Genomic DNA, 54,497 nt, shown 5'->3' with positions numbered 1-54,497 from the left:
CAGGTCACCCCACCGGCCTGAGCGGTCCCGGCAGTATGCACTGGATTGTCCCGCTGCTGCTGTCCGTGGATGTGGAGGATGGACGCTCCGTGGCCGGCCTCTCCAAGGCGATCCAGCTGTCGGTGGCGCCGGTGTTCCTGTTCACGGGTGTCACCGGGCTGCTGAGCCTGTTCAGCTCGCGGCTGGCCCGGGTCATCGACCGCACCCGCGTCATTCAGGAGGCCCTGGCGAAGAGCCGGGCCCAGCAGGAGGTCGATCCGGAGGACGGGAAGTGGCTTGAGCAGGTGCTGGCGGTGCAACGGCGCCGCACCTTCCTGATCAACCGCGCGATCCTGGCGGTCACCATCACGGCCCTGCTGGTGGCCGCCGTGGTCGCGGTGCTGTTCATCAGTGCCGTGGCGGCCCTGGACGTGACGGCCATCGTGGTGCCCCTGTTTGTGGCGGCCATGGGCACCATGATCGTCGGCCTGCTGTTGTTCCTGCTGGAGGTGCAGCTGGCCATCAGCCAGAACCCGCGCCGGTACTACTGAGACCCACGCCGTCCCCGGGAGTGACGGTCGCAGGGAACCCTGGAGCAGATGAATCCTCCCCATGCCCCCCACCCCCGCCCAGCGTCAGGGAGCCTGGGCGGAGCAGCGGGTGCTGCGGCTGTTGCGGCTCCAGGGCTGGCAGCTGCTGGAGCGCAACTGGCGCTGCCCCTGGGGGGAACTGGATCTGGTAGTCCACAAGCCAGGGCGTCTGCTGCTGGTGGAGGTGAAGGGGCGCCGGCGCTCGGGTCTTGATGGCTCGGGCACCGCCGCGTTGCGCTGGCCGAAGCGCCAGCGGCTGGAGCGGGCCTGGGACTGCTGGCTGGCGGCCCATCCCGACTGGGAGCGGATCCCGGTGGAGCAGGTGGCGGCCCTGGTGCCACTGCCGCCCTCGCGGGCGCCAGTGCGCTGGATCCGGCTGGGTGATTGAACGCCTCCGGGCCGGGGGGCTGGCTCAGGGCTGGCTGGAGGCCGGAGCGACCGTGGCTGGGGCTGGGCTGGCCGGGGTTGTTGTGTAGAAGACCGTGCAGCGGTAACGGGTGTTGCCCAGGCCCACTTCCAGGTCTTCGCAGACCGTGCGGGTCACCGTGGCGCCTTTGGGCACCTGGCTCTTGGCCTGCTGGCGGGTGGCCTCACGGTCGAAGATCGATTCGGCGGTGACGCTGCCGGCATGGGCGGCGCCGGCCAGCAGGGCAAGGCTGCCCGCCAGCAGGGCACCGGTCAGGCGGAAACCATGGGCCATGGCGGAAGGGGGAGGGCTACTCCAGCTCTAGCCAGGCCTGACGGCCCTGCAATCTGGGGAGACCTGCCGGCGCCTCCATGACCTTCAGCGGCCACCGGGCCCGCAAGCGCTTCGGGCAGCACTGGCTCACCGATCCCCAGATCCTCGATCGCATCGTGGCCGCCGCCGACCTGCACGGCGCCGACCATGTCCTGGAGGTGGGTCCTGGGCGGGGCGCCCTGACCGAACGGCTGCTGGCGTCCCCGGCCGCGTCCCTGCTGGCCGTGGAGCTGGACCGGGAACTGGTGGTGGGCCTGCGGCAACGGTTCGGTGGCGATGGGCGCTTCAGCCTCATCGAGGGAGACGTGCTCGAACTGGCACTGCCCTGCCCCGAGCGGCCCCGTCCCACCAAGGTGGTCGCCAACATCCCCTACAACATCACCGGCCCCCTGCTGGAGGTGCTGGTGGGCCGCCTCGGCCGCCCGGCCCCCTGCCGCTTTGAGCGGCTGGTGCTGCTGGTGCAGCAGGAGGTGGGCCAGCGCATCCGGGCCCGGCCGGGCAGCAGCGCCTTCTCGGCCCTCAGCGTGCGGATGCAGTTGCTGGCCCGCTGCAGCAGCGTCTGCACCGTGCCGCCCCGCTGCTTCTCGCCGCCGCCGAAGGTCACCTCGGAGGTGATCGTGATCGAGCCGGTGGCGGCGTCGGACCTGCCACCGCTGGAGCAGGCCCTGGCGGTGGAGAGCCTGTTGCGACGCTGCTTCGCCGGACGGCGCAAGATGCTGCGCACCAGCCTGGCGGGCCTGCTGCCGGCGCCAGAGCTGCTGGAACTGGCCGCCGGCGCCGGAGTGGACCTGCAGCAGCGGCCCCAGGAACTGGCGCCCGCCCAGTGGCTCGCGCTCGCCACCGGCTTGAATCGGTCCTCCAGCGCCGAACCCGGCGGAGCGTGACCCCGATGGCAGATGTGACGGTGCGGGCCCCCGCCAAGATCAACCTGCAGCTTGAGGTTCTGGGCCTGCGGCCCGATGGTTACCACGAGCTGGCGATGGTGATGCAGAGCATCGACCTGGCTGACACCCTGGTGCTGCGCGCCAGCGCCGATGCCGCGATCCGGCTGAACTGCGACAACCCGGACCTGCCCACCGACGGCACCAACCTGATCGTCAAGGCGGCGGAGCTGTTGCGCTCCCGCGTGGGCCTGCCGGAGCTGGGGGTGGAGATCACGTTGCACAAGCGCATCCCCATCGGCGCTGGCCTGGCGGGCGGCTCCAGCGATGGGGCCGCCGCCCTGCTGGGTCTTGATGCCCTCTGGGGTCTGTCTCTGGGCAGTGAGCGGCTGCATGGTCTGGCGGCCGAACTGGGATCCGACATGCCCTTCTGTCTGGAGGGCGGCACCCAGCTCTGCTTCGGCCGGGGAGAACGGCTCGAGCCCGTGGCGGCGCAGCGGCTGACGGAGCGGGCGGTGCTGCTGCTCAAGCACCCGCAGGCCAATGTCTCCACGCCCTGGGCCTACGGCCGCCGCCGGGAGCTGCGCAGCGACTTCTACCTCGACAACGAGGCGGACTTCGAGCAGCGGCGCCAGGCCCTGCGCCACGGCCCCCTGCTGGCCGCCCTGGCCGCCGGGGGGCCCCTACCACCCCTGCGCAACGACCTCCAGTCGGTGGTGGCGCCGGAGGTGGAGAGCGTCCGCTCGGGCCTTGCGCTGCTGCGTCGTGGCCCGGAGGCCCTGGCCGTGGCGATGAGCGGTTCCGGACCGAGTCTCTATGCCCTCTACCCCGACCTGCCGGCGGCCCAGGCGGCCCAGGCCGCCCTGGCGAAGGAGCTCGACGCCCTGGGTTTCGCCTCGTGGTGCTGTCGTTGCGGCGGGTCCGGTGTCAGCCTGGTGACGGATGGATCCCCCCCATGACGGACGAACGCCCCACGCCGCCCCCGCGCAAGGGACCGCTCAGCTTCCTGTCCGGCGCCCTCACCAGTGGCCTGCTGGCCTGGTTGAGCCTGGGCGTCAGCCAGCGGGTGGTGGGCTGGTATGTGACCCATCCGCCCCACTTCGATTCGGCCTTCGCCCAGAGCATCGCCACGGCGATGAAGACCCTGATGGTGGGGATGTGCTTCCTGGCCACCTTCAGCTTCGCCTTCATCGGCCTGGGGCTGTTCCTGGTGTTCATCCGCAGCCTGTTGCCGGCCGAAGCGGAATCCCCTTCCTAAGCTGCCGCCGCCGCCGTCCTTCGCCCCGATGACTCCCCACGACCTGGGTCTGCTGGTGGTCCTGCTGCTGCCGGGCATGCTGCTGTCGGTCCTGCTGCTCAGCACCTTCGCTGCCGGCGGCTGAGATAGGTTGGCCGCGCAAAGGCCCCCGCTCCGTGGCTGAAACTCTCCTGTTCAACGCCCTGCGCGAAGCCATCGACGAGGAGATGGCGCGCGATCCCCATGTCTGTGTCATGGGAGAGGACGTGGGCCATTACGGAGGCTCCTACAAGGTCACCAAGGACCTCTGCGAGAAGTACGGCGAACTGCGGGTGCTGGACACCCCCATCGCCGAGAACAGCTTCACCGGCATGGCCGTCGGCGCCGCCATGACCGGCCTGAGGCCGATCGTGGAGGGGATGAACATGGGCTTCCTCCTGCTCGCCTTCAACCAGATCTCCAACAACATGGGGATGCTGCGTTACACCAGCGGCGGCAACTACACCATCCCGGCCGTGGTGCGCGGACCTGGTGGCGTCGGTCGTCAGCTCGGTGCTGAGCACAGCCAGCGCCTCGAGGCCTACTTCCATGCCGTTCCTGGCATCAAGATCGTGGCGGTGAGCACCCCCACCAATGCCAAGGGCCTGATGAAGGCCGCCATCCGCGATAACAATCCCGTGCTCTTCTTCGAGCACGTTCTGCTTTACAACCTCAGCGAGGACATCCCCGAAGGGGATTACATCTGCGCCCTCGACCAGGCCGAAGTGGTGCGGGAAGGCACTGACGTCACCATCCTCACTTACTCCCGCATGCGTCACCACTGCCTCAAGGCGGTGGAGCAGTTGGAACAGGAGGGCGTCGATATCGAGCTGATCGACCTGGTCAGCCTCAAGCCTTTCGACATGGAGACCATCGCCCGCTCGATCCGCAAGACCCACAAAGTGATCGTGGTGGAGGAGTGCATGAAGACCGGTGGCATCGGTGCCGAGCTGATCGCCCTGGTCACGGAGCACTGTTTCGACGATCTCGATGCCCGGCCCTTGCGCCTTTCTTCCCAGGACATTCCCACGCCCTACAACGGCAATCTCGAGAACCTCACCATCATTCAGCCGCATCAGATCGTCGCGGCGGCGCTTGACCTGAAAGCGGGCCGTCGCTGAGATGGGACGCCAACAGGGCTGGTTTGCCCTCATCCTTGCCCTCACCATCGCTTCCGCTGCCCTGCTGGCCAACTACGGACTGCAGCTGGGTCTGGACCTCCGCGGCGGCAGCCAGCTCACCCTCCAGGTGATGCCCGCCGGTGCCATCACCCGGGTGGACACCGAGCAGCTGGAGGCCGTCAAAGAGGTGCTCGAACGACGCATCAACGGGCTTGGGGTGGCCGAATCCACCCTCCAGTCCGTGGGCAACGACCAGCTGGTGCTGCAGCTTCCCGGCGAGCAGGATCCCAGCCAGGCGGCCCGGGTGCTCGGAAGCACGGCCCTGCTCGACTTCCGCGCCCAGAAGCCTGGCACCGAGGAGGAGATGCGCGGTCTGCTCGGCCTCAAGCGCCAGGCTGAGTCCGTACTGCGGGCCAAGCGCCCCCCCTCTCCCGGCGACGACCCCACGGCCCCGCCGCCGCCCGAGGCCCCACCCCTTTCCCAGCAGGACCTTTCCAGGGCGCTCACCTCCCTGGGGATTGAGGTTCCCGCCGGCAGCAGCGAGGTGGATCAGATCGAGCTGTTGCTCAGGGAGACCAACCGCCGGATTCTCAGCCTCTATGGACCGGCGCTGATCACGGGCAAGGACCTCACCAGTGCCGGTCGTCAGCAGCAGGCCACCGGTAGCGGCTGGGAGGTGACCCTCGGCTTCAACCGTGAAGGGGGCGAGAAGTTCGCGGCCCTCACCCAGTCCATCGCAGGCACCGGTCGGGTGCTCGGCATCGTCCTCGATGGCCGCTCGATCAGCGAGGCCAGCGTGGGCGAGCAGTTCAAGGTGGCCGGCATCACCGGAGGATCCGCCTCGATCAGCGGTAACTTCAGCGCCGAAGAGGCCCGCGACCTGGAAGTTCAGTTGCGCGGTGGCTCCCTGCCCCTGCCGGTGAAGATCGTCGAGGTGCGCACGGTCGGCCCCTCGCTCGGGGCCGAGAACATCCGCTCCAGCCTGGTGGCGGGCCTGTCGGGCCTGGTTCTGGTGGCGGTGTTCATGGCGGTGGTCTATCGCCTGCCAGGGATCGTGGCGGTGGTGGCCCTGAGTCTCTATGCCCTGTTCAACCTGGCCATCTACGCCCTCATCCCCGTCACCCTGACGCTGCCGGGCATCGCAGGTTTCATCCTCTCGGTAGGGATTGCCGTGGATGCCAACGTGCTGATCTTCGAGCGCATCAAGGAGGAGCTGCGGGGCGGCAACACCTTGATCCGTTCCATCGATACAGGCTTCTCCCTGGCCTTTTCTTCGATCTTCGATGGCCACGCCACCGGCCTGATCAGCTGCGGGGCCCTGTTTTTCCTCGGCACCGGCCTGGTGAAGGGCTTCGCCGTGACCCTGGCGATCGGCTTGCTGCTGAGCCTGTTCACGGCCCTCACCTGCACCCGTACTCTGTTGCGTCTGTTGATGAGCTATCCGGCCCTGCGGCGCCCCACCTATTTCCTGCCTGCCCGCCAGCTTCCCCCCGCCAAGCCCGCAGCCGCCCAGGCGGGTCTGGCCTGAATGACTGCCATGACTCCCGTCCCCTCCCCCCGCTTTCGCATCAGCCGCCACCGGCGCCTGGCCTGGCTGGGATCGGCCCTGGCCTGTGGTCTGAGCCTGCTGGGCCTGGCGCTTTGCTGGCTGAACCCGGCGATCCACGCTCCACTGAGGCCCGGCCTCGATTTCACCGGTGGCACCCAGGTGCAGGTGGAGCGCGACTGTGCCCCTTGCAAAGCGGTCACCGCCACCGAGATCCGCCAGGGCCTCACCAGCCTCAACCTGCCCTCAGCCGAAGGGGAGCGAGCCCCGAATCTGAGCAGTGCCTCCGTCCAGGTGCTCGATGGGGGCCGTTCCCTGCTGCTGCGCCTGCCGGCCCTGGGGGCCGACCAGAGCACGGCTCTGATCGACGACCTCGCCGCCAGATTCGGCCCGCTGATCAAGAGCGGCACTTCGGTGAACACGATCGGCCCCACCCTGGGCTCACGCCTCCTGCAGGGCAGCCTCCTCTCCCTGCTGGTCAGCTTCGTGGGGATCTCGGTGTATATCTCCTTCAGCTACAGCGGCATCTTCGCCGTCCTGGCCCTGCTGTGTCTGGCCCATGACGTTCTGATCACCTGTGGCTTGTTCGCCTGGCTCGGGCTGCTGCAGGGCATCGAAGTGGATTCCCTCTTCGCCGTCTCCCTGATCACCATCGCCGGCTATTCCGTCAACGACACGGTGGTGGTCTACGACCGGATCCGTGAGCAGCGCCGCACCTTGGGCGAACTTCCCCTGATCGACCAGGTGGATGTGGCCGTGGATGCCACCCTCACCAGGTCGCTTTACACCTCCTTCACCACCCTGTTGCCCCTGGTCGCCCTGATCTTCTTCGGGGGCAGCACCCTGTTCTGGTTCGCGGTGGCGCTCACCCTCGGCATTGCCGTCGGCAGCTGGTCAAGCATCGGCCTGGCTCCCACCCTTCTTCCGGTGTTCGCGAAGCGATGAGCCGCTCCGATCGCGTCGAAGCGGTCAGGCGTGGCTGGCCGCTGCTCCCCTTGGTGCTGCTGGTGCTGGCCCTGATCGACCTGCGGGTGGAGTTGATCCTGCTCCGCGATCACTTCACCCTGACCGCCGTCACCGCTGCGGTGCGTTCCCATCTGCTGGCCGTGGCGGTGCTGCTCAGCCAACCGTCCCTCTGGAACCACTACCGCCGTTCCCGCGGCTGAGGCAAACCGCCCGCTTGGCCTGTCGTGGGATCAGACATGATCCCAGCGGTCCATCACATCACGGACGAGCACCTCTTCGCAGATCACCTGCAGCACCACCACCAGGGGCAGGGCCAGCAGCAGTCCGGGCAACCCCAGCAGGGCCCCCAGACTCAGCTGGGCCATCAGGGCCACCGTGGGCAACAGGTTGACGGTGCGGCTCAGGAGCAGGGGGGTGAGCAGGAAGGCTTCGCCGTTCTGAAGCAGCAGCCGCAGCACGAGCACCTGGATCACCTTCGCCGGGGAGATCAGTAGGGCGACGGCCAGGGGCAGCAGGGTGGCGGCGGTCGGACCGATGGTGGGCACGAAGGTGAGCAGACCGCAGACCAGGCCGCTCAGCAGCGCCAGGGGCACCTGCAGCAAGGCCAGTCCCGCCCAGGTGGTGAGGAAGACCACCGAGCCGGAGATGGTCATGCCCGCCAACCAGCCACCCAGGGCCTCGCGGCATTCGCGCAGCAACTGCTCCATGCGCCGGCGGTAGAAGCGGGGCGTGGCGGCGATCACCAGGCGTTGATGGCTGACTGGATCAAGCGCCATCAGGATCGCCAGCAGCAGCAGCAGCACCAGTTGAATCGTGCTGTTGGCGGCGCCACCGGCCACGCCGAGCAGCTGCCCGCCCAAAGGCTGGAGCCGATCCAAGACGCTCCCATCGGCCAGCTGCCGCTCCAGATCGCGCAGCAGGGGGGTCTTGGGCACCACGTCGCCGAGCCGCTGGATCAGCTGGGGCACCAACTGGCTGAACTGGCGGATCTGGTCGATCACTTCCGGCAGCAGCAACTGGCCCAGGACCCAGCCGATCACGAGCAATGCCAGCAGCACCAGCGACAGGGCCGCCCCGCGATTCAAGGGAGTGAGGCGTCGCAGGAGGCTGGTGGGCACATCCAGCGCCACCGCCAACACCACCGCACCGAAGAGGATCAGCAGCACCAAGCGCAGTTCCCAGAGCAGCAGGAACAGCGCCACAAGGGCGAGGGCCCCGAGCAGGGTGCGTGCCTTCATGTCTGCCGTCGCTCCCGCTTCCAGGGGTCGAGGATGTCATGGATCAGCACGTCCCGCAGCAGCACCTGCAGACACACCGCCAGGGGCAGGGCCAGCAAAAGACCGAGGGGGCCGAACAGCAGCGTGAACAGGAGCTGGGCCGTGAGGGTGAGGCCCGGCAGCAGTTGCAGCTGATGGTGCATCACCGAGGGGGTGATGACATAGCTCTCGAGATTCTGGATCAGGACGTAGACGAGCAACACGGCCAGGGCCTTCCAGGGAGCATCCAGGAGGGCCACCGACATCGGGAAGATGGTGCTCAGCGTCGGTCCCACGTTGGGGATGATGTTGAGCAGGCCGGCCAGCAGGGCATTGGCCGCCACCAGCTTCACCCCCAGCAGGGATAGACCAATGGCCGCCAAAAGCCCGACGCAGAGGGAGCTGATCAGCACCCCGACCATCCAGCTGCTGAGAGCTGTGCCGCAGGCCACCAGCACCTGGCGCAGCCGCCGCCGGTAGAAGGAGGGCGCCAGCAGCAGCAGGGCCTCCCGGTATCCGGTGGGCTGGGCGGCGACCATCAGCGAGACGACCACCACAAACAGGGTCTGGAGCAGGCCAGCTCCAAGATTTCCGGCCACGCCCACCAGGCCGATCGCTCCACCGCCGAGCCTGCCTAAGAGATCGGGGGGCAGGGTGGTGGGAATCGAGAGGCTGGATTTCAGCCAGTCCAGGCTGCTCTCCCGGCGGCCGTAGAGCATCTGGGACGCGCCCTCAAGCGACTGGCGCAGCAGTGTCAACAACTCCGTCCAGGCCCGCGGCACCTGTTGCAGCAACACGCGGAACTCCCCGATGAACGGGGGGATCACCACCGTGGCGACAATCAGCACCAGCAGCGTCACCAGCAGCAGAGCCAGCAGCAGGGCCATGGGCCTGGAGACGCCGATGCGTTCGCGGATGGCGCCCACCAGGGTGCAGAGGGCCATGGCGAGCACCACGGCGGCGAACAGCAGAATCAGGGCGTCACGCAGGCTCCACAGCAGAACGAGCGCCGCCAGCAGGGCGATCAGGCCCAGCCACTGGCCGAATTTCAAGCCTCCTCCTGGCCCTCCTCGGCCGTCTCGTCGCCCTGGCCGGCAAACCCGAGACCATGGCCATCGGCGTAGCGCTGGGCGAAGCGCATGAAGCGCTCGAAATCGGTGGTGCTCTTCCAGGTGTAGGTGGCTTCCAGGGCGCTGGCCTTGCCGTTGACGAAACGGGCCTTCACCTCACGGGTCACCATCTCGCCCTCTTCATCGAGCATGAACATCCCGGTGATGTCGCCCACCGCCTGGGGGGCCAGGGCCTGGGGCTCCTCGAACACGAAGGTGGCCTGGCCGGTGCGGCCATCCCGTGAACGGGTCATTCGGATGTCGGGCACGACCGTCTCGTCTACCCCGCGGAAGAACTGAATGGCGGCGGCCATGGCATTCTCTGAAAATGGGACTTTAGGCAGGGCTCGAACCCCCTCTCCGCTCCCCATTCAGCCAGTGCCCATCGGCCCTGACATAGTGGATCCCACCATGCTGCCTTTTCGGCTGGTCGTCTGCCCATGCTCTCCGGTCCACCGGTTTCCAGCACCGTCGATGCCGAACAGCTGCTGGAGCGTTTCCTCGCAGGGTCGGCCCGTCAACGCCGCAGCCTTCTGGGCCCGCTCGAGCAGGCCGGCCCCGACCTCCTGGATCGAATCCCGGATCGGCTCGACCGACTGGATGCCACCGGCGACGATTGGGCCGCCGGCCATCTGATCCAACTGTTGCTGGCCTCCGCTGACCCTGACCGGCAAGAGGCCTGGCTGGCTCGCCACCCCGAGGGATGGCTCGCCGTCGCCAGCGTCGCAGGCTTCGACTACGCGCCGCTGCAACAGCAGTTGATGCGGCAAGCCTTCGAAGCGGCCGATCGCCTCACCAGCGAACACTTGCGCCAGCTGGCTGGCGAGGCGGCCGTCCGACGCGGCTATGTCTATTTCAGCGAAGTCGCGGCGATGCCCGACACCGACCTCACCAGTCTCGACCGTCTCTGGTGTTGCTATTCCCAGGGGCGCTTCGGCTTTTCGGTCCAGGCCCGGCTGCTGCAGGTGTGTCAGGGCCAATGGGATCGGCTCTGGCCTCGGCTCGGCTGGAAGAGCGATGGCACCTGGACCCGCTACCCGGGCTCTTTCCAGTGGTCGCAGGAGGCGCCGGAAGGCCACATGCCCTTGATCAACCAGCTGCGCGGCGTGCGGTTGATGGACGCGCTTTTGCAACATCCCGCCATACAGGCCCGCCTGGGGGAGGCACCGGCCGGGCGCGCACGTTAGGTTTCGGTGAGGCGAATGGGAATTCCTGCTTCATGCAGCTCCGCTGGGCCGACTACATCACCCCCTCCACCCTGCAGCTGGCCCCGCTGGTGGAGTTGCTTCTTGAACCCATCGGCTGCGCACTCCGCCAGGCGGAGTTGCAGCTCGGGCTGCAGGAGGCCTTGGTCAATGCCGTGCGACATGGCAACGGCTGCGATCCCGGCAAGTGCCTGAGGGTCCGCCGGATCGTCACCCCCCGCTGGGTGGTCTGGCAGGTCCAGGACGAAGGCCCCGGGCTTCCGCCCCATGCCCGCCGGAGCGGTCTGCCCTGCGAGCAGGACGCCCTTTCCGGACGTGGCCTGTTTCTGATCCATCACTGCTTCGATGATGTGCGCTGGAGCAGCCGGGGCAACCGGCTGCAGCTGGCGGCACGGCGGGCCGTGGTCAGCGTCCGTGGGCCGGACAGCCCGGATCGCTGATCTCGGCCCGCAGCCAGGCCTGGGCGTTCTCCAGCAGGGCGATGGCGTTGCGCCGACCTTCGCTGGACGCGCTGGCGGCAGGCTCATCAGCAGCCAGGAGTTGCACCAGGGCCGCCGCCACCTGTTCAGCCGCCCGACGGGAGCGCTGGTGTTTGAGGGCGTGCCAGTCGCGGTCGCCGATACTGAGCTGGCGATGCAGGCGTTCGGCCAGGGGCAGGGCCTCAGGTGGCCACGACCGGTGGGACGGGACCGAGACACCGACGGAGGAAGAGGCTTCGGCTGGAGCGCTGGTGGCTTCCACTGGACGATCGGACCGCAGTGGCCCCATCCTGTCGTTCCAGGCCTCGCCCTGTCGATCGTGCCGTCATGAGCCGACTCCACCGCCCCCGTCGCCCACCGTCACCCGGACTGCTGCATCACCTGGCGGCGGTCTTGAGCCTGGCCGGTCGTCCGGGGGCCGTCCCCCCCACGGGGGTGACCCTGCGGCGGCGGCGGCAAAAGCTGGAGCTGGCCCAGCGGCTGCTGGATCCCCTCCCGACCGCCCTGCTGCCCAGCACCCGGCACGGTGATCGCTTCTGGATGGCGCTGCGCTGGGGGGGACTGGGGCTGTTGCTGGCCTGGTTGTTGCGGCCCTGAGTCAGGCGATCGGGTCGCTGGCGAACTCGTGGGGATGGGGCCTGTGCTCCAGCTCCTCCACCTCCTGGCGCTTCAGGGCCATCCAGTCCTCCAGCAGTTCCTGGCTGAAGACCCCACCGGCCAGGAGGTAGTCATGGTCGCCGGCCAGTGCGGCCAGGGCCCCGCCCAGGTCGGTGGGCAGGCTAGCGCCTGGAGGGGCCTCCCCTGGGGTAGCGGCGGCGGCGGGCTCCCGATCGCTGGCGGGGCCGGGATCGCACTGGCGCCGTACGCCATCCAGCCCGGCCAACAGCATCGCCGCAAAGGCCAGATAGGGATTGGCCAGCCCGTCCGCCTGTCGCAGCAACAGCCGCCGCTTGGCCGGATCGCTGCCGCTGTGAGGCACCCCGACCACGGTGGAGGGGTCGTTCCTGGCGTAGGTCAGCCGCGTCGGGGCCTCGGGGCCGCTCCTCAGCCGCCGGTAGCTGTTGGTGCCGGGGTTGGTGAAGGCAGCCAGGGAGGGGCCGTGGTGCAGCAGCCCCCCCAGGTACCAGCGGGCGGTCTGGGACAGGTCTCCATAGGTGCCCTCACCGCAGAACAGGGGCTGGCCAGCCCTCCACAGGCTCTGGTGTACCTCCAGGCCGGCGCAGCCCTTCTCCGGGGTGGGCCTTGGCAGGACAGTGGCACTCCAGCCGTGGCGCCTGGCCACGTGGCGCAGCACGTAGCGGCTGACCATCAGGGCATCGGCGGCCCGCAGCGGATCAGCGCTGCCCAGCGTCAATTGCTGCAGGGGTCCAGGCGCTGCCGGCTGAGACAGACGGGCCCGCAGGCCCAGGGCCGTCAGGGTGAGCAGCAGCTCACTGACGATCGCCCCCGGTCGCTGCGAACCGATGGCGACCCGGCAGCCGCTGCCCAGGGCGTCGGAGTGGCTGAGCAGCTCCTTGAACAGGAAGAACTCCTGCTTGATACCGAAACGGGCGCCATCGGCCAGACCGCTGCCGGCCAGCAGGGCCAGGGCGCGGCTGGCCAGGGCGCGGGGGCAGTGGCGGAAGCTCACCGCGGCCGCCGCCGGCGCCTCGAACGTCGCAATCAGGCTGAGGCTCCTCGGGGAGAGGAAAGGGTCGATCCAGGCGGTGGTGGGGTCCGGATGCAGGATCAGCCCAATCGGCTCGCCGCCGAGGCTGTCGAGGGGAAGACCCCGCTGGAAGGCCCCGTCACCGAGCTGGCCGAACTGGTGGGCCTCCAGGCCGATCGAATGCCAGCGTCCCTGCAGGTCACTCACCTTGAGGTCGATGCGCTCGATGCCGTCCTCCCCGAGGCGGCGCAGGACGTCCTGGGCGGAGGTGGCCATGGCGGGAGGCGGATCGGAAGGCTGCCGCCACGATGGTGCCCCCCCGGCGGGCCGGTGGCCGCGTAACCGTTTCTGTCAGATTCCCCAGAACCAGCCGCAGCACAGGAATCTGGCGGATTGCGAGTGCTACCTTCCGCTGCAGGTGCGTCGATCCGTTTCGTCCATGCGAGATGCCATCACCGGTCTGATCGGTCGCTACGACCAGCTGGGCCGCTATTTCGATCGCTCCGCGATCGATCGGATTGATGCCTACTACGGCCAGGCGGAGTTGCGGCTCGCCGCCGTCGAACTGATCAACCGGGAAGCGGCCGTCATCGTGCGAGAGGCGGCCCAAAGGCTCTGGCTTGAAGACCCCGAGCTGCTCCTCCCCGGCGGCAACGCCTACACCACCAGGCGTCTGTCGGCCTGCCTGCGCGACATGGACTACTTCCTGCGCTACGCCAGCTATGCCCTGGTGGCGGACGATTTCACCATCCTCGACGAGCGGGTGCTGAACGGCCTTGATGACACCTACAAGAGCCTGGGCGTTCCCACCGGTCCCACCGTGCGCAGCATCTCCCTGCTCGGTGACGTGATCGCCGAGATGCTGGCGGATGCCGGCCTGGTGAACACCGGCCTTGTGCGGGCCCCCTTTGAGCACCTCTGCCGCGGTCTCTCCTCCAGCAACGTCCGCGCTCGCTGAGCGGCCATTCCCTAGTCTCAGATCACTTCTGCCGCTCCGCCAGGTCTTGCCTCTCCCCCCAGTGCCTCCCACCGTCAGCAGCACCCACAGGCTCGCTCTGGATCCCATCGCCACCCCAGAGCGCCTGCTTCTCGGTCCTGGCCCTTCCAATGCCCATCCCACGGTGCTGCAGGCCCTGGCACGGATGCCCATCGGCCACCTGGATCCCCTTTACATCGAGCTGATGGGTGAGGTGCAGGAGCTGCTCCGTTACGCCTGGCAGACCGATAACCGGCTGACCATCCCGATGAGCGGCACCGGCAGTGCCGCCATGGAAGCGACCCTGGCCAACACCATCGAGCCCGGCGACAAGGTGCTGGTGGCGGTGATGGGCTACTTCGGCCAGCGGTTGGTGGATATGGCCGGCCGTTACCGGGCCGATGTCGTCACGATCGAGCGCCCCTGGGGCGAGGCCTTTGACCTGGCCGAACTCGAAGCGGCCTTGATCGCCCACAAGCCCGCCATCCTGGCGATGGTGCATGCCGAAACCTCCACTGGCGTGTGCCAGCCGATGGCCGGGATCGGCGACCTCTGCCGCCAGCACGATTGCTTGCTGCTGCTCGACACGGTCACGTCCCTGGGGGCGGTGCCACTGCACATCGATGCCTGGAAGGTGGATCTTGCCTACAGCTGCAGCCAGAAGGGTCTCAGCTGCCCCCCTGGCCTGGGCCCCTTCACCATGGGTCCGCGGGCCGAGGCCAAGCTGGCCGCCCGCTCCGGCAAGGTGCCCAACTGGTACCTCGATGTTTCCCTCCTCAACAAGTACTGGGGCAGCGACCGGGTCTATCACCACACGGCTCCGGTCAACATGAACTTCGGCATGCGCGAAGCCCTGCGGCTCCTGGCCGAAGAGGGACTGGAGGTCGCCTGGGCCCGCCACCGCAGCAACGCTGAACGGCTCTGGGCGGGCCTGGAGCGGTTGGGCCTGGAGATGCATGTCAGCGAGCCCCTGCGTCTGGCCACCCTGACCACCGTCCGCATCCCCGAGGGGGTCGACGGCAAGGCCTTCAGCCGCCATCTGCTCGACCGTTTCGGCATCGAGGTGGGCGGTGGGCTTGGGGATCTGGCCGGCAAGGTATGGCGTATCGGCCTGATGGGCTACAACAGCACCCCGGAAAACGTCGATCGCTTGCTCGACATCATCGCCAGCGAGCTGCCCGCCTTCCGGCCCCCTGCGGCCGTGGCTGCTGCCATCGCCTGAGTCAGCCCACCTCCGTTGCGCCGTTCCCCTGAGGGGCCAGGCGCCGTTGGCGGAACCACTGCTCCAGTTGCTGAGAGGCCCGCTCGCCGTGCACCCCGCCCCTCACGGCCATGTGATGGTGGGCGCTGGGGTGGCTGGAGAGATCGAGGCTGCCGCCGAGGGCGCCGCGCTTGGGATCGGCGGCGGCGTAGATCACGGTCCCCACCCGCGCCTGGATCAGGGCACCGGCGCACATCGGACAAGGCTCGAGGGTGACCAGCAGCGTGCAGCCGTTGAAGCGCCAGTCGCCCCGGGCGGCGGCGGCCCGGCGCAGGGCCAGCAGTTCGGCGTGCCCCAGGGGATCCGCCCTCCGGTGGCGGCGGTTGCTGCCCCAGCCCACGCAGTGGCCTGACTCATCCAGCAACGCTGCCGCTACAGGGATCTCTCCCCGCGCCCCGGCGGCCTCGGAGAGCCGCAGGAGCCGGTCCATCCACAGCAGGCTGTCGGCGTCACTCAGCATCGACTCCTTCTAGCCAGCTCTCCGCCGGGGCACCCGGCAGAATGCCGAGACCCCCACAGTCGCCGTTGGCCAGCGTCCCCCCCGCCCACCGGTCAGTGCCGCCCCCCCAGGAGTTCGGCTGCTTCGCCGATCCCTTTCAGCTGGACCCGGCCCTGGAGGACGTCCTGCAGCAGGCCTCCGGACTCCTCTGCCGTTGGCTGGGCCAGGCTGGCCATGGCACACCCCTTCCCGGACTGAGCGTCCTGCCGGTGGTGGAACCGGAGGCGGCTGGGCTCGGCAGTGACCAGTTGCTGGCCGATCTGCAGCTGGTGATGGAAGGGGCCTACAACCCCAACCACCCGGGTGCCCTGGCCCATCTCGATCCGCCGCCCCTGTCAGCCTCGATCGTGGCGGACCTGATCTGCGCCGGTCTGAACAACAACCTGCTGGCCGAAGAGCTCTCCCCCAGCCTCAGCCGGTTGGAGCGGGCCCTGTGTGCCTGGATGGCCGGACGGCTTGGCCTGCCCGACGGCGCCGGGGGCGTGGCCGCCAGCGGCGGCAGCCTCAGCAACCTGATGGCCCTGGTCACCGCCCGTCATCATCGCGGTCTGGCCTGCCGGGGAGAGGCGGTGGTGCTGTGCAGCCAGGAGGCCCACGTCTCGCTGATCAAGGCCGCCGCTGTGATGGGCCTGCCCGCGGAGGCCCTGGTGCAGCTCCCCGTCACCGCTGCCGGCGGCCTGGAGCCGCAGGCGCTCGAGGAGCGGCTGGCGCGGCTCGACCGGGCCGGTACGCCGGTGATCGCCGTGGTGGCCACCTCCGGTACGACCGTGCGCGGAGCCCTGGATCCTCTCGAGCCCATCGCGTCCCTGTGCCGCCGCTTTGGCCACTGGTTGCACGTGGATGGGGCCATCGGGGCGATCTTCGCCTTCAGCGAACGATTCCGTTCCCGGCTCGCCGGCCTGGCCCTGGCCGATTCGATCACGGTCAATCCCCAGAAGCTGCTCGGCATCACCAAGACCTCCTCCCTGCTGCTGTTGGCGGACCCACTCCACCTGCAGCGGGCTTTCGGCACCGGACTGCCCTACATGGAGCCCAGCTGGGGCGGCGGCCACCAGGGGGAGGCGGGGCTGCAGGGCACCAGACCCGGGGAGATCCTCAAGCTCTGGCTGGGTCTGCGCCAGCTCGGCCTCGATGGCGTGGCCGCCCTGATCGACGCGGCCGTTCAGCGGCGCACGGACCTGGAGCAGCGGCTGCAGGCCATCGGCGGTCTGACCCTCTGCAGTGGCCCCCTGCACCTGCTCGCCTTCCGGCCCGAAGGCTGCGAAGGGGCGGAGGCGGAACGCTGGAGCGCCGATACCCGGGCGGCCCTGCTGGCAGAGCAGCTGATGCTTTCGCGGCCCGTGTACCGGGGCCACCACCATCTCAAGGCCGTGCTGGGCAACCCGCACACCCTCCCTGATCACCTGGAGCGGCTGAGATTGGTGGTGCAGCAAAGCCTCGCGGGCCCCAACGATGGTTGAACCGCTTCCGGATCTGATCCCGCCGAAGCCCCCCCTGAGCGATCGCCGCGGAAAATGGGTGGCGATCCTCACCGGTGCCCTGTCGATCCTGATCGGGGTGGCCTACCTGGTGCTGATCACGGTGCTGGATTCCCGCGGTCCCCTTCTGCCGCCCCCCCCCGAGGCCCTGGGCGGGGCGGCAGCCGCCGTCTCTGGCGTTGCTGCAGAGGCTCCACCACCCGGTTGAGGGCGGTTTCCAGGAAGCTGCGCAGCATCCCCTCCCGTTTGTTGAGGTCGTATTCGCGCTGCAGCACCTCCTGCAGGCCGCCATCGCCCCAGTCCTGGTTCTGGCGGAAGTAGGTGATGAAGCTTCGCCCCGCCACCCGGGTGAGCCAGGCCGCGCTGACCGCCTGAATGGCCCGGCTGACCACCAGGGCAGGGAGATTGAGGCTGAGGGCCGACGTGAGCAGGCCCACGCCTCCCTTGACCAGCCCCAGCCCCGCCAGGGTCCGGCCCACGGAAAGGGCCAGATCCTGGGCGGTATCCCGGCTGAGGCTGACGCCGTAGACACGGCCGATCTCCACCACCATCTGGGCGTTCACCGCGGCGGTGGCGAGCAGGTCGATGCCCGGCAGCGGGGTCACCATCACCACCCCCGCGCCGATCCACATGTACCGATCGACGATGGTGCTGGCGTCGCTGTGCCGTTGCCGGTCCAGCAGGTCCTGGCTGGCCTGGCTGAGGCGGCGGCACTGCAGCAGCAGGTTGTCGGCGATCAGCTCCTCCCCATCGGCATGCAGAACGCTGGCGATCCGGCGCAGCAGGGCCTCCACCTCCGGCGCCGGCTGCAGCGGCCGGCCGCCCGGCATCGGCACGCTCTGGGGGGCCGCGCTGGCGGGGATCACATCGTCGGGGGCGAGACGGCCAGCGCAGCGTTGCCGCAGCAGGGCCAGCAGGCGCCGTTCCTCCTCTTCGCCGCGCAGGTCGCACTTGTTAAGCACCAGCAGCAGGCGCTTGCCCAGCCCCGCCAGGGCGTCGAACACCTCCAACTCACTGGCGCGCAGGTCGCCATCCAGTACCAGCAAGAGCAGGTCGGCGCGGGCGGCCAGTCCCCGGGCCAGCCGTTCCCGTTCCCGTCCCTGGCGGCCCGCTTCGAGAATGCCCGGGGTGTCCTCCAGGATCACGGCGCGGGGCAGATCCCGCAAACGGAGTCGGTAGCGGCTGGCGGTGGTGGTCGAGCCCATGGGTGCGCCCACGTCGCCCACCACCTGCTGCAGCAGGGCACGGATCAGCGAGGTCTTGCCCGCCGACCCGGTGCCGAACACGACGATCACCAGGTCGCCCCGTTCCAGTTCTGCCTCCATGCGTTGGCGTTCCTGATGCAGGGCTTCGCGCTCCACCGCATCGCGCACCTTCTCCAGGGTGCGGTCGATGGCGCCCAGGTTGCGCTGGGCCGCCTCGCGGCGGCTGGAGGGCACCGTCGCCATGGGCCTTTTGCCGGCACCCGATGGCCCAGGCTTGCGCAGCCTCTGCAGCCAGGGCCAGCCGACCTGGGCCAGGGCCAGCAGCAACGCCACCAGCACGATCAGCATCAGCGGCCCCACCATCCAGTAGGGCAGCCAGGTGCTGAGCGTCCATTGCAGCTGCTGGACCGCCTGCAGCACCATTCCCAGCACCACGAGCGCCAGCAGACCCAGGAGGATCCAGATCCAGAGGCGTTGGGGCAGCTTCATGACCCCGGCGGGGCGGAGCGCACGATCTCGCCGAACAAGGAGGCCGCCAGGGCGCTGCTGGCCGCGGTGGGACTGTTGTCATCGTTGCCCAGCCAGATGCCGATCACCCATTGGCGCTTGGGTGCATAGCCCACGAACAGCAGGTCCCGGCCCTCGTTGGTGGTGCCGGTCTTGCCCCAGCTGCCTGCCCCCACGTAGGCGGCGCCACCGGTGCCGCCACTGACCACCGCTTCCAGCATGACCCGCATCGCCTTCGCGGTGGCGGGGCTCATCACCCGGCGACCGGGGCTGGTGACGGCCCTCGAGCTGCCGGCGGAGGCCCGGCAATCGGACCCCCCCCGCTCCCCCGCCGCCTGGGAGGCGGCACAGGCTTCGGCATCCGTGAGCCGGCGGATCGTTGTCGGCGTCCGCCAGAGCCCATCGGCGGCGACGCTGGCATAGGCGGCCGTGAGCTCCAGCAGGGTCACCTCGCTCTGGCCCAGGGCCAGGCCCGGCACCGGGGCCAGGGGGCTGGTGAAACCGAGATCCCGGCCCTTGTTCACCAGGGCGTCGAGGCCATCCCTGCGGGCCAGGCGCAGGGCGGCGGTGTTGCTGCTGATCGCCAGGGCCTGCCGCAGGCTGAGGCTGCCGCCACAGGCGCTGCTGAAGTTCTGGCCGCCCCAGGACAGCGGCCCGCAACTGATCCGGTCGCCAGGCCGGGCGCCGCGCTCCAAAGCCACCACGTAGGGCACGAGTTTGAACGTGCTGCCTGGTTGGCGCAAGGCCATCGAGGCGCGGTTGAACTGGCTCTGCAGGTAGTCCCGACCGCCGGCGATGGCCCGGATCCCCCCCGTGCGGCTGTCGAGAATCACCACGGCCCCCTGGCTCACACCCAGCGATCGGCTGGCCTCGATGCGCTGCCGCAGCACCTGCTCGACCCGCTCCTGCAGCAGCGGATCCAGGTGGGTATCGATCAGAAAGTTGCCTTCGGCGGCCACGTCCTTGCCCACCAGGTTCTCCAGGTCGCGGCGCACCTGATCGGTGTAGAAGGGGGCTCCGCGCTGCTGGGCGGAGCGGCAGGCGTCCGCGGCCAGTCGGATCGGTTGGCGTCGGGCCCGGCGGGCCTGATCGGCGCTGATCCGGTTGGCGGCCGCCATCTTGTCGAGCACCTGGTTGCGGGAGGCCAGGGCTGCCGAGGGATCGACGCAGGGGTCGTAGCCGTTTGGGGAGGGCAGCAGACCCACCAGAAGGGCGGCCTCCTCGAGCTTCAGGGCCGCTGCGGGCCGGGCGAAGAAGCGCCTCGAAGCATCCTCAAACCCCCAGACGGCACCGAGATAGACCCGGTTGAGGTAGCTCAGCAGCAGCTCCTGCTTGCTGAAGCGCGCCTCCAGCTGCAGGGCCACCAGCAGCTCCCGCCATTTGCGACCCAGCGTCTCGCCCTGTCCCACCTGCTCCGGGTAAAGGCTGCGGGCCATCTGCTGGGTCAGGGTGCTGCCGCCCTCCAGCACCCGGCCGCCGAGCAGGTTGGTCAGCAGGGCACGGGCGGTGCCGATCGGGTCCACACCCGGGTGCCACCAGAAGCGATTGTCCTCACTGGCCAGCAGCGCACCGATCAGGACAGGGGGATAGGCGTCCAGGTCGGGGAGTTCGCGGCGCTTGCGATCGGCCACGGACGCCACCGGTCGATTGCTGCGGTCGTAGAGGAGCAGCGGTCCCCGCACCGTCGCCAGGCTGCCCCGGGTCGGCACCTGCAGCAGGGACAGGGCCAGCAGCAGGGCGCCGGCGCCGGCCACGGCCACCGCACCCCGAGCCCCCCAGCGCCCCATCCAGGCCCGGCGCAGGCCCCCTTCAGGCGCGAACAGAAGCGTGGGCAGATCCTCCTGATCGGCGGGCCCGAAACGCACCTGATCCCCCTGGCGCAGCACCAGCTCCCGCACCCGGCGGCCCTGCCACCAGAGTCCGTTGGTGGAGCCTGCATCGCTCAGCAGCCAGTGCCCGCCGTGGTTTTCCAGCAGGGCGTGGTGGCGGCTCACGGCCGTGTGGTCGATGACGATGCTGTTGTCGCTGGCGCGGCCGATCCGGTAGAGGCTGCCGTGCAGTTGGTGGCTCTGCTCCGGCAGTCCGGGACGCAGCACCTTGAGTTGGGGGCCTGTGGCGTTGGAGCGGGGCCTCAGCCGCCGCTCCAACCCCTCAAGGATGGCGGTCGGCATGGGGTCGCAGCAGATCGATGAAGAAGCACGCCACGGCCAGGTTGATGGCCACGTCGGCGAGATTGAAGATCGGGAAGTGAATCGGGACGAACTCCAGGAAGTCCACCACCGCGCCGTAGCGCCAGCGGTCGATGCCGTTGCTCAGGGCGCCGCCGAGCAGCAGTCCCAGGGCCAGGCCGTTCCACAGGCCGACGGGAGGGCGCCAGAGGATCCAGATCAGCAATCCGAGGCTCACCAGGGCGCTGATCACCCCGAGCTGGATCGACGCGCCACTGAACAGGCTGAAGGCGGCCCCGGTGTTGCTGACCCGCTGCAACTGCAGCAGGCCAGGCAGGAGCGGCCGGAGGCTGCCGCTGGCCAGGTGCTCAAGGGCCCAGGCCTTGCTGACCTGATCCAGCAGCAGGGTCAGGGCCGCCAGCAGCAGCATCCCCAGCCGCCGGCGCAGCGGACGCGCCATCACGAAGGCACCAGCAGCAGCCGGCGCAGCAACCAGCCCAACACGCCGGCGGCGCAGCAGAGCAACAGCTGGGGCAGCAGGGCCAGGCTGTAGCCCACCACCAGGGTCAGGGTGTCTCCCCCCCAGCGGCCAGCCAGGCTGCCCAGCAGCAGATTGGTGAGGCCGCAGAGATGCAGCACCAAAAGTCCGATGGCGGCGGCCCCGGCAAGGGTGAGGGGATCGTCCATGCCCGGCTGGCGCGCCAGCTTGCCGGTGATCCAGGCGGCCGGCAGGAAGCCCGCCAGGTAGCCGAAGCCTGGATCCAGCAGATAGCCGACCCCCCCACCCTCGTGGAAGACCGGCAACTGGAACAGACCGACGCTGAGATAGGCCACCGCCGCCAGGGTGGCACTGCGGGGGCCGCAGACCAGGGCGCACAGCAGCAGGGCGGGCACCTGCAGGGTGATGCCGAGCGGCCGCACCCCCCAGCCACCGGCCTCGTGGACCGGAAAGGCCGCCGGCACCAGACCGCCGACAAGGATGAGCAGGAGGCCGGCGATCGCTCCGCTCCAGGTGGCAAGGGCTCGCAATGAACCGTTCGTGGCTGGCGCCCATCCTGCTCCAGCTAGGTTCGGCTGAGAAGGGCATACAGCCCCCTGTGGCGCCGTACCCATGCCGGATCTCACCCCCACCGATCCCGCGCCACCGGAGGACTCGATTCAGGTGGTGGAGGTGGCGATCCATCTGGGCGATGCCGTGCGCCTGCGCCAACCCCTGCGCTACCTCAAGACCGCCGACCCGATGCCGATGCTGCGTCCCCCAGACCTGGTGGATCCAGGCGAAGTGGGCCGGGTCGTGGAAATCAGGGCCCTGGAGCTGAGGGCCATCCGTTTCCGTCGCGGCACCTTCCTGATCAACCTTTCCGACCTGGAGCCGGCCGGCTGAGCCCATGGTTCAACCAGGCCTGGTGCGCCTGATCCAGGGCCGGGGCCGGGCCCACCAGGCTCAGGCTGGGGGCCTTCAGCCAGCGGCGAGCGGCTGCGCGCAGATCGTCGGCCCCAAGTCCGGGGGCCCGCTCCATCACCTGACGCACGTGATCGGCGGGTAGGCCATGGCTGAGCACCAGGGCCTGGCGCTCGGCGATCTGGGAGCAGGTCTGGCGCCCCATGGCGTCCTGCCCCTGGAATTTGGCCAGGGCCAGCAGCCGTGAGCCCTCGTCCAGCGGGTCCTCCAGGAGCCGCTGCCACTCGTCCAGCAGGCAGGCGGTGGCTTCCGCCGCCCGCTCGGCCGAGGTGGACAGGTGCATGACGAACGGAGGGGCTCCGGCATGGGCCGGCAGGTGGACGCCGACGTCGTAGGCCAGCCCCCGTTCCTCCCGCATCGTGATGAACAGGCGACTGGACATGCCGAGACCCAGGTGGGCCTGGAGCAACCGCAGGGCCAGGGCGTCGGGATGGGCCAGGGGAACAGTCGCGGCCCCCAGCATCAGCACGACCTGCTCGGTGTCCTGCACCTGCAGAGCCAGATGCCCCGTGGCCGGCGGTGGGCCGGCGAACGCTTGGGAGCCAGGGGCCTGGGTGATCCAGGGGGAGGCGGCCAGTTCCACCTCCAGGGCGGCCGTCAGCGACGTCGGGGCGTCGCCGCAGAGCACCAGGACGGCCCCGTCAGCCCCGAGACCCTCCACCAGGGGCCAAAGGTCTTCAGGTCCGAGACCGGCCAGTTCCGCCTCAATCCCGAGGGGGTCATGGCCATAGGGGCCATCGCCGTAGAGCAGGCGGCGCAGCTGGTCGTGGGCCAGCTGGAAAGGGTCCTCCTTCTGGCGTTGCAGCATCTGCAGGTTGAGCTGCCGTTCGATCGCCACCTGACCGGGCTCCAGCCGCGGCCGCCGCGCCATCGCCAGCAGCAGGGGCAGCAGGGTGGTGGCATCGTCGGCGGCGCATTTCAGGGCCAGCACCAGGCCGTCCTCATGGGCCTCCACCCGCAGAGCGGCGCCAGCCCCTTCGACGCAATCGGCCAGGGCCTCGGCATCCAGGTCGCCGCAGCCCCGGGTCATGCTGCCGGCGAGCAGTTGGTGGGCGCCCCGGCGGCCGGCCGGGTCCCGGCCGCTGCCACCTGGAATGGCCAGGCGGGCCGCCAGGATCGCCGGCCCGGGCCGGTGCAGGATCCGCAGGGGCAGGCCGCCGTCCAGGGTGCGGTGGTCCTCGGAGGTGGCTGGAAGAGAAAGGCTCATGCCGGCACCGCCTCCAGCAGGCAGGCCCGGGCCGGATCCAGCAGGGCCAGCGTCTGCTCCTGCAGTCGATCTGGCGACCACTGGTCCAGCAGCGCCAGGGGATGGTCGAGGGGCTGAGTCCGTCCCCACAGACGGCTGCTGCCGATCAGGGACGCCACCCCACCGGGGGATTCCAGCGAGAAGCGATAGCCATTGGCGACCAGCCGACGGGCCCGCCACCACTCCTGTTCGCCGAGGCTGTCCTGGCGGAGCTCCTGCCAGACCTGGGTGATGGCTCCCCGCACCGCGGCCAGGTCCTCCTCGTCGCAGACGGCCTCCAGCAGGGCGAAGCTGCCGCCCTCCATCGCATGCAGGTCCAGGTCGATGCTCTCGACGATCTGCAGCTGCTCGCGCAGGCGGTCAACCAGACGGCTACGGCGCCCCTCCGCCAGCACGGTGGTGCCCAGGTCCGCCCCCACAAGGCTCTCCACATCACTGGCGGGCGGTAGCCACCACAGCATCAGCAGCCGTGCCGCTTCCAGCCTCGGCACGGCGAGCCGGTGCACGCCCGGGATGACCTGCAGCGTCGCTGGGGCCATCGCCGCGACAGTCGGCGCCAGGGCGGCGAGGGGGCCACCGGCCGCCCGCCGCATCAGATCGCCATCGGCTACGGCGCCGCTGAGGGCCAGCACACAGCGTCCGGCGGCGTATTGGCGGTGATGGAAGGCGGCCATGGCGGCCGGGTCGTGGGCGACCAGGGCCTCACGCCGCCCGAGGATCGGCATTCCGTAGGGGTGCTCCGGACAGGCCAGCGACAGCAGCCGCTGCAGGGCCACCTCTTCGGGTTGATCTTCGCTCTGGGCCAGTTCCTCCAGCACCACTTGCCGCTCCATGGCGAAGCTGTCGGCCTCGAGGCGAGGCTGCAGCACCAGATCCATCAGCAGATCCAGAGCTTCCCCTGCCCCCTCCGGCGGCATCAGGGCATGGAAGTGGACATCGTCAAAGCCGGTGGCGGCATTGCTGCTGCCCCCCAGCGCTTCGATGCGGCGATCGAACTCCCCGGCCACCAGTCCATCGCTGCCCTTGAACACCATGTGCTCAAGGAAATGGGCCATGCCGCTCTCCGCTGGATGCTCGAAGGCGCTGCCGGCCCGGCACCAGAAGTCAAGGCAGACCAGCGGGGCGTCCTCCAGGTCGAGTTTCACCAGTTCGACACCATTGCTCAGGGTGTGGCTGATGGGGGCGGCCAGCCCGGGCAGCAAGGACCCGCAACAACCCAGGGACACACTCACGGACGCATGGCAGGATCCGCATTCTGCTGTCACGACGTGTCCATGGGTGAGGTCGCTGGGACCGGAGACGGTGGCATCCATCCGCTGGTGGATGCTCTGGCCGAGAGGATCCGGCTCTGTCGCAACGATCTGCCGGATCTGGCCCCCCTGGCGATCGACCCCGATCTGGAGGCGATCAGCGGCAGCCTCGATGGCGATGCGCTCTTCATCCGCAACGAGGTGCACCGCTGCCGGGGCCTGCGCAAGCTGCACCTGGAGACGGCGCGCCTCGGCGCCGGACTGCAGATCCTCCACTGCGTCTTTTTCCCCGATCCCCGCCACGATCTGCCGGTCTTCGGCGCCGACATCGTGGCCGGCAAGGCCGGGGTGAGCGCCGCCATCGTCGACCTCTCGCCGGTGGGGGAGTTCCTGCCGGCGCCGATCGCCGAGGCCTTGGCCGCCCGCTCCCGTCCGGCGTTCGAGCAGGTCCGGGAGTTGCCCCCCTGGGGGTCGATCTTCTCCCCCCATGTGCTGTTCGTGCGGCCGGTGTCGGAGGCGGAGGAACTGGGGTTCGTTGAGGAAGTTGCCGCATTCCTGGGCGTGCTCGCCGAAGCGGCCCAGGTGAGCCCTTCCCAAGCCGATGACGACCCGGCTACGGTTGCCCGATGGCAAGGGCAGCTGAGGTATTGCAAGCAACAGAAACAAAACGACAAGACCCGCAGGGTTCTGGAGAAGGCGTTCAACCCCCAGTGGGCGGATCGCTACATCGAAGACCTGCTCTTCGACGACCCACCGGTCCCTGGCGCAACGGCCTGATCGTCGCCGGTGTGGCAGGCCTGTTGGTGGGGGGTGTCGTTGTTTATCAGCGCCTGCAGCCTCCCAAGGCCCCGGTTGTCACCGCCGCCAGGCCGCCAGCCCCGGTGGAGGCAGTGGCGGCCCTGGGCCAGCTGGAGCCCGATGGTGATGTGCGCGTCCTGGCGGCTCCGATCACCGGCATTGGGGGAAGCCCCCGCATCACCGAACTGCTGGTGAGCGAGGGCGACAAGGTGCAGGCCGGACAACTGCTGGCCCGCTTCGACAACCAGCCGCTGCAGCGGGCTGAACTGGCACTGATTCGCACCCGCATCGCCAACCTCGGCCGCCGGCTCACCATCCAGACACGTGATCTGGAGCGTTATCGCCAATTGGCCAGTGATGGGGCCTATGCCGCCGCTGATCTCGATGCTCTTGAGCAGCGCACCCTGGAGCTCCAGGGCGAGCTGCAGGAAGCCAGGGCCTCATTGGTCAAGGCGGGCACGGATCTGGTCAACACCGAATTGAGGGCTCCGATCGCCGGCACGGTGCTGCGCATCCAGTCCCGCGTCGGCGAACGCCCCGGCGACAAGGGCATCCTCGAACTGGGGGCCAGCGATCGCATGGAAGCCCTGGTGGAGGTCTATGAGAGCGACATCGACCGGGTGCGGCTCGGCCAGGCCGTGACCCTCACCAGTGAAAACGGTGGTTTCGAAGGCAGCCTCCAGGGCACGGTGCGCCGCATCAGCCCCCAGGTGCGCCAGCGGGAGGTGCTCTCCACCGATCCCACCGGTGATGCCGATGCCCGGGTGGTGGAGGTGAGGGTGCGTCTCGATCCCCGTGATGGGGCCAGGGTCGCCTCCCTCACCGGCCTCAAGGTGATCGCCCGCCTGCAGCCATGACGTTCTGGCAGGGACGCCGGATCCCCCTGGCCTGGCTTTTGCTCACCCGCCAGCCCATGCGCCTGGCCGTGGCCCTGGCGGGGATCACCTTCGCCGGGATCCTGATGTTCATGCAGCTGGGCTTCCGTGATGCCCTGTTCGATTCCAGCATCACGGTGCACAAGCTGTTCGACACTGATCTGGTGCTGCTCAGCCCGCGCACCAAGAGCTCGATCAGCATGACCGGCTTCCCCCAGCGACGGCTGGTGCAGGCCATGGCTGATCCGGATGTGGCCGGCATCACGCCGGTGCATTGGAACCTGCTGTTGTGGCGCAACCCCAAGACCAAAGGCACCCGCTCGATCCTGGCCCTCGGGTTTGAGCCCCGCGACCCCCTGTTCATCGATCCGTCCGTCACCGCCCTGGCACCCCGTCTCACCCAGAAGGGCAGGGTGCTCTTCGATGACCAGTCCCGCGATGAATTCGGACCGGTGGCCCAATGGTTCCGAGAGGGTCGCACCGTGGAGAGTGAAGTGGCCGGTAAACGGCTGCGGGTGGCGGGCCTGTTCAGCGCCGGAGCCTCCTTCGGCGCCGACGGCAACATCCTCACCAGCCGGGAAACCTTTCTCAGCCTGTTGCCCAACACCCCCCCCGGCAGCATCGAGCTGGGGCTGATCCGCCTGCGGCCCGGGGCCAATCCCGCCCGTGTGGTGGAACGCCTGCGGGGCCTGTTGCCGGAGGACGTCAGCGTCCTCACCAAGCAGGGCTTCCTCGATCTCGAGATGGACTACTGGCGCAGCAGCACCGCCATCGGCTTCATCTTCACCCTGGGCGCCGCCATGGGTTTCGTGGTGGGATGCGTGATCGTTTACCAGATCCTCTATTCCGATGTCAGCGACCACCTGCCGGAATACGCCACCCTCATGGCCATGGGCTACAGCCTGCTGACCCTGCTCGGCGTGGTGGCCCGGGAGGGCCTGCTGCTGGCGATCTTCGGCTACCTGCCCGCCTATGCCGCCGGCCAGGTGCTGTACGCCGTCATCCATGCCGCCACCAAGCTGCCGGTGGCGATGGCCAGTGATCGGGCCATCACCGTCTTTCTGATGATCCTGGTGATGTGCATGGGCTCGGCGGCGATGGCGATGCGCAAGCTGGGCGACGCCGATCCAGCGGACATCTTCTGAGTCGATCTTCCTGAGCCGATGACCACCCTCCACCCCGGTACCGCCCCCCCTGTCGCCAGCACGGGCGATGGCCTCGCCACAGTGACGGTGCGCGGACTCAGCCACTGGTACGGCACCGGCTCCATGGAGCGTCAGGTGCTGCAGGGCATCGACCTGGAGATCCACCCCGGTGAGGTGGTGCTGCTCACGGGTCCTTCGGGGTGCGGCAAGACCACGCTGCTGACCCTGGTGGGGGCCCTGCGTCAGGTGATGGAGGGATCGGTGCAGGTGCTGGGCTGCGAGTTGAAGGGGTCCAGCCGCCACGAGCGCCAGCTGCTGCGCCGCAGCGTTGGCATGATCTTCCAGGGCCACAACCTGCTGCGCTGCCTCACCGCCGAGCAGAACGTGCAGATGGGGGCCGACCTGCTGCCGGATCTGGGATACCGCGCCCGCCGCGACCTTTCCCGGGAGTGGCTGCGGGCTGTGGGGCTCTCCGACCACCTCAGCAAGCTCCCCCATGACCTCTCCGGCGGCCAGAAGCAACGGGTGGCGATCGCCCGGGCCCTGGCCGCCCACCCCCGCCTGTTGCTGGCCGATGAACCCACCGCCGCCCTCGACAGCCGCACCGGCAGGGAGGTGGTGGATCTGCTCAAGCGGCTGGCCCGGGACGAGGGCTGTGCCGTGTTGATGGTGACCCATGATCCGCGCATCCTCGATGTGGCCGACCGGCTGGTGCGGATGGAGGATGGACGGCTCTGGGCCAGTGAGGCCTCCCTCGGTTGATCCGGGCCTGTTGAGTAGGGTGGAGCCTCACAGTCTTTTCGAAGCGCCGAAGCCCTATGTCCAAACGCAGGAACCTGAAGAAGGAAAAGCAGGAGCGCAACCGGGCCTATGCCCGCAAGTTCAAGAAGCGCAAGCTGCGCAACGACGGCCGCGGTGAAGGCGCCGGCAACGGCGTGACCGGCACGGCCAACAACGGCGGCGCCGCGGACTGATCGCGCCAGTCCGGTTTTGGTGGCACCGGGGGATTCGATCGGAATCCCCCCTTTTTTATGGCCACCATCTTCGACCCTCCCTGCCTGCGGCCCTGCCACGCCCAGAACCCCGATGTTCATCAGCGTCGTCATCCCCACCTACAACCGGCTGCCGATCCTGCGCCAGTGCCTGCAGGCCCTGGAGCGGCAGGAGACCGGCGGCCCCCTGCAGGTCTATGAGGTGGTGCTTGTGGATGACGGCTCCACCGATGACACGGTGCGCTGGCTGGATGCCCATGCCACCGCCTTCCCCCACCTGCGCCTGATCCGCCAGGACCACGGCGGCCCCGCCGAAGGACGCAACCGGGGGGTGGACGAGGCCCGGGGCGACGTGATCGTCTTCATCGACAGCGACCTGGTGGTGACAGAGCGCTTCCTGTTGCACCACGCCACGGCCCTGCAGCGCGCCTGGAGTGAGAGCGGCGACCGACTCTGCTTCACCTACGGCGCGGTGATCAACACCCACAACTTCGAGGCGCCCACGGCGGAACCCCATAAGCTCAGTGACCTGTCCTGGGCCTATTTCGCCACGGGCAACGTGGCGATCGATCGCCGGGTGCTGGAGCAGTCGGGTCTGTTCGACACGGGCTTCCGCCTCTACGGCTGGGAGGACCTGGAGCTGGGGGAACGGCTGCGGCGCATGGGCGTGCGGTTGGTGCGCTGCCCTGAAGCCGTTGGCTACCACTGGCATCCGCCCCTGAGCCTTGAGCAGATCCCTGACCTGGTGCGGGTGGAACGGGAACGGGCCCGCATGGGCCTGGTGTTTTACCGCAAGCACCCCACCTGGCGGGTGCGCTTCATCATCCAGTACACCTGGCTGCACCTGGCGCTGTGGGAGCTGCTCACCCTGGGCGGCCTGATCAATGAACGCAGCCTGCGGCCCTTACTGGCCTGGTTGATCCGTCACGGCAAGGCCGGTCTGGCGATGGAGCTGTTGCGGCTGCCCCTCAATCGCTTCGGGGTGCGGGCCCTCCATGCCGAAGCCCGCCAGGAGGGCCATTTGGTAGGTTGACGGGGTAACCCCAACACCGCACACCTGCACGTTTCGGGTGATCCGCTGCCTTCCCTATGGCGCGGCATCCCTGGCAGGTGGAGGCCAACCCGAAACCCCACTCCAACCAAAATGGCTGTCGTCACTCTCTCCGAGATGATGGAAGCTGGTGCCCACTTCGGACACCAGACCCGTCGCTGGAATCCCAAGATGTCGCGCTACATCTATTGCGCGCGCAACGGAGTCCACATCATCGATCTCGTGCAGACCGCCGTCTGCATGAACAACGCCTACAAATGGACCCGCAGTGCCGCCCGCAGCGGCAAGCGCTTTCTGTTCGTCGGCACCAAGAAGCAGGCCTCTGAGGTGATCGCCCAGGAAGCCGCCCGCTGTGGAGCTTCTTACGTCAACCAGCGCTGGCTGGGCGGCATGCTCACCAATTGGAGCACGATGCGCGCCCGCATCGACCGCCTCAAGGACCTGGAGCGGATGGAGTCCTCCGGTGCGATCGCCATGCGGCCCAAGAAGGAAGCCGCCGTCCTGCGCCGTGAACTCGACCGCCTGCAGAAGTATCTCGGTGGCCTGAAGAACATGCGCCGTCTGCCCGATGTGGTGGTGCTGGTGGATCAGCGCCGTGAAACCAACGCCGTGCTCGAGTGCCGCAAGCTCGATATCCCACTCGTGTCGATGCTTGACACCAACTGCGATCCGGATCTCTGCGACGTCCCCATTCCCTGCAATGACGACGCCGTGCGTTCCGTGCAACTGGTGCTGGGCCGCCTCGCGGATGCCATCAATGAAGGCCGCCATGGAGCCCAGGATCAGCGCAGCGGCGACGAAGACGCCTGAGCCTTTCTCTCCCTCCCGACCTCCCTCCCTCCCCACCCATGGCTGAGATCACAGCGAAGCTCGTCAAGGAACTGCGCGACAAGACCGGCGCGGGCATGATGGACTGCAAAAAGGCCCTCACCGAGTCCGGTGGGGATGCCACCAAGGCCGCCGAATGGCTGCGGCAGAAGGGCATCGCCACCGCCGAGAAGAAAGCTGGCCGTACGGCAGCCGAAGGGTCCGTCGGCAGCTACATCCACACCGGCGCCCGCGTTGGCGTGCTGGTGGAGGTGAACTGTGAGACCGATTTCGTCGCCCGGGGTGAACTCTTCCAGGAGCTGGTTCGCAACGTGGCGATGCAGATCGCCGCCTGCCCCAACGTGGAATACGTCACCACCGATGACATTCCCCCCGAAGTGGCGGAGCGCGAGAAGTCCATCGAGATGGGCCGTGACGACCTCGCCGGCAAGAAGGAGGAGATGAAGGTCAAGATCGTGGCCGGGCGCATCGGCAAGCGCCTCAAGGAGCTGGCTCTGATGGACCAGCCCTTCATCCGCGACAACACCCAGACAGTGGGTGAGATGGTCAAGTCGGCCGCCGGCAAGACCGGCGAAAACATCCGCGTGCGCCGCTTCACCCGTTACACCCTCGGCGAGGGCATCGAGGTCGAGCAGTCCGACTTCGCCGCGGAAGTGGCGGCGATGGGCTCGGCGGCCTGAGCCCGAGCCTTTGAGAGAACCGTCCGACGCGATCGATCTGCCGGGTGAGCTGCTGCAGCTGACCCGGCGGCTGACGCAGTCGAACCCGGAGCTCTACCGCCATGTGGCTCTGTATCTCCAGGTGCTGCGTCAGGTGCTGCCCCAGCGGGTGCAGCAGGCCTGCTTCCATCTCGCCACCCAGGTTCACCCCCAGCGCTATGTCGCGCTGCCTGTCGAACGCCGCCGCCTGCTGCTCGACCAGATTGGGGAGCTGGTGCGTCGCTGCTCCAGCCTGCTGACGGTGGAGCAGCTGGTGATCCTCGCCGCCCAGATCTCCCGTGAGCAGGAGCGACGTGAGCGCCACGACCGGAAGCAGCTCCTGGAGGAGCTCACCTGGAATGGGGAGACCAGCGATCGTTCCCCGGACCCAGGTCCCCTGCCGCCAGGGTCGGTTCAGATTGCCATGGCGCCACCCCTGACCGGATCCTCCTTCCTGTTGGGAGCGTTGGGCCGTCGGGCCGGCACCTCTTCCGACGACGAGGATGCGGCCGACGAGGACGCCGATGGGGACGCACAGCCCGAGGACCAGGCGCTGGAGCAGGACGAGGACGACGATGAAGAGCCTGTTTCGACAGACGATCGCTCCCTGTGGCAGGCCGGCCGGCTGCCGGAGGATCCCGAGCAGGTGCTCCGCTGGATGGACGGCATGGAGCTGGCCCTGGGCCGGCGGCTCCGCAACCTGTCCCATGCCATCAATGTGGAGTTGCTGCGGTGCGGTGTCAGCAGCAGCCTGCTGCCGGTGAGCCTGCTGGATGCGGTCCTGGACGGTCAGCTGGAAACCATGGCTGCCCCCGCCAACCTGATGCGTCTTCCCCTGCCATTCGGCCCCAGCCGCTCCACCCAGGCCCAGACCATGGCGGTGTTGCTGCGGGCCGTGGAGCTGGAACTGGAGGAACCCCGCCTGCGGACGTGCCGGCGGCGTCTGCAGCAGCATCGCCAGGAGGTTCGCAGAATGGCCCAGCAGTTCCGCCGCCTTCAACGGAGGTCGCGGATCCATCAGGCCGAACAGCTTTGGCTGCAGGACATCCGCCCCCCATCGATCCCGAGCGACTGACCGGGGCCTCCGCCGGAGAAGGGGGGATGGTGTCTGCCCTTTCGGCGGTCGACGCCTGGTGCACGCCCCTGCAGCTCGCCTGTCGCCTCGAGGCCGAAGCCGGCTTTGGCGATCTCCAGGGACGGCGGGACCGCTTCAGCGGCTTCATCACCGCCAGCCTCGCCGCTCCGGAGGCGGGACTGGAGGCCGCTGAGCGCCAGCAGCTGGCCGCCCTGGCCCAGGCCTTCGGCGGCTATGGAGATCTTGGCCTGGTGGCCCGCCAGTCACTGGTGCGACAACTGCGGCAGGCCCTGCACGAGCTGCGTTGCCGCCGCCGGGAGATCTTGCCGGTGGCTCCCCCCCGCCTGCGGCTGGTGCCGCCCACCGCGGCGGAGCGGACAGGCAGCGGCGCAGCGGTCCGCCTGACGGACCAGACCCCCCTCGCGGAGGTGGCCGGCATCGGTTCGAAGGCCGCCACCCGCCTGGCCGCCCTGGGGCTGCTGGTGGTGCATGACCTGGTGCACCACTACCCCCGCGACTATCTCGATTACGCCCATCTGGTGCGCATCGCCGCGCTGGAGCCGGGACGCACCGCCACCATCGTGGCCACGGTGCAGCGCTGCCATGCTTTCGGCAGCCCCCGAAACCCGAATCTGGCGATCCTGGAGCTGCACCTCCAGGACGTCACGGGCCGCCTGAAGGTGACGCGGTTCTTCGCGGGCCGCCGCTTCAGCAGCCCCGGCTGGTTGAAAGCCCAGCAGCGGCTCTACCCGCTGGGGGCCACGGTGGCCGTGAGCGGCCTTGTGAAGGAGAGCCCCTACGGCCCCGGCTTCGCCGATCCCCTGCTGGAGGTGCTGGAGGCCCCCGGGGCACCGCTGCGGTCGGAACAGATCGGCCGCTTCGTGCCCGTTTATGCCCTCACCGAGGGTCTCAGTGGCGAGACCCTGGCCAGGGCCATCGCGGCGGTGCTGCCCGCGGCGTGCCGCTGGCCCGATCCCCTGCCGGAGCCCCTGCGGCTGGAGCTGGGCCTGGTGCGCCGTGGCGAGGCCCTGCAGGGCCTGCACCGCCCCGCCGACCGCGAGGAGTTGCAGCGCTGCCGCCGCCGCCTGGTGTTCGACGAGTTCCTCCTGCTGCAGCTGGCCCTGGGCCAGCGGCGTGAGCGCCTGCGGCGCTCACCGGCCCCACCGCTGCTGCTGCCCAGCGGCGGCGAGGACCTGGTGAGCCGGTTCCTCGCCCTGCTGCCCTTTCCCCTCACCGGCGCCCAGAACCGGGTGCTGGCAGAGATCCGCTCCGACATGGAGAGGCCCCAGCCCATGGCCAGGCTGGTCCAGGGCGACGTGGGCAGTGGCAAGACGGTGGTGGCCCTGGCGGCCCTGCTCGGCGCCATCCAGGCGGGCTGCCAGGGGGCCCTGATGGCGCCCACCGAAGTGTTGGCGGCCCAGCACTTTCACAAGCTGGCCGGCTGGATGCCCCAGCTCAATGTCAGCCTTGAGCTGCTCACCGGCTCCACCCCCGCCCGCCGTCGCCGCCAGCTGCTGCAGGACCTGGCCAACGGGCAGGTGAACCTGCTGGTGGGCACCCACGCTCTGCTCGAGGATCCGGTCCAGTTCGATCGCCTCGGCCTGGTGGTGGTGGACGAGCAGCACCGCTTCGGCGTCCGCCAGCGCAATCGTCTCCTGGCCAAGGGACTCCAGCCCCACTTGCTCACCATGACCGCCACCCCGATCCCCCGCACCCTGGCCCTCTCGATCCATGGCGATCTGGACATCAGCCAGATCGATGAACTGCCGCCGGGTCGCACCCCGATCCGCACTCGGTTGCTGCGGGGCTCAGAGCGCCCCGGTGCCTGGGAGCTTGTGCGCCAGGAGGTGGCCAAGGGCCAGCGGGCCTATGTGGTGCTGCCCCTGGTGGAGGAATCAGAAAAGCTGGATCTGCGCTCCGCCGTGGAGGTGCACCGCCACCTGGATGAGGAGGTGTTCCCCACCCTGGCGGTGGGTCTGTTGCACGGGCGCATGAGCGGTGAGGAGAAGCAGCGCGCCATCAGCGCCTTCCAGGAGGGGCGCTCCCAGGTGCTTGTCTCCACCACGGTGGTGGAAGTGGGGGTGGACGTGCCGGAGGCGAGCGTGATGGTGATCGAGCACGCCGAGCGCTTCGGCCTGGCCCAGCTGCACCAGCTGCGGGGACGGGTTGGCCGGGGCGCCGCCGCCTCCCACTGTCTGCTGCTCCATGAAGGCGATAACTCCATGGCCCGCCAGCGACTGGAACTGCTGGCCCGCAGTGGCGACGGCTTCGAGATCGCCGAGATGGACTTGCGGCTGCGGGGGCCCGGCCAGGTGCTCGGCACCCGCCAGTCGGGCTTGCCCGACCTGGCCCTGGCCAGTCTCAGTGACGACGGTGCCGTGCTGGAGGAGGCCCGGTCGGCGGCGCAGCGACTACTGGCGGTGGATCCGACCCTGGAACGCCACCCTCACCTGCGCGCGGCCCTGGAAGCCCAGCGCCGCCGTTCGGTGGAGGCGGCCCAGTTGAATTGAGCCACGACAGCGAACCGAGGCGGTCTCCCCAGCCATGCCCCCCCTCCGCCCCTGGAGTCCGATCCCCATCGACGACGCTGGCGAGCCCCTGGGCGACTTGCCGGCGACGCTATGGCCCCTGGAACCCCATCCCTATCAAGTCCTGGGGGCGCCCTATGGCGCTGGCGCCAGTCCGTTCCGGCTGCGCCGCGCGGTGATCACCCGGCTGGAGACGGCCCAGGCCCTGCTCCAGCAGCAACAACCCCAATGGCGGCTGGCCATTTTTGATGCCTGGCGCCCCATCGCCGTCCAGGCGTTCATGGTCCGCCACGCGTTCCGTGCGGCCTGCCGGGAGCGGGGTCTCGATCCCGATGCCGGCGGGGACGCCCAGGCGGGAGTGGCGGCGGAGGTGGACCGTTTCTGGGCACCACCGAGCAGCGATCCGTCCACCCCACCCCCCCACAGCACTGGCGCTGCGGTGGATCTCACCCTGGCCGGCGTCAGCGGCCAGCCCCTGGCGATGGGCGGGGAGATTGACGCGATCGGGGCGATCTCCGAGCCCGATCACTATGCCGGGGCCGTCCCGCTCAGCGAGGCCGCCGACTGGCACGCCCGCCGGCGCCTTTTGGCGGCGGTGATGGGAGCGGCGGGGTTTGCCCAGCACCCGAATGAGTGGTGGCATTTCAGCCACGGCGACCAGCTCTGGGCCTGGCGATGCCAGGAGCCACAGGCTCGTTATGGCGCCGTCGCCGGGGAGGGTTGACGGGTGGCGGGTGGAGCGCCACCGACCACGGGGATGACCGTGTCAGGCAGGGTCAGGCCCAGTTCCCGGAACAGAACGCTGGCCTGGGGACGGGTCAGCAGACCTTTCTGGACGCAGCGTTTGAGGCTGGCGAGGGTCATGTCGTCCTGCACCCGGCGCAATTTGGCCAGCACTTCGGGGCTCTGGTCAGCGAAGGGCAGCAGATGGCTTTTGTAGGAGGCGCTGATCGACTCCGGCTTGCAGGCCTGCGGGTCTGAATCGAAGTACCTGACAGGCGCCTGCGGTGGGTTGGGTCGCTCTGCCGCCTCGTTGGCCCCGCCAGGCCCAGGCAGCAGCCCCAGCAGCACCCCGCAGAGGAGCGGGCGGAGCAGGGGCTGGATGGCAGCGGCCACAGAGTTCCGCATGCGCGCGATTCGGACAGACCCCACCGTAAGCGGGCTCCCGGGTCGGTTCGAAGGAATCGATCGGCCGGGATCAGGCGGGGGAGAGCAGCTCCCTCACCCGTTGGTCGCCGAGCCGTTCAGTGAAGTCGCCGAAGCGGCTACGGGGGCCGCCCTTGTCGCGCCAGGCCGTCAGCAGGGGCTCCAGGGTCGCTTCCAGCTCCTCCAGGGGCATTTTCTCCAGGTAGGGCCTGGCCAGACGCGTGAGGCCATGGCTACCGCCGAGCCATAGCTGGTAGGTGTCGACCGCGCTCCCCACCAACCCGATCTCGGCCATGTAGGGGCGGGCGCAGCCGTTGGGGCAGCCCGTCATGCGCACCAGGAGCGGCTTGCTGATCTCCAGGCGCTCCAGCAGCGCGTCGAGGCGGGCGAGCACATCGGGGAGGACCCGCTCGGCCTCGGTGACGGCCAGGCCGCAGAGGGGCAGGGCCGGGCAGGCCAGGGCGTGACGCGCCAGTGCGGGCGGGGCCTCTGGACTGGTGAGGCCCAGCTCCGCCAGGGCCTGCCGCACCGAGACCCGCTGGGCGCTGCCGATGTTGCAGAGCAGCAGGTCCTGGTTGGGGGTGAGTCGCACCTCCAGCTGGTAGGTCTCGATGAGACGTCGCAGGCCGGTCTTGAGGTCCCCCTGGAGACGCCCGCACAGCACCGGCAGACCCACGAACCACAGGCCCGGCGACTGGCGGTGCCAACCCAGGTAATCGGTGAGGACGGCGGTCGGTTCGCGGCGCATCCCCTTGATCGGATGGGGAAAGTAGCGCCCCAGTTCGGTCCTGAACCAGTCCACACCACGGTCGTGGATCAGATACTTCATCCGGGCATGGCGGCGTTGTTCGCGGTCGCCATGGTCGCGCTGCAGGGCCACGATGGCCTGTACCAGCTCCAGCACATGGGCGGCGGCCACGTAGCCGAGGGGATCGGCGGTGCGGGCGAAGGTCTCCTCCTTGTTGTGGGTCCGTCCCATGCCACCGCCCACGTAGACGTTGCAGCCCAGCGGCCGGCCGGAGGGATCGCTGAACAGCACCAGGCCGATGTCCTGGGTCAGCAGGTCGACGGAGTTGTCACCGGGAACGGTGACGGCGACCTTGAACTTGCGGGGCAGGTAGGTAGCGCCGTAGAGCGGTTCGGCCGAGTCGCCACTGAACACGACTCCGCTCTCCTGCAGCTTGCGCGCCTTCTTCACGGGGCCCTTGGGCTTGATGCGGTAGCTGAGGTCGCCGTCGACCCAGAGGTCCAGGTAGGACCCCTCGGCCGCCTGGGGCGCCAGCAGGTCGGCGATCTGATCGGCCAGCAGACGGGCCTCCGGGTAGCCATCGCGCTCGAAGGGGGCGGCCGGGGCCATGACGTTGCGGTTGATGTCGCCACAGGCCGACAGCGTCGAGCCAAGGGCCCGCACGATGCCGCCGATCACCTCCTTGAGGTCCGTCTTCAGCACGCCGTGCATCTGGAAGGCCTGGCGCGTGGTGATGCGCAGGGTGCCGTTGCCCAGCCGATCGGCGAGGGTATCGAGAGCCAGATACAGAGAGGTGGGAATGCGCCCGCCGGGATTCCGCAACCGCAGCATCATCTGCCAGTCCTTTTCAGCCCCCTTGCGACGCTTGTCCCGGTCGTCCTGCTGGTAACTGCCGTGGAACTTGAGGATCTGGACGGCGGGATCGGTGAAGCTGGGCAACGCGTTGCCCAGTTCGGCGGCCAGCGGGTCATGCAGGTGGCCGCTGCCAGCCTTGAGCGCCTCCTGTTTGGTGGGGGGTTTGGCGGGGGATGCCGATGGGAGCGACGTGCTGTCGGCGACTGTCGTCGAGGACATCGGCATGCAGAAGGGTTGTTGGAACGAAACTAGCGAACGGGACGGATCGGACCGCTGGCGCTGATCGCCATCTCCCTCCTTTGCATACAGTCGCGTCCTGCCCGCCCCCCCGCATGGCCACCTTTCTTCTGGAGATCGGAACCGAGGAACTGCCGGCCGATTTCGTGCGCCTGGCCCAGCCCCAGCTGGAGGCGATTGTGGCCAGGGATCTGCAGGGAGCCCGCCTGTCCTGGGACAGAATCACCGCCAGCGGCACCCCCCGCCGGCTGGCGGTGACCATCGCCGGATTGCCCGAGCGCCAGCAGGACCTGGTCGAAGACCGCAAGGGCCCCCCGGCCCAGCAGGCGTTCCGCGATGGCCAGCCCACCCAGGCGGCCCTGGGCTTCGCCCGCCGTTGTGGCTGCGGGCCGGAGCATCTGGAGATCCGCGACACCGACAAGGGCCCCTTCGTGTTCGCCCGTACCACTGAGGCCGGCCGCTCTGCCGAGGAGGTACTGGCTGGCTGCATCCCCGGCTGGATCCGCTCCCTGCAGGGTCGGCGCTTCATGCGCTGGGGCGATGGCGACGGCCGCTTCAGCCGGCCCCTGCGCTGGCTCGTGGCGCTGCTGGATGGGGCGATTGTTCCGGTGCAGCTCACTGATGTGGATCCGCCCCTGAGCAGCGGCCGCCTCAGCCGCGGCCATCGTCTGCATCAAGGAGCGGTGGTGATCCCCTCCGCCGGGGCCTACGCCGCCACCCTGGAGGCCGCCGATGTGCAGGTTGACCGGGAGGCCAGGGGACAGAGGATTCGCCATGAGCTGGAGGCGGCCGCCGAGCGGGCTGGGGCCGAGCTGGATCTGCCAGAGGCGCTGTTCGACGAACTGGTTGACCTGGTGGAATCCCCCCGCTTGATCGAGGGACGCATCGACAGCGCCTATCTGGCCCTGCCGCCGGAGGTGCTCAGCACGGTGATGCGTTCCCACCAGCGCTATGTGCCCCTGCGCCTCTCGGGGGCCTCAGGCGATCCCCTCGCCCTGGTGGCGGAGGCGGTGCTGATGCCGCGCTTCCTCTGCATCTCCAATGGTCTGGAGGCCGCCGCCGATACGATTCGCCGCGGCAATGAGCGGGTGCTGCGGGCGCGCCTGGCGGACGCAGCCTTCTTCCTGGCGGCGGATCGCCGTCAGAGCAGCGGCGAGCGGGTGGAAGCCCTCGACCGGGTCACCTTTGCCGAAGGGCTGGGAAGCCTGGCCGACCGCAGCCGGCGTCTCGCCTGGCTGGCCGATCAGCTTTGTCGCCATCTGCCGATCGGCGAGGAGGCTGCCAGCGCCGCCCGCCGGGCCGCTCCCCTCTGCAAGCACGACCTGGTCAGCCAGATGGTGGGGGAATTCCCGGAGTTGCAGGGGATCATGGGGGCCAAATACCTGCTGGCGGAGGGGGAAACCCGCGCCGTGGCCCTGGCGGTGCTGGAGCACTACCAGCCCCGTGGGGCCGGCGATGCCCTGCCGGGTTCGGAGGCGGGCGCCCTGCTGGCCCTGGCCGAGCGACTGGAGCTCCTGCTGAGCATTTTCGCCAGGGGAGAGAGGCCCAGCGGCTCCTCCGACCCCTATGCCCTGCGCCGTGCCGGTAACGGTGTGTTGCAGATCCTCTGGGATCGAGGCTGGTCGCTTGATCTGGTGGCCGTGATGGCCGAAGCGACGGCCCATTGGCAGGTCCTGCTGCCCGCCCTGGCGGTCGAGCCACTCGTCTTGGCGTCCGACCTGCTCGACTTCCTGCGTCAGCGCCTCGCCAGCCTGCTGGAGGAGGAGGGCTCCAGCGCCGATCTGGTGCAGGCCGTGGCCGGAGAGGGCGCTTCCCTGGAGCGGCTGTTGCGGGATCCGGCCGATGCCCGGGCCCGGGTGGAGCTGCTGCGGAGCCTGCGCCTGGAGGAGCGCCTGCCCCTGGTGCAAGCGGTGGTGCAACGGGCCTCTCGCCTGGCCGAACACGCCGATCTGGCCGCTGACGTCCTCAGCCCGGCTGGCGTGGTGGACCCGGAGCTCTTCGTTTCCCCCAGTGAGGCTGCGGTGCTGTCGGTGCTGGAGCGGTTGGCCCTGCATGCCGGCGCCACCGGAACTGCCCGCTACGAGCCCCTCGCCCGTTTGCTGGGGGAGAGCGGAGCCACCCTGGCCGCCTTCTTTGATGGCGACGACAGCGTCATGGTGATGTGTGAGGAACCTGAGGTGCGCCGCAACCGATTGCGGCTCCTGGCCGTGCTGCGCAACCAGGCCGCCGTGCTTGCCGACTTCACCCGCCTGGGGGGCTGAAGCGGCCAGCAGGCGGTCAGCGTTGCTGAGGCTGGATCACTCCAGCAGGGCCACTTCGATGCACAGGCCAGGTCCGAAGGCCATGGCCAGGCAGGGCCCGGGGGCGCCGCAACGCCGCAGCCGCTCGAGGATGAACAGCAGCGTCGGGGACGACATGTTGCCGTAGTCCCGCAGTACCGACCGCGAGGGTTCGATCAGTCGTGGATCGAGCCCCAGGCCCTGGGTGACCGCTGAAAGAATGCGGGGCCCGCCGGGATGCACGGCCCAGGAGCCGATGGCGGCGCAGGTGAGGTGGTGGGAGGCCAGCCACCCCTCCAGCCAGGGACGCAGATGCTCGCTGATCAGATCAGGAACCTGTGGAGACAGGCCCATGGCGAAGCCGTGGTCACCAATCTCCCAGGACATGGCATCGGTGCTGCCTGGCACCACAAGGGAGCCGCTGGCGATCAACCGGCCCAGCGGCTCCGCGGCTGGGCCCCCCTCTGCCCGGGCCTCCCCGGTGGCCACCAGGGCGGCGGCCCCATCGGCGAACAGGGCATTGGCCACGATCCGCTCGGCATCCCACCCGTACTGGAGATGGAGGCTGCAGAGCTCGACGGCACAGAGCAGCACACAGGCCCCCGGCTCGGCAGCGGTGAACCCGGCGGCGACCCTCAGACCGTTGAGGGCCCCGTGGCAGCCCATGAATCCCACATGGGTCCGCGCCAGGCCAGCGTCCATCGGCAGGGCGGCCATCAAGGCGAGATCGATGCCGGGGGCCGCGAAGCCGCTGCAGGAGATCGTGATCAGATGGGTGATCCGTTCCGGGGACACCCGGGCTTGTGCGAGGGCTCCCTCGACGGCACGCAGGGCCAGGGGTGGTGCCTCCCGTGCATAGCGGCGCATTCGCTCCCCGGTGCCGGGGCTTGTGGCTCCAAAGAAGGTTTGTCGGGGGTCGTTGCCGGGGGGATCGAGCAGGACGCTGTGGCGCGTGGCGACGCCCGAGCGGCGATGCAGGGTATCCAGGAGTCGGCGCTGGCCTGGAGAGGGGACCTGGTTGGGCAGGGCCACCTGGGCCGCGATGGTGGCGGCATCGCCCTGGGCGATGCGCTGAGGTGGCAGGGCCGTTCCCAGGCCCTGAATGGTCAGGGACATGGCCTGGAGACAAGCGGGGTCAAGCTGGCGCCATCGATGGAGTGCAGGAAGGGCGCAGCCAGGATCGGCCAGCGGTCCAGCGCTGCCAGGAGAGCGCGGCTGAGGCCAGGACGCCGCAGGGCGAAGGCCAGTCCACGACAGAGGCGTTGGCGAGATCCGATCAGCTGCCGGTGGCGCTGGCCCCATTGCCGTTCGAGCTCCCTGCTCCATTGGTGTTGGCCCTGCAGCACCAGCGGCACTGCCGCCAGAGCTCCCACCAGCGCCCAGCCCATGCCCTCCCCCGTGAAGGGTTCGACGTAACCGGCAGCGTCCCCCAGCAACAGCAACCGCTCGGACGCCAACGGCCAACGGCCAACGGTCAGGGCCGGGGTGGCCAGCCAGGTGGCGGCGGACGCCTGGGGGACGGGATCGAATCCGGCCTCCGCCAGCACGCCGGCGGCGGCGAGGGCCGCTCCTCCCGCCTGGATCAGATGGGCCCGGTCGAAGGCCGCCGCCAGGTTGAGATCACCGGCTTCGGTGCGCACCAGCCCGACGTAGCCGTGCCGTCCGATCGCCATGTGGATCGTGCCCCGGCCATAGCGGCTGGCGCCGGCGTCCACCCGGCAGCCGGCACCCACTCTGGAGTGGGCCTGGACCCGAGTCCGGATCGGGCTGGCAGGGTTCAGTCCTGAGCTGCCCAGCCCGGTCGCCAGCAGCACCACCCTGGCGCTGGTGGTTTCAGGCATGGCGCCGCTGTTGAGTCGCACCTGCCGGCCGCCTGGACAGGGGCCAGCCACCGTGGCCTCGGTGTTCATTCGCAACACCGTTCCTTCGGCCACCGCGGCATCGCAGAGGGCCAGGTCGAGGCTGCCCCGGGAGAGCGCCCGGCCCAGGGGGATGGCCAGGTCCGTCTGGTGCTTCTGCAGGCCGAGTCGCAGCCGGACGAGGGGCACACCGCCCAGCTGCTCCACCAGGCCCGGGAGACCGGCCTGTGCCAGCGCCCCGAGGGCCACCCCGTTGAGGCAGGTGCCGCAGACTTTCCAGCGTGGAAAGGCGCGCTTCTCCACCAGCAGCACCCGCAGCCGCTGCCTGGAGAGCTGGTGGGCCGCCAGGGCGCCAGCGGGACCTGCCCCGAGCACGATCACATCCCACTCCGGTGCGCTCATGGGGCCTGAAGGACCAGGGCGGGTCGTCGCCAGCTGAGCAGGAAGCGCTCCGGCCAGCTGCGCCGGACGCGGGCCCCCCCAAGGCCGGCCTGGATCGTCAGATCCAGGGCCTCGTCCATCCGGAAAGCCCCTTGCACCGAAACGGGACCATCGAAATGCACGATCGGGGAGCGACTCAGCAGGCGACAGCCCACCCACGCCAGCCCATACCCGAGGGGACTGCGGATCAGGTCGTTCACCAGTACGAGCTGGCGGCAGCACTGGCCCATGCGGCGCAGCAGTTCGACGGCGGCGGTCTCATCGAGATGATGCAGAAACAGACTGCAGACCACGACGTCGTAATCGAGCGGCAGGGGATCCCTCAAGGCGTCGGCTTGGAAGAAGGTGGCCTTCAGATGCTTTCCGGCGGCAGTGCGACTGGCGATGGTCACTGCCTGCTGGCTCAGATCGCAGCCGTCGACCTGCACGGCCAGACCATGGTTTCGGCAGCGTTCCGCCAGGGCGATGCTGTTATCACCGCCGCCGCAGGCCACATCCAGGATTCGCAGGGGGCGGCTGTGCGCCTGTTCAGCGGCCAGGGCCTTGATCTCCGTGAACAGGGACCCCACAGCACCGCTCAAGGCATTGATCCGGCGCAGACCTTGCAAGGCTTGGTCGTGCGCAGCGGCATCGATGCCGATCTGATCCATCCATTCAGGTTGTCGGTTCCGCTGGCCCAGTGGCTGCCAATGCATCGGTGACGATCGCTGAGGGTTCGGCGGCTGGCCAGTCGCGAGGGCTCCGTTCGCAGACTGACGCGATAATTGTCTGACGCTAATCCGATTCATGAAGCGCTGTGGCAGTCTCCAGAGAAGGGCTTCCTGCCATGGAGCTTCCACGGGTGTCAATTAACTTGTCCTTCCCATCCGTTCGCAGAGGCCGTGGGGTCATCACTGGATTTGCCAATGCTTTTCGACGGTTTTCTCATCGTCCTGTTGATTCTGATCAACGGGATCTTCTCAGCTTCGGAGTTGGCCATGATGTCGGCTCGGAGATTGCGCCTTGAGCACCAGGCCGAGGCTGGGGATGCGAAGGCGGAAGTGGCTCTGAAACTAATCCGTTCCCCCAATGATTTTCTCTCGACGGTGCAGATCGGCATCACCTCGATCGGCATCCTCAGCGGCGCCCTGGGCGGCTCGAGGGTGGCCGAGGGCTTGCAGCCGCTGCTGGAGACCCTGCCTCCGTTGCGCGCCTGGGCCGAACCCCTGGCCCTGGGAATCGTGGTGACACTGATCACCTTTCTCTCCCTGGTGGTGGGGGAACTGGTGCCGAAGCGCATCGCCCTCAGTGACCCGGAGCGCATCGCCTGCCTGGTGGCACCTCCCATGCGGACCCTGTCGCGCTGGATAGCCCCCCTGGCCCACCTGCTCGGCTCGTCCACCGATCGACTGCTCAGCCTGATGGGCGTCGGCGAGAGTGGTGAGCCGGAGATCACCGAAGACGAGATCCGGACCCTGCTGCGCAGGGGCAAGGAATCAGGCCTGTTCGATGTGGTGGAGCACGCCATGGTGGAGCGTGTGTTTCGCCTGGCCGATCGGCCGGTCAAGGCGATCATGACCCCCCGCACCGACATCTGCTGGCTGGATCTCTCTGAGTCGCCCCAATCCCATCTCGAGCGGGTGATGGCGGTGAATCACTCCCTGTTCCCGGTGGCGCGCGACAGCCTGGACGCCTGTGTGGGCGTGGTGCGTGGCCGCACCTTTCTGGCGGCCCAGCTCCGAGAGGGCCCCCGGGAAATCGAGGCCTTTCTGCAGCCGCCGCTCTACGTGGGCGAGAGCACCAGAGCCCTGAAGTTGATCGATCAATTCAGAACCAGTGGGGTACACATCGCCTTGGTGACCGATGAATTTGGTGGCATTGAGGGACTGGTCACCCTCAACGACATGATGGAAGCGATCGTGGGAGATCTTTCCTCGGCGAGGGACAAAGAAGACCCGATGATCATCGTCCGCCAGGATGGTTCCTGGCTCCTGGATGGCGCCCTCGATATCGCCGACTTCAAGGACCTGGTGCAGAAAGGACGACTACCGGAGGAAGTCCGCGGGGGCTACCAGACCCTGGGTGGCTTCGTGATGCACCATCTCGAGCACATCCCCCGGGCCGGAGAGTCCTTCGCGTGGGATGACCTTCAGATCGAAGTGGTGGATATGGATGGCAATCGGGTCGACAAACTCCTGGTGAGTCGCACCGCTAAGACCTCAGCGCAGGCCGAGGGGACGGCCTGAACGGTTTCTCACTTGGCCACCAGCTCCGGTTCCTTGGCGGAATCGCCACCGGCCTGGGGATCCACAACCGCCGTGGTGGCATGCACGCCTGCAGGCTTCATGGAAGAGCGCGGCTCTGCGGCCAGGAAAATCGCTTCCGCCTCCTCGGCCGAGCGAACGGCACTGGGCACCGGCTTGTAGCCGGCGGGGGCCAGGGCCTGGCCCCGAAGCACCGCACCCAGGGTGAGGACGGTCAGCTTGATCTGCTGCCAGGGGTTCATCATCACCACCCGCTTATACAGGTAACTGTCGAAAGTGAGACGCTGCACGTCCTTGTCATCGCACATCTCCACGAACGCCTCACGGGCGGCATCGTTGCTGTAGAAGATGTTCTGCAGGAGCTCCAGGACTTTGTAGGTGGCGCCGTACTTGCGGTCCCATTTGCGGATGTAGACCTTGAGGTCCTTCTCGGTGGGAATGCGGCTGCCGGAGGCGCTGGCCGCCACGATTTCCTCGGCACACATCCGGCCACTCTTGGCGGCGAAGTAGATGCCCTCGCCGGAGCTCTTGGTGACGTAACCGGCCGCGTCCCCCACCAGAGCCATGCGGCCCACAACCCGCCGCGGGCGAGGATGCTCGGGAATCGGATGGGCTTCCACCTTGATCACCTCGCCGCGCAGAAGGCGTCGGCTGGCCCGCGCCCTAATGCCCTTCTGCAGGCCCTTGATCAGCGACTGGTTGACCTGCATCGTGCCGGTGCCCACCGCCACGTGGTCGTACTTGGGGAAGACCCAGGCGTAGAAATCAGGAGACACATCGGTGCCGACATACATCTCCGCCAGATCCTCGTAATACGCCATCTCCTCGGCTGGCAGGCGGATGCGCTCCTGGAAGGCGATCGCCACGTTGTAATCACCCGCATCCATGGCCTTGGCCACGCGGCTGTTGGCGCCGTCGGCCCCGACGATCAGATCCACCTCGAGGGTCTTCAGTTCACCGGTGGGGCCTCCGGAGGAGTAGTCGGCGTAATGGAGGGTGTAGGGGCCCTGACGCTGCTTGCCGGTGTCGATGCTCTGCACCAGGCCATTGACCAGCTGCGCCCCCAGATCGGCGGCCCGATTGCGCAGGTAGCCGTCGAGAACTTCCCGGCGGCACATGCCGATGTACTCGTTGCTGTTTTCGAGGTGGATGTCCACTTCCCTGTTGGAAGGAGAGATCATCCGCATGTTCCGCACCTTGCGGTCAATGATGGATTCCGGCAGGTCGAACTCCTCCACCATGCAGAGCGGGATCGCGCCTCCGCAGGGTTTGGCATTGTCGAGCTTGCGCTCGAACAGCCAGGTCTGGATGCCTGCCTTGGCGAGAACTTCCGCAGCACAGGAACCGCTGGGACCGCCGCCCACGACTGCCACTCGCAACATCTTGAAACCTGCTCCGCCATTGGACTGTGGCGTGGAAGCTAACACCGCCGGGCAGGCATCCGTCCTGTAGAAAAACCACTGAAATGAGCCCCCACCTAAGATCAGCGTTGGCTTGCCGTTGAGGGAGTGTCCGCCCCAGGGTCCGGTGATGACATTCCGCTGGCCAGGCGCAGCACGCCCCGTCCCCGCCGCCAGGCTTCCCTTCCCAGGCGTTTGGTTCAGGTCCTGCTCACCAGTGCCCTGCTGGCCGGTGGTGCGGTGCTGCTGCTGATCGGCCCGCTTCGCCGCCTGATCACCCCCACGCCGGTGCCGGGACTGGCGGCCCGTCTGGGGCCGGATGGGCGGTTACTCGGTCATTTCCCCTACCCCGAGGCCAACCCGGAGGATCTGGTGGCGATTGCCCCGGGCCTGCTGTTGCAGCCACAGGCCGCCCGGGCGTTGGAGGCGATGCGGGCCGCCGCTGAGGCCGACGGCATTGTTTTGACAGTTCTGAGTGCCTACCGCAGCCTCGCTCTGCAGAAGCAGCTCTTCTTTGATGTCAAGGCCGAGCGCAACCAGACCTCAGCCGACCGGGCCCGGGTCAGCGCCCCGCCGGGCTTTTCCGAACACAGCACCGGCTATGCGGTGGACCTGGGCGACGGCCGCCTGCCCGCCACCAACCTGATGGAGAGCTTCGAAAACACCGACGCCTACCGCTGGCTGGATCGCCACGCCGCCCGTTTCCATTTCGTGCGTTCCTTTCCGAAGGGCAACCAACAAGGCGTCCTCTATGAGCCTTGGCACTGGCGCTTTGAAGGATCCACCGACGCCCTGGAGATGTTCGAGCCGGCCCAGCGGCTGGCTCGCTGATCCGGAGGGTGCGGAGACCCGCCGCCTGGGTGCCTGGAAGGGGTGGGAGTAGGATCAAGATTCGCTTCAACGTTCGCCACACGTCCCACCGGGCCGGCGCGGCAGGGTTTCACCGAAAACCCTGACGAAGCGTCAGAGCGCTGGTTGGCCCCATTAAAAGCGGCCCGTCTTCAGCGGCCCACTTCCCTGGCTCGTTGGCAGCGACATGCCTTCTTCGTCTCGCCATCAACCTGTCGTTTCCCTGGAAACGATCGGCGTCGATTCGATTCCGTCGAACCTTTCCCCCTTACAACGCAGGACGACATCCCCATGAGCGGCGACATCAAAGGCGCCCCGATTCGCAATATCGCGATCATCGCCCACGTCGACCACGGCAAGACCACCTTGGTGGATGCCCTGCTCGAGCAATCCGGCATCTTCCGCGAAGGCGAAGCGGTGCCCACCTGCGTGATGGATTCCAACGATCTGGAGCGGGAGAGGGGGATCACGATTCTCTCCAAGAACACGGCCGTTGATTACAACGGCATCCGCATCAACATCGTCGACACCCCCGGGCACTCCGATTTCGGTGGTGAGGTGGAGCGGGTGCTCGGCATGGTCGATGGCTGTCTGCTGATCGTGGATGCCAACGAAGGCCCCATGCCCCAGACCCGCTTCGTGCTCAAGAAGGCCCTGGAAAAAGGCCTGCGTCCGATCGTCTTCGTTAACAAGATCGACCGGGCCCGCGTTGATCCCGAGCAGGCCGTCGACAAAGTGCTGGATCTGTTCCTGGAACTCGGCGCTGACGACGACCAGTGCGATTTCACCTATCTCTTCGGCAGCGGGATGGCCGGGTACGCCAAGCCCGACATGGCGACCGAGAGCGACAACATGAAGCCGCTGTTCGATGCCATTCTGCGGCATGTTCCGCCGCCGGTGGGTGACCCCGCCAAGCCCCTGCAGCTGCAGGTCACCACCCTCGATTATTCCGATTTCCTGGGCCGGATCATGATCGGCCGGGTGCACAACGGCACGATCGTCGGTGGCCAGAGTGTCGCCCTGATCCGCGACGACGGCAGCATCAAGCGCGGACGGATCAGCAAGTTGCTCGGCTTCCAGGGCCTGCAGCGGGTGGAAATTCCTGAGGCCCGGGCCGGAGATCTGGTGGCTGTGGCCGGCTTCGATGAGGTCAACATCGGCGAAACCATCGCCTGCCCCGACCATCCCGAGGCCCTGCCGCTGATCAAGGTGGACGAACCCACCCTGCAGATGACCTTCGTGGTCAACGACTCGCCGTTCGCCGGAAAGGAGGGCAAGTTCGTCACCAGCCGTCAGTTGCGGGATCGCCTGCAGCGCGAGTTGCTTACCAACGTGGCGCTACGGGTGGAGGACACCGACTCCCCCGATCGTTTCTCCGTCTGCGGACGGGGCGAGCTCCACCTCGGCATCCTGATCGAGACGATGCGCCGCGAAGGCTTCGAGTTTCAGGTCTCCCAGCCCCAGGTGATCTTCCGCACCATCGATGGCACGCCCCACGAGCCCTTCGAAACCCTGGTGATGGATGTGCCCGAGGAAGCGGTGGGCAGCTGCATCGAGAAGCTGGGCATGCGCAAAGGTGAAATGCAGAACATGGAGGCCACCAGTGATGGGCGCACCCAGCTGGAGTTTGTGGTGCCCTCCCGGGGCCTGATCGGCTTCCGTGGTGAGTTCATTCGCGCCAGCCGCGGTGAAGGCATCATGAGCCACTCCTTCCTCGACTACCGCCCGATGCAGGGCGATTTCGACGCCCGCCGCAACGGCGTGCTGATTGCCTTTGAGGAAGGCACCGCCACCTTCTATGCCCTCAAGGGTGCCGAAGATCGCGGCCAGTTCTTCATCACCCCCGGCACCAAGGTGTACAAGGGGATGATCGTCGGCGAGCACAACCGTCCGCCCGATCTCGAACTCAACGTCTGCAAGGCCAAACAGGTCACCAACATCCGTTCGGCCGGCGCTGAGGTACTCGATACCCTCCAGTCGCCGATCCAGATGACCCTGGAACGGGCCCTCGAATACATCGGCCCCGACGAGATGCTGGAGGTCACGCCCGAGTCGATCCGGCTGCGCAAGATGCCGGTGAAAAAGCCCGCCAAGCGTTGAGCGAAGGCTCCCCGCTCGCCGACGAGGAAACCCTGCTGCAGGCCGACCCACGCCTGCGGCAGGCGGTGGTGGATTTCAACAACGCCGACTGGTATGCCTGCCACGACGGCTTAGAGGCGCTGTGGCAGGAGACCCAGGGACCCATGCGTCCTGTCCTGCAGGGCCTGCTGCAGATCGCTGTGGCGGAACTTCATCTGGAGCGGGACAACCGTCACGGCGCCACGGTGCTGATGGGCGAGGGCCTGGGGCGGCTGCGACGTTGCGGCGATGAAGCCCTTGGCTTGACGCTGGCCCCCCTGCGACTGATGGCAGCCGAGCGCCTTAGCGCCCTGCAGCAACAGGGCGATCTCCACTCCCTGCCCCTGCCGCGCCTGGAACTGGCGCGAGCTGCGGGCACGTCGCCGGTACATTGAGCACACTCAAGGCCTCAACGATTCCCACCTTGGCCCTGCCCCAACGCCCGTTGTTGTTCGTGCTTGCCGCCGGGCTCGCTGCCGCCGCCTTGCTGCTGCTGCCGTCCCGTCCCGTCGCTGCCCAGGCCCCCAGGGCGAAAGCTGCCGCCACGGGCATGGTCACGATCGAGTCCGATAGCCAGCAGGCCGACAATCAGAACGGCATCGTCACCGCCACGGGGAACGTACGCATCGTCTATGCCGATCGCGGCATGACGGCGACGTCGCGGCAGGCGCAGTACTTCAGCAACGAAGGGCGTTTGGTGCTCACCGGCGACGTCGACGTGATCGATACGGATGGCCAACGCCTGCGGGCGGAGCGCCTTGTTTACCTGCTGGACAGCGAGCGCATGGTGGCGGAACCACCGGCCGGCAAGCAGGTGTTCAGCAAGTTCCGCTTGCAGCAACAGGGCAGCACCAAGCCTGCCATCACCAAGCCGTGAGCCTGGTACTGGAGAGGGTGGCCATCACCCTTGCAGGCCGTCCCCTGGTGAGCGACGTCAGCCTGGACCTTCAGCCGGGTGAGGTGGTTGGGCTCCTCGGTCCGAACGGGGCCGGCAAGACAACCACCTTCAACCTGATCACCGGGCTGCTTCGGCCCGACTGTGGCGAGGTGCTGCTGGATGGAGACTCCGTCGCCCATCTGCCGATGCCCCGCCGGGCCAGGCTCGGCATCGGCTACCTCCCCCAGGAGGCCAGTGTGTTCCGCCAGCTGAGTGTGCGAGACAACCTGATGCTGGCCCTGCAGGAGAGCGGATCGGAGCCAGCTGGACGTCGCCAACGCCTTGAGGAGCTGATCAACGACTTCCATCTGGGCAGCTTTCAGTACCGCCGCGGCTACCAGCTCTCCGGCGGGGAACGGCGCCGTTGCGAAGTGGCCAGGGCCCTGGCGGTGGGAAACCACGGTCCCCGCTATCTGCTGCTCGACGAACCCTTTGCCGGGGTTGATCCCATGGCCGTGGCCGACCTCCAAACCTTGATCGAAAGCCTGCGCCACCGTCAGATGGGGGTGCTGATCACCGACCACAACGTCCGGGAAACCCTGGCGATCACCGACCGTGCCTACATCCTTGCTGATGGCAAGATCCTGGCGTCCGGTCCTTCCCTGTCGGTGGCCAACGATCCCCTGGTGCGGCGGCACTACCTCGGTGAGGGCTTTCAGCTTTGAAGGCAGCCCTGCTGGAGAAGCGCCCCACCTGGCTGCAGTTGCCCAGCCGTGAACGGCTGCGGGACTGGAAGCGAACACCGCGATGGCGCGATCTCCCCCTGCTGGATCGCTGGCTGCTGCAGGAGCAACTGGGCCCTCTGCTGTTTGGCATCGCCGCCTTCACGGCTGTCTCCCTGTCGGTGGGAGCCGTGTTCGAGCTGGTGCGCCGGGTTGCGGAGTCGGGGCTGCCGGTGCTGGCGGCCGTCAAGGTGCTGCTGCTGCGGCTGCCCTCCTTTCTGGTCCTGTCCTTCCCGATGGCGACCCTGATGGCCACCCTGTTGGCCTACAGCCGCCTGTCGGGGAGCAGCGAACTGACGGCCCTGCGCAGTGTGGGGGTGAGCACCCGTCGCATGGTGCTGCCAGCCATGGCCCTGGCCCTGGTGATGTCCCTGCTCACGTTCGTCTTCAACGACGCAGTCGTACCACGGGCCAATCTTGAGGCCACCAACAGCCTGGAGCGAGCCCTTGGCAAGGCCATCGCTACCGAACAGAGCGATAACGCCCTCTACTCCCGCTTCAGCGACGCCAAGTTGCCGAATGGCGACTCGGTCAAAGTGCTGAGCCATATCTTTTTCGCCCGGAAGTTCATCAAGGGTGTGATGTTCGATGTGACGTTGCTGGACTTCAGTCGTGAAGGGTATCGCCAGATGCTGACGGCACTGATTGGCAAATGGAATGAAGAGAAGGGGATGTGGGAGTTCACCAACGGCCGGATCACCAACATCGATGTCGCCACTGGCACCACCACCTCCGCCAGCTTCGACCGCTACCTCTACCCCTTCACCCGAGATCCGATTGAGGTGGCCCAGCTGCCCACCGACGCCAGCACCATGACCGTCGGACAGGCGCTCACGGCGGAACGGCTCCTGTTGGAGGCCAACAACACCAAGGAGGCACGACGCCTGCGGGTGCGCATCCAGGAGAAGTTCGCGTTCCCGGCCATCTGTCTGGTGTTTGGGTTGATCGGCAGCAGCCTGGGGGTCCGGCCCAACTCCCGCACGAGCCGCAGCCAGGGTTTCGGCATCAGCGTGCTGCTGATTTTTGGCTACTACCTGATGTCCTTCATCTTCAGCTCCCTCGGGGTGACGGGCACCTTGATGCCCTTCTTGGCGGCCTGGCTGCCCGTGATCATCGGGCTGGCCGGTGGGCTCTGGCTGCTGCGCCAGGCCAGCCGCTGAGGCTCCACCCGACGGACGACACGGCAGAGTGGTTTGGTTTCGAACCGCACCCTGGTGAACGATCCGGTCATCGGTCTTGGTCTCGCCGCCTTCGCCCTGCTGCTGCTGGTCTTGCCCATCGCCTTCTGGTCCGTCAGCGGCGGCCGCAGCAACCCGGTGGTGAGGATGTTGGTGGCCTCTGCCAACCTCTGCCTGACGGCCCAGTTGGTGCTGCGTTGGTGGGAGTCGGGCCACTTCCCGATCAGCAACCTCTACGAGTCGCTCTGTTTCCTGGCCTGGGCCTGCACCCTCACCCAGCTGTTGGTAGAACGCAGCTGGCCCAACCCCCTGGTGGCGGCGGCGGCCACCCCCATGGGGCTGGGTTGCGTGGCCTTCGCCAGCTTCGCCCTCCCCGATCGCCTCCAGGAGGCCTCTCCCTTGGTGCCGGCGTTGCGCTCCAGCTGGCTGGTGATGCACGTCAGCGTCATCATGGTCAGCTACGCCGCCCTGCTGGTGGGCTCCCTGCTGTCGGTCGCTGTGTTGTTCGTCGACCGCAACCAGGATCTGGAGTTGCGCGGCAGCTCGATCGGCAGCGGCGGTTTCCGCCAGGCCCAGCTGGCCAGCGACGGACCTGGCGCCATGGCCCTAAGCAGCAGCAGCTTCCGCATCAGCGAACAGCTCGACAGCCTCAGCTACCGCACGATCACGGTGGGCTTCCTGTTGTTGTCGGTGGGTCTGGTGAGCGGCGCGGTCTGGGCGAATGAGGCCTGGGGCAGCTGGTGGAGCTGGGATCCCAAGGAGACCTGGGCCCTGATCTGCTGGCTGGTCTATGCGGCCTACCTGCACACCCGGCTGATCCGTGGCTGGCAGGGGCGGCGGCCGGCGATCGTGGCCTCCGCAGGTCTGGTGGTGATCGCGGTCTGCTACATCGGGGTCAACCTGCTTGGCATCGGCCTGCACAGCTATGGCTGGTTCCTTGGTGACTAGGACACTGCCAGCTTGGTGTCGAGGGTTCCTTGCACCACGGTTGCGGATCCCCCTGGTTCTACTGGCAGGACTGGCCTTGAGACTGGCACTCTCCGCCATCCTGCCGCCCGGCTACGACGAGGCCTACTACAGCTTTTACGGGCAGCATCCGGCCCTGAGCTATTTCGACCATCCCGTTGCTGTGGGGCTCTGGGCCTGGGCCGGCCAGCGGCTGGGGGGATCGATCCTCGCCCTGAGGGTGCCATCCCTGCTGAGCTACACAATCGCGCTCGCCTTTCTGGCCGGAGCGACAGAACGCTGGTTCGGCCAGCGCGCGGCTGTGCTGTGTGCCCTCCTGGGCAGTCTCTGCCCAGTGCTTCTGCTGTGCGGAGGCGTCCTGCTGCTGCCGGACAGCCCCTTGCTGCTGGCCCTGGCCGCACTCCTCTGGTGGCTGTCCCGACACCCGAAGGTGATTCCGGGCACAGCGGGCGAGGCCGTGGGGCTCGGCCTGCTTCTGGGCCTCGTCACCCTGGGGAAGTACCACTCCTTTCTGGTTCTGCTGTCGCTGCTGGGCTGGTGTCTGGGCTCTCCCCACCGACGCAGCCTCTACCGAAGTCCCTGGCCAGCACTGGGATGGCTGGTCTGGCTGATCGTGTCAACGCCTCTGTGGCTCTGGAACGTGAAGCATGGCTGGGTTTCCTTTCTCTTCCAGGGCGGCCGGATCGATGCAGGGGCCAGTTATTCGCTGGCCTCTCCCCCCCTGTTCCTTCTGTCCCAGTTGGTGCTGCTCTTCCCCACGCTCGGGGTCGTCCTGTTGCTGGCCCTGCTGCCCCGATCGGGACCGGACGATGCCGCCGGTTCCAGGCAGCTCCTGCGTTGGCTGGTGCTGCCCCAATTGGTGGTGTTCGTGGCTCTGACCGGGCGGATGCATGTGCTCGCGAGCTGGCTGGTGCCGGCCTGGTGGCTGCTGCTGCCCCTCGCCGCTGACTGGCTCGCTGGGCTGAAACGGCCCAGGCTGCGGCCTTGGCTCTTGGCGGGGGGGTGGGGCACGGCCCTGGTCCTGCCGCCGTTGCTGCTCACCCTGGCGACCCAGGTGCGCTGGGGGGTGTTCGACCACTGGCTGCCTGTCGGGCTGGACACGTCGACGCAGCTGATGCCGCCTGACAGCCTGCGCCGGGATCTGCAACGTCACCCCGCCCTGTGGCAGGCGCTCCAGGAGGCCCAGCTGATTGCCGCCAACCGCTATGACCTGCCGGGCTTCCTGTCCCTGGCCTTGGGCCGCGGGCACAGGGCGGCGTTCACCACCTTCAACCCTGATGCCCGAGGGTTTGCCTGGTGGCAGCCTGCCGACGGCTTCCAGGGAACCAGCGGCGTGATCTTCGGGATTGAGGAGCCAGGTCAGCCTGTGGTTCCAACCTCCTGGGGGCCCTGGATGGGGCCCGTCGAGTCCCTGGGCACCGTTGAGATCCATCGCGCCGGACGACCGGCGCTGCGGCTGGCTTTCTCCCGCTTCGGACCCCTTCCCTACCCGTTGCCTCGCTTTTATGGACCGAGCGCCTTGGTGAGGCCCTCGCCCTGAGGCATGGGCCCCGTTGCCAAGCAGGCGACTTCAGACCAGGGCCGGTTCGGGACGGCGGCTGTTGCGGATGCCGGTGATGGCTTCGGCGTAGTCGGCGTGGCCGAAGACGCCCGAGCCGCTGACGATCGCGTTGGCGCCCGCC

At 68.2% G+C, this 54,497-nt stretch carries 58 protein-coding genes (2 of these 58 cut by a window edge); 38 read left to right on the top strand and 20 right to left on the bottom strand.

Annotated elements, in window-relative coordinates; all coding sequences use genetic code 11:
• From KBY95_RS03160 to KBY95_RS03150, 3 genes are all read left to right on the top strand, one after another.
• Positions 1–21, top strand: the 3' end of a protein-coding gene (locus KBY95_RS03160; RefSeq protein ID WP_254963242.1) for a bifunctional diguanylate cyclase/phosphodiesterase. Its footprint begins 1,617 nt before the window's first position; the window shows 21 of its 1,638 coding nt (coding positions 1,618–1,638); the start codon falls outside the window, past its left edge; it ends in the stop codon at positions 19–21.
• Positions 22–35: 14 nt separating this feature from the next.
• Positions 36–530, top strand: coding sequence for a DUF2721 domain-containing protein (locus tag KBY95_RS03155; RefSeq protein ID WP_254963241.1), 495 nt, complete (start codon positions 36–38; stop codon positions 528–530).
• A gap of 61 nt (positions 531–591) precedes the next feature.
• Positions 592–957 carry a YraN family protein gene (locus tag KBY95_RS03150; RefSeq protein WP_254963240.1) on the top strand — a complete coding sequence of 122 codons (366 nt, stop codon included), beginning with the start codon at positions 592–594 and terminating at the stop codon, positions 955–957.
• A 24-nt stretch (positions 958–981) separates the two neighbouring features.
• On the opposite strand, the gene KBY95_RS03145 is transcribed toward KBY95_RS03150, so the two are convergent.
• Positions 982–1,269 (bottom strand): hypothetical protein, encoded by a 288-nt coding sequence (locus tag KBY95_RS03145; protein WP_254963239.1) that lies wholly within the window; start codon positions 1,267–1,269, stop codon positions 982–984.
• Between the two features lie 77 nt (positions 1,270–1,346).
• Between KBY95_RS03145 and rsmA the strand changes: the two genes are divergently transcribed.
• From rsmA to KBY95_RS03110, 7 genes are all read left to right on the top strand, one after another.
• Positions 1,347–2,192, top strand: a complete 846-nt coding sequence (gene rsmA / locus KBY95_RS03140) for a 16S rRNA (adenine(1518)-N(6)/adenine(1519)-N(6))-dimethyltransferase RsmA (RefSeq protein ID WP_254963237.1) — start codon at positions 1,347–1,349, stop codon at positions 2,190–2,192.
• A gap of 5 nt (positions 2,193–2,197) precedes the next feature.
• Positions 2,198–3,148 (top strand): 4-(cytidine 5'-diphospho)-2-C-methyl-D-erythritol kinase, encoded by a 951-nt coding sequence (ispE, locus tag KBY95_RS03135; RefSeq protein ID WP_254963288.1) that lies wholly within the window; start codon positions 2,198–2,200, stop codon positions 3,146–3,148.
• On the top strand, positions 3,145–3,447 hold the full coding sequence (locus tag KBY95_RS03130; RefSeq protein ID WP_254963236.1) for a DUF3082 domain-containing protein: 303 nt from the start codon (positions 3,145–3,147) through the stop codon (positions 3,445–3,447). Before ispE ends, KBY95_RS03130 begins: the two co-directional genes overlap by 4 nt.
• A 155-nt stretch (positions 3,448–3,602) precedes the next feature.
• Positions 3,603–4,586: a pyruvate dehydrogenase complex E1 component subunit beta gene (locus tag KBY95_RS03125; protein ID WP_254963235.1), complete on the top strand. Its 984-nt coding sequence runs from the start codon at positions 3,603–3,605 to the stop codon at positions 4,584–4,586.
• Between the two features lies 1 nt (position 4,587).
• Positions 4,588–6,114 carry a protein translocase subunit SecD gene (gene secD, locus KBY95_RS03120; protein ID WP_254963233.1) on the top strand — a complete coding sequence of 509 codons (1,527 nt, stop codon included), beginning with the start codon at positions 4,588–4,590 and terminating at the stop codon, positions 6,112–6,114.
• A 9-nt stretch (positions 6,115–6,123) separates the two neighbouring features.
• Positions 6,124–7,077: a protein translocase subunit SecF gene (gene secF, locus KBY95_RS03115; protein ID WP_254963231.1), complete on the top strand. Its 954-nt coding sequence runs from the start codon at positions 6,124–6,126 to the stop codon at positions 7,075–7,077.
• Positions 7,074–7,298, top strand: coding sequence for a hypothetical protein (locus tag KBY95_RS03110; RefSeq protein ID WP_254963230.1), 225 nt, complete (start codon positions 7,074–7,076; stop codon positions 7,296–7,298). The genes secF and KBY95_RS03110 overlap by 4 nt, the downstream gene beginning before the upstream one ends.
• A 30-nt stretch (positions 7,299–7,328) precedes the next feature.
• Here KBY95_RS03110 and KBY95_RS03105 read toward each other — a convergent pair whose 3' ends face one another.
• The 3 genes from KBY95_RS03105 to psb28 are packed head-to-tail and all read right to left on the bottom strand — an operon-like array spanning position 7,329 to position 9,777.
• A complete protein-coding gene (locus KBY95_RS03105; RefSeq protein ID WP_254963228.1) occupies positions 7,329–8,336 on the bottom strand; it encodes an AI-2E family transporter in 1,008 nt (335 codons plus the stop codon).
• The gene (locus tag KBY95_RS03100; protein ID WP_254963227.1) at positions 8,333–9,406 is read right to left on the bottom strand and encodes an AI-2E family transporter; all 1,074 of its coding nucleotides are present in this window, start codon (positions 9,404–9,406) and stop codon (positions 8,333–8,335) included. Before KBY95_RS03100 ends, KBY95_RS03105 begins: the two co-directional genes overlap by 4 nt.
• The gene (gene psb28 / locus KBY95_RS03095) at positions 9,403–9,777 is read right to left on the bottom strand and encodes a photosystem II reaction center protein Psb28 (RefSeq protein WP_254963225.1); all 375 of its coding nucleotides are present in this window, start codon (positions 9,775–9,777) and stop codon (positions 9,403–9,405) included. Before psb28 ends, KBY95_RS03100 begins: the two co-directional genes overlap by 4 nt.
• Before the next feature lie 126 nt (positions 9,778–9,903).
• On the opposite strand from psb28, the gene KBY95_RS03090 reads away from it, so the two are divergent.
• Both KBY95_RS03090 and KBY95_RS03085 read left to right on the top strand, forming a co-directional pair.
• Positions 9,904–10,650 (top strand): GUN4 domain-containing protein, encoded by a 747-nt coding sequence (locus KBY95_RS03090; RefSeq protein WP_254963223.1) that lies wholly within the window; start codon positions 9,904–9,906, stop codon positions 10,648–10,650.
• A gap of 32 nt (positions 10,651–10,682) precedes the next feature.
• Positions 10,683–11,108, top strand: coding sequence for an ATP-binding protein (locus KBY95_RS03085; protein WP_254963221.1), 426 nt, complete (start codon positions 10,683–10,685; stop codon positions 11,106–11,108).
• Here KBY95_RS03085 and KBY95_RS03080 read toward each other — a convergent pair.
• Entirely contained in the window at positions 11,074–11,436 is a 363-nt protein-coding gene (locus KBY95_RS03080) for a DUF6439 family protein (protein ID WP_255024583.1), read from the bottom strand. The two genes, KBY95_RS03085 and KBY95_RS03080, sit on opposite strands and share 35 nt — an antisense overlap.
• A 38-nt stretch (positions 11,437–11,474) precedes the next feature.
• Between KBY95_RS03080 and KBY95_RS03075 the strand changes: the two genes are divergently transcribed.
• A complete protein-coding gene (locus KBY95_RS03075; protein WP_254963220.1) occupies positions 11,475–11,744 on the top strand; it encodes a hypothetical protein in 270 nt (89 codons plus the stop codon).
• 1 nt (position 11,745) lies between these two features.
• Here KBY95_RS03075 and KBY95_RS03070 read toward each other — a convergent pair whose 3' ends face one another.
• Positions 11,746–13,071 (bottom strand): glutamine synthetase family protein, encoded by a 1,326-nt coding sequence (locus KBY95_RS03070; RefSeq protein ID WP_254963218.1) that lies wholly within the window; start codon positions 13,069–13,071, stop codon positions 11,746–11,748.
• 163 nt (positions 13,072–13,234) lie between these two features.
• Here KBY95_RS03070 and KBY95_RS03065 point away from each other — a divergent pair, with 163 nt between their 5' ends.
• Positions 13,235–13,753, top strand: a complete 519-nt coding sequence (locus tag KBY95_RS03065; protein WP_254963217.1) for an allophycocyanin subunit beta — start codon at positions 13,235–13,237, stop codon at positions 13,751–13,753.
• A 46-nt stretch (positions 13,754–13,799) separates the two neighbouring features.
• On the top strand, positions 13,800–14,993 hold the full coding sequence (locus KBY95_RS03060; protein ID WP_254963216.1) for an alanine--glyoxylate aminotransferase family protein: 1,194 nt from the start codon (positions 13,800–13,802) through the stop codon (positions 14,991–14,993).
• A gap of 1 nt (position 14,994) precedes the next feature.
• On the opposite strand, the gene KBY95_RS03055 is transcribed toward KBY95_RS03060, so the two are convergent.
• The gene (locus KBY95_RS03055) at positions 14,995–15,492 is read right to left on the bottom strand and encodes a nucleoside deaminase (protein ID WP_254963215.1); all 498 of its coding nucleotides are present in this window, start codon (positions 15,490–15,492) and stop codon (positions 14,995–14,997) included.
• A 65-nt stretch (positions 15,493–15,557) separates the two neighbouring features.
• Here KBY95_RS03055 and KBY95_RS03050 point away from each other — a divergent pair, with 65 nt between their 5' ends.
• Entirely contained in the window at positions 15,558–16,991 is a 1,434-nt protein-coding gene (locus tag KBY95_RS03050; RefSeq protein ID WP_254963213.1) for a pyridoxal-dependent decarboxylase, read from the top strand.
• Between the two features lie 116 nt (positions 16,992–17,107).
• Here KBY95_RS03050 and KBY95_RS03045 read toward each other — a convergent pair whose 3' ends face one another.
• The 4 genes from KBY95_RS03045 to KBY95_RS03030 are packed head-to-tail and all read right to left on the bottom strand — an operon-like array spanning position 17,108 to position 21,918.
• Positions 17,108–18,703, bottom strand: a complete 1,596-nt coding sequence (locus KBY95_RS03045; RefSeq protein ID WP_254963212.1) for a YcjF family protein — start codon at positions 18,701–18,703, stop codon at positions 17,108–17,110.
• Positions 18,700–20,892 (bottom strand): transglycosylase domain-containing protein, encoded by a 2,193-nt coding sequence (locus KBY95_RS03040; RefSeq protein WP_254963210.1) that lies wholly within the window; start codon positions 20,890–20,892, stop codon positions 18,700–18,702. The genes KBY95_RS03045 and KBY95_RS03040 overlap by 4 nt, the downstream gene beginning before the upstream one ends.
• Positions 20,873–21,349, bottom strand: coding sequence for a signal peptidase II (gene lspA, locus KBY95_RS03035; RefSeq protein WP_254963209.1), 477 nt, complete (start codon positions 21,347–21,349; stop codon positions 20,873–20,875). Before lspA ends, KBY95_RS03040 begins: the two co-directional genes overlap by 20 nt.
• Positions 21,349–21,918 carry a biotin transporter BioY gene (locus KBY95_RS03030; protein WP_254963208.1) on the bottom strand — a complete coding sequence of 190 codons (570 nt, stop codon included), beginning with the start codon at positions 21,916–21,918 and terminating at the stop codon, positions 21,349–21,351. Before KBY95_RS03030 ends, lspA begins: the two co-directional genes overlap by 1 nt.
• 82 nt (positions 21,919–22,000) lie before the next feature.
• Between KBY95_RS03030 and KBY95_RS03025 the strand changes: the two genes are divergently transcribed.
• Complete coding sequence (locus KBY95_RS03025; protein WP_261353417.1) at positions 22,001–22,273, top strand: DUF3148 domain-containing protein; 273 nt, start codon at positions 22,001–22,003, stop codon at positions 22,271–22,273.
• On the opposite strand, the gene KBY95_RS03020 is transcribed toward KBY95_RS03025, so the two are convergent.
• Positions 22,242–23,558, bottom strand: coding sequence for a pitrilysin family protein (locus KBY95_RS03020; protein WP_254963207.1), 1,317 nt, complete (start codon positions 23,556–23,558; stop codon positions 22,242–22,244). The two genes, KBY95_RS03025 and KBY95_RS03020, sit on opposite strands and share 32 nt — an antisense overlap.
• On the bottom strand, positions 23,555–24,829 hold the full coding sequence (locus KBY95_RS03015; RefSeq protein ID WP_254963206.1) for a pitrilysin family protein: 1,275 nt from the start codon (positions 24,827–24,829) through the stop codon (positions 23,555–23,557). Before KBY95_RS03015 ends, KBY95_RS03020 begins: the two co-directional genes overlap by 4 nt.
• Positions 24,830–24,871: 42 nt before the next feature.
• Here KBY95_RS03015 and KBY95_RS03010 point away from each other — a divergent pair, with 42 nt between their 5' ends.
• From KBY95_RS03010 to KBY95_RS02960, 11 genes are all read left to right on the top strand, one after another.
• A complete protein-coding gene (locus tag KBY95_RS03010) occupies positions 24,872–25,624 on the top strand; it encodes a phycocyanobilin:ferredoxin oxidoreductase (RefSeq protein ID WP_254963205.1) in 753 nt (250 codons plus the stop codon).
• 11 nt (positions 25,625–25,635) lie between these two features.
• Positions 25,636–26,502 carry an HlyD family efflux transporter periplasmic adaptor subunit gene (locus KBY95_RS03005; RefSeq protein WP_254963204.1) on the top strand — a complete coding sequence of 289 codons (867 nt, stop codon included), beginning with the start codon at positions 25,636–25,638 and terminating at the stop codon, positions 26,500–26,502.
• Positions 26,499–27,665 carry an ABC transporter permease DevC gene (gene devC, locus KBY95_RS03000; protein WP_254963203.1) on the top strand — a complete coding sequence of 389 codons (1,167 nt, stop codon included), beginning with the start codon at positions 26,499–26,501 and terminating at the stop codon, positions 27,663–27,665. The genes KBY95_RS03005 and devC overlap by 4 nt, the downstream gene beginning before the upstream one ends.
• Before the next feature lie 18 nt (positions 27,666–27,683).
• The gene (locus KBY95_RS02995) at positions 27,684–28,427 is read left to right on the top strand and encodes a DevA family ABC transporter ATP-binding protein (protein WP_254963202.1); all 744 of its coding nucleotides are present in this window, start codon (positions 27,684–27,686) and stop codon (positions 28,425–28,427) included.
• A 56-nt stretch (positions 28,428–28,483) separates the two neighbouring features.
• Entirely contained in the window at positions 28,484–28,639 is a 156-nt protein-coding gene (locus tag KBY95_RS02990; RefSeq protein WP_011293689.1) for a hypothetical protein, read from the top strand.
• Between the two features lie 112 nt (positions 28,640–28,751).
• The gene (locus KBY95_RS02985) at positions 28,752–29,690 is read left to right on the top strand and encodes a glycosyltransferase family 2 protein (RefSeq protein WP_254963201.1); all 939 of its coding nucleotides are present in this window, start codon (positions 28,752–28,754) and stop codon (positions 29,688–29,690) included.
• Positions 29,691–29,801: 111 nt separating this feature from the next.
• Positions 29,802–30,518: a 30S ribosomal protein S2 gene (gene rpsB / locus KBY95_RS02980; protein WP_254963200.1), complete on the top strand. Its 717-nt coding sequence runs from the start codon at positions 29,802–29,804 to the stop codon at positions 30,516–30,518.
• A 38-nt stretch (positions 30,519–30,556) separates the two neighbouring features.
• Entirely contained in the window at positions 30,557–31,216 is a 660-nt protein-coding gene (gene tsf / locus KBY95_RS02975; protein WP_254963199.1) for a translation elongation factor Ts, read from the top strand.
• A 10-nt stretch (positions 31,217–31,226) separates the two neighbouring features.
• On the top strand, positions 31,227–32,309 hold the full coding sequence (locus tag KBY95_RS02970; RefSeq protein WP_254963198.1) for a hypothetical protein: 1,083 nt from the start codon (positions 31,227–31,229) through the stop codon (positions 32,307–32,309).
• A 26-nt stretch (positions 32,310–32,335) separates the two neighbouring features.
• Positions 32,336–34,819, top strand: coding sequence for an ATP-dependent DNA helicase RecG (gene recG / locus KBY95_RS02965; RefSeq protein ID WP_254963196.1), 2,484 nt, complete (start codon positions 32,336–32,338; stop codon positions 34,817–34,819).
• A gap of 34 nt (positions 34,820–34,853) precedes the next feature.
• A complete protein-coding gene (locus KBY95_RS02960) occupies positions 34,854–35,561 on the top strand; it encodes a M15 family metallopeptidase (protein WP_254963194.1) in 708 nt (235 codons plus the stop codon).
• Here KBY95_RS02960 and KBY95_RS02955 read toward each other — a convergent pair.
• Positions 35,534–35,965: a hypothetical protein gene (locus KBY95_RS02955; protein ID WP_254963192.1), complete on the bottom strand. Its 432-nt coding sequence runs from the start codon at positions 35,963–35,965 to the stop codon at positions 35,534–35,536. The genes KBY95_RS02960 and KBY95_RS02955 overlap by 28 nt on opposite strands.
• Positions 35,966–36,035: 70 nt before the next feature.
• The gene (gene sir, locus KBY95_RS02950; protein WP_254963190.1) at positions 36,036–37,805 is read right to left on the bottom strand and encodes a sulfite reductase, ferredoxin dependent; all 1,770 of its coding nucleotides are present in this window, start codon (positions 37,803–37,805) and stop codon (positions 36,036–36,038) included.
• Between the two features lie 113 nt (positions 37,806–37,918).
• Here sir and glyS point away from each other — a divergent pair, with 113 nt between their 5' ends.
• The gene (glyS, locus tag KBY95_RS02945) at positions 37,919–40,084 is read left to right on the top strand and encodes a glycine--tRNA ligase subunit beta (protein ID WP_254963189.1); all 2,166 of its coding nucleotides are present in this window, start codon (positions 37,919–37,921) and stop codon (positions 40,082–40,084) included.
• Between the two features lie 36 nt (positions 40,085–40,120).
• Here glyS and KBY95_RS02940 read toward each other — a convergent pair whose 3' ends face one another.
• From KBY95_RS02940 to KBY95_RS02930, 3 genes are read right to left on the bottom strand one after another with little or no spacing between them, the layout of a single operon-like run.
• Positions 40,121–41,218 carry a type III polyketide synthase gene (locus KBY95_RS02940; protein ID WP_254963188.1) on the bottom strand — a complete coding sequence of 366 codons (1,098 nt, stop codon included), beginning with the start codon at positions 41,216–41,218 and terminating at the stop codon, positions 40,121–40,123.
• The gene (locus KBY95_RS02935; RefSeq protein ID WP_254963186.1) at positions 41,209–42,363 is read right to left on the bottom strand and encodes an NAD(P)/FAD-dependent oxidoreductase; all 1,155 of its coding nucleotides are present in this window, start codon (positions 42,361–42,363) and stop codon (positions 41,209–41,211) included. Before KBY95_RS02935 ends, KBY95_RS02940 begins: the two co-directional genes overlap by 10 nt.
• On the bottom strand, positions 42,360–43,052 hold the full coding sequence (locus KBY95_RS02930; RefSeq protein ID WP_254963184.1) for a methyltransferase domain-containing protein: 693 nt from the start codon (positions 43,050–43,052) through the stop codon (positions 42,360–42,362). Before KBY95_RS02930 ends, KBY95_RS02935 begins: the two co-directional genes overlap by 4 nt.
• 255 nt (positions 43,053–43,307) lie before the next feature.
• Between KBY95_RS02930 and KBY95_RS02925 the strand changes: the two genes are divergently transcribed.
• A complete protein-coding gene (locus KBY95_RS02925) occupies positions 43,308–44,627 on the top strand; it encodes a hemolysin family protein (protein ID WP_254963183.1) in 1,320 nt (439 codons plus the stop codon).
• A gap of 8 nt (positions 44,628–44,635) precedes the next feature.
• Here the strand turns inward: KBY95_RS02925 and chlP are convergent, their stop codons facing one another.
• Positions 44,636–46,027, bottom strand: a complete 1,392-nt coding sequence (chlP, locus tag KBY95_RS02920; RefSeq protein ID WP_254963182.1) for a geranylgeranyl reductase — start codon at positions 46,025–46,027, stop codon at positions 44,636–44,638.
• Positions 46,028–46,153: 126 nt separating this feature from the next.
• Here chlP and KBY95_RS02915 point away from each other — a divergent pair, with 126 nt between their 5' ends.
• The 8 genes from KBY95_RS02915 (at position 46,154) to KBY95_RS02880 (ending at position 54,355) form a co-directional block, all read left to right on the top strand.
• Entirely contained in the window at positions 46,154–46,876 is a 723-nt protein-coding gene (locus tag KBY95_RS02915) for a D-alanyl-D-alanine carboxypeptidase family protein (RefSeq protein ID WP_396094861.1), read from the top strand.
• Between the two features lie 309 nt (positions 46,877–47,185).
• Positions 47,186–48,994, top strand: coding sequence for a translational GTPase TypA (gene typA / locus KBY95_RS02910; protein ID WP_254963178.1), 1,809 nt, complete (start codon positions 47,186–47,188; stop codon positions 48,992–48,994).
• Positions 48,991–49,407, top strand: coding sequence for a DUF309 domain-containing protein (locus tag KBY95_RS02905; protein WP_254963177.1), 417 nt, complete (start codon positions 48,991–48,993; stop codon positions 49,405–49,407). The genes typA and KBY95_RS02905 overlap by 4 nt, the downstream gene beginning before the upstream one ends.
• 29 nt (positions 49,408–49,436) lie before the next feature.
• Positions 49,437–49,889, top strand: coding sequence for an LptA/OstA family protein (locus KBY95_RS02900; RefSeq protein ID WP_254963176.1), 453 nt, complete (start codon positions 49,437–49,439; stop codon positions 49,887–49,889).
• Positions 49,886–50,614, top strand: coding sequence for an LPS export ABC transporter ATP-binding protein (gene lptB, locus KBY95_RS02895; protein ID WP_254963175.1), 729 nt, complete (start codon positions 49,886–49,888; stop codon positions 50,612–50,614). Before KBY95_RS02900 ends, lptB begins: the two co-directional genes overlap by 4 nt.
• Positions 50,611–51,831, top strand: coding sequence for an LptF/LptG family permease (locus tag KBY95_RS02890; RefSeq protein ID WP_254963174.1), 1,221 nt, complete (start codon positions 50,611–50,613; stop codon positions 51,829–51,831). The genes lptB and KBY95_RS02890 overlap by 4 nt, the downstream gene beginning before the upstream one ends.
• Before the next feature lie 54 nt (positions 51,832–51,885).
• Complete coding sequence (ccsB, locus tag KBY95_RS02885; protein WP_254950785.1) at positions 51,886–52,797, top strand: c-type cytochrome biogenesis protein CcsB; 912 nt, start codon at positions 51,886–51,888, stop codon at positions 52,795–52,797.
• 76 nt (positions 52,798–52,873) lie between these two features.
• Complete coding sequence (locus KBY95_RS02880) at positions 52,874–54,355, top strand: glycosyltransferase family 39 protein (RefSeq protein ID WP_254963172.1); 1,482 nt, start codon at positions 52,874–52,876, stop codon at positions 54,353–54,355.
• A 30-nt stretch (positions 54,356–54,385) separates the two neighbouring features.
• Here the strand turns inward: KBY95_RS02880 and rpe are convergent, their stop codons facing one another.
• A protein-coding gene (gene rpe / locus KBY95_RS02875; protein ID WP_216908574.1) for a ribulose-phosphate 3-epimerase crosses the window boundary here: on the bottom strand, positions 54,386–54,497 show its end. 572 nt of this gene lie beyond the right edge of the window; the window shows 112 of its 684 coding nt (coding positions 573–684); its start codon lies beyond the right edge, outside the window — the gene reads right to left on this strand; its stop codon occupies positions 54,386–54,388.

The organism is Cyanobium sp. Aljojuca 7A6 (genome assembly GCF_024346455.1).
Classification (GTDB): domain Bacteria; phylum Cyanobacteriota; class Cyanobacteriia; order PCC-6307; family Cyanobiaceae; genus Cyanobium.
Note: the sequence above shows the minus strand (reverse complement) of the source record. Positions and strands in the feature narration are given on the sequence as shown.

Bases quoted from the DNA above. Each gene is read 5' to 3' on its own strand.
- KBY95_RS02955 (WP_254963192.1), bottom strand. From the start codon at position 35,965: ATGCGGAACTCTGTGGCCGCTGCCATCCAGCCCCTGCTCCGCCCGCTC.
- KBY95_RS03065 (WP_254963217.1), top strand. From the start codon at position 13,235: ATGCGAGATGCCATCACCGGTCTGATCGGTCGCTACGACCAGCTGGGC.
- KBY95_RS03110 (WP_254963230.1), top strand. From the start codon at position 7,074: ATGAGCCGCTCCGATCGCGTCGAAGCGGTCAGGCGTGGCTGGCCGCTG.
- glyS (WP_254963189.1), top strand. From the start codon at position 37,919: ATGGCCACCTTTCTTCTGGAGATCGGAACCGAGGAACTGCCGGCCGAT.
- KBY95_RS03010 (WP_254963205.1), top strand. From the start codon at position 24,872: ATGGGTGAGGTCGCTGGGACCGGAGACGGTGGCATCCATCCGCTGGTG.
- KBY95_RS02960 (WP_254963194.1), top strand. From the start codon at position 34,854: ATGCCCCCCCTCCGCCCCTGGAGTCCGATCCCCATCGACGACGCTGGC.
- tsf (WP_254963199.1), top strand. From the start codon at position 30,557: ATGGCTGAGATCACAGCGAAGCTCGTCAAGGAACTGCGCGACAAGACC.
- devC (WP_254963203.1), top strand. From the start codon at position 26,499: ATGACGTTCTGGCAGGGACGCCGGATCCCCCTGGCCTGGCTTTTGCTC.
- KBY95_RS03145 (WP_254963239.1), bottom strand. From the start codon at position 1,269: ATGGCCCATGGTTTCCGCCTGACCGGTGCCCTGCTGGCGGGCAGCCTT.
- KBY95_RS02995 (WP_254963202.1), top strand. From the start codon at position 27,684: ATGACCACCCTCCACCCCGGTACCGCCCCCCCTGTCGCCAGCACGGGC.
- KBY95_RS02990 (WP_011293689.1), top strand. From the start codon at position 28,484: ATGTCCAAACGCAGGAACCTGAAGAAGGAAAAGCAGGAGCGCAACCGG.
- chlP (WP_254963182.1), bottom strand. From the start codon at position 46,027: ATGTTGCGAGTGGCAGTCGTGGGCGGCGGTCCCAGCGGTTCCTGTGCT.
- KBY95_RS03155 (WP_254963241.1), top strand. From the start codon at position 36: ATGCACTGGATTGTCCCGCTGCTGCTGTCCGTGGATGTGGAGGATGGA.
- KBY95_RS03055 (WP_254963215.1), bottom strand. From the start codon at position 15,492: ATGCTGAGTGACGCCGACAGCCTGCTGTGGATGGACCGGCTCCTGCGG.
- KBY95_RS03090 (WP_254963223.1), top strand. From the start codon at position 9,904: ATGCTCTCCGGTCCACCGGTTTCCAGCACCGTCGATGCCGAACAGCTG.
- KBY95_RS02930 (WP_254963184.1), bottom strand. From the start codon at position 43,052: ATGGATCAGATCGGCATCGATGCCGCTGCGCACGACCAAGCCTTGCAA.
- KBY95_RS03085 (WP_254963221.1), top strand. From the start codon at position 10,683: ATGCAGCTCCGCTGGGCCGACTACATCACCCCCTCCACCCTGCAGCTG.
- rsmA (WP_254963237.1), top strand. From the start codon at position 1,347: ATGACCTTCAGCGGCCACCGGGCCCGCAAGCGCTTCGGGCAGCACTGG.
- KBY95_RS02985 (WP_254963201.1), top strand. From the start codon at position 28,752: ATGTTCATCAGCGTCGTCATCCCCACCTACAACCGGCTGCCGATCCTG.
- typA (WP_254963178.1), top strand. From the start codon at position 47,186: ATGAGCGGCGACATCAAAGGCGCCCCGATTCGCAATATCGCGATCATC.
- KBY95_RS03020 (WP_254963207.1), bottom strand. From the start codon at position 23,558: ATGAGCCTTTCTCTTCCAGCCACCTCCGAGGACCACCGCACCCTGGAC.
- KBY95_RS03080 (WP_255024583.1), bottom strand. From the start codon at position 11,436: ATGGGGCCACTGCGGTCCGATCGTCCAGTGGAAGCCACCAGCGCTCCA.
- ispE (WP_254963288.1), top strand. From the start codon at position 2,198: ATGGCAGATGTGACGGTGCGGGCCCCCGCCAAGATCAACCTGCAGCTT.
- KBY95_RS02925 (WP_254963183.1), top strand. From the start codon at position 43,308: ATGCTTTTCGACGGTTTTCTCATCGTCCTGTTGATTCTGATCAACGGG.
- KBY95_RS03105 (WP_254963228.1), bottom strand. From the start codon at position 8,336: ATGAAGGCACGCACCCTGCTCGGGGCCCTCGCCCTTGTGGCGCTGTTC.
- KBY95_RS03040 (WP_254963210.1), bottom strand. From the start codon at position 20,892: ATGCCGACCGCCATCCTTGAGGGGTTGGAGCGGCGGCTGAGGCCCCGC.
- KBY95_RS03075 (WP_254963220.1), top strand. From the start codon at position 11,475: ATGAGCCGACTCCACCGCCCCCGTCGCCCACCGTCACCCGGACTGCTG.
- lspA (WP_254963209.1), bottom strand. From the start codon at position 21,349: ATGGCGCGTCCGCTGCGCCGGCGGCTGGGGATGCTGCTGCTGGCGGCC.
- KBY95_RS03130 (WP_254963236.1), top strand. From the start codon at position 3,145: ATGACGGACGAACGCCCCACGCCGCCCCCGCGCAAGGGACCGCTCAGC.
- secF (WP_254963231.1), top strand. From the start codon at position 6,124: ATGACTCCCGTCCCCTCCCCCCGCTTTCGCATCAGCCGCCACCGGCGC.
- rpsB (WP_254963200.1), top strand. From the start codon at position 29,802: ATGGCTGTCGTCACTCTCTCCGAGATGATGGAAGCTGGTGCCCACTTC.
- KBY95_RS03070 (WP_254963218.1), bottom strand. From the start codon at position 13,071: ATGGCCACCTCCGCCCAGGACGTCCTGCGCCGCCTCGGGGAGGACGGC.
- sir (WP_254963190.1), bottom strand. From the start codon at position 37,805: ATGTCCTCGACGACAGTCGCCGACAGCACGTCGCTCCCATCGGCATCC.
- KBY95_RS02935 (WP_254963186.1), bottom strand. From the start codon at position 42,363: ATGAGCGCACCGGAGTGGGATGTGATCGTGCTCGGGGCAGGTCCCGCT.
- KBY95_RS03025 (WP_261353417.1), top strand. From the start codon at position 22,001: ATGCCGGATCTCACCCCCACCGATCCCGCGCCACCGGAGGACTCGATT.
- KBY95_RS02940 (WP_254963188.1), bottom strand. From the start codon at position 41,218: ATGTCCCTGACCATTCAGGGCCTGGGAACGGCCCTGCCACCTCAGCGC.
- recG (WP_254963196.1), top strand. From the start codon at position 32,336: ATGGTGTCTGCCCTTTCGGCGGTCGACGCCTGGTGCACGCCCCTGCAG.
- psb28 (WP_254963225.1), bottom strand. From the start codon at position 9,777: ATGGCCGCCGCCATTCAGTTCTTCCGCGGGGTAGACGAGACGGTCGTG.
- KBY95_RS03045 (WP_254963212.1), bottom strand. From the start codon at position 18,703: ATGAAGCTGCCCCAACGCCTCTGGATCTGGATCCTCCTGGGTCTGCTG.
- secD (WP_254963233.1), top strand. From the start codon at position 4,588: ATGGGACGCCAACAGGGCTGGTTTGCCCTCATCCTTGCCCTCACCATC.
- KBY95_RS03150 (WP_254963240.1), top strand. From the start codon at position 592: ATGCCCCCCACCCCCGCCCAGCGTCAGGGAGCCTGGGCGGAGCAGCGG.